The sequence below is a fragment of the Paenibacillus sp. YPG26 genome, assembly GCF_023704175.1.
Taxonomy (GTDB): domain Bacteria; phylum Bacillota; class Bacilli; order Paenibacillales; family Paenibacillaceae; genus Fontibacillus.
Map to the genome: position 1 here is coordinate 2707501 of NZ_CP084530.1, position 56961 is coordinate 2764461.

The 56961-nt window shown below is 49.0% G+C and carries 60 protein-coding genes, 1 tRNA gene and 1 other RNA gene (1 of these 62 only partly in view); 24 read left to right on the forward strand and 38 right to left on the reverse strand.

All coding sequences use genetic code 11. From position 1 onward, the window contains the following. Positions 1-61: 61 nt before the first annotated feature. From LDO05_RS12705 to LDO05_RS12720, 4 genes are all read right to left on the reverse strand, one after another. Positions 62-1009: a carbohydrate kinase family protein gene (locus LDO05_RS12705; RefSeq protein ID WP_251375750.1), complete on the reverse strand. Its 948-nt coding sequence runs from the start codon at positions 1007-1009 to the stop codon at positions 62-64. Positions 1010-1023: 14 nt separating this feature from the next. After that, the gene (locus LDO05_RS12710; protein ID WP_346657647.1) at positions 1024-2499 is read right to left on the reverse strand and encodes a glycoside hydrolase family 32 protein; all 1476 of its coding nucleotides are present in this window, start codon (positions 2497-2499) and stop codon (positions 1024-1026) included. Positions 2500-2678: 179 nt separating this feature from the next. Then, a complete protein-coding gene (locus LDO05_RS12715; RefSeq protein WP_251375752.1) occupies positions 2679-3656 on the reverse strand; it encodes a LacI family DNA-binding transcriptional regulator in 978 nt (325 codons plus the stop codon). A gap of 276 nt (positions 3657-3932) precedes the next feature. Next, positions 3933-6719 carry an adenosylcobalamin-dependent ribonucleoside-diphosphate reductase gene (locus LDO05_RS12720; protein WP_251375753.1) on the reverse strand — a complete coding sequence of 929 codons (2787 nt, stop codon included), beginning with the start codon at positions 6717-6719 and terminating at the stop codon, positions 3933-3935. 317 nt (positions 6720-7036) lie between these two features. Between LDO05_RS12720 and LDO05_RS12725 the strand changes: the two genes are divergently transcribed. The 3 genes from LDO05_RS12725 (at position 7037) to LDO05_RS12735 (ending at position 10947) form a co-directional block, all read left to right on the forward strand. Then, positions 7037-8785 (forward strand): DEAD/DEAH box helicase, encoded by a 1749-nt coding sequence (locus LDO05_RS12725; protein ID WP_251375754.1) that lies wholly within the window; start codon positions 7037-7039, stop codon positions 8783-8785. Positions 8786-8792: 7 nt separating this feature from the next. Then, positions 8793-9833 (forward strand): YqhG family protein, encoded by a 1041-nt coding sequence (locus LDO05_RS12730; RefSeq protein ID WP_251375755.1) that lies wholly within the window; start codon positions 8793-8795, stop codon positions 9831-9833. Positions 9834-9996: 163 nt separating this feature from the next. Then, entirely contained in the window at positions 9997-10947 is a 951-nt protein-coding gene (locus tag LDO05_RS12735) for a hypothetical protein (protein ID WP_251375756.1), read from the forward strand. Between the two features lie 98 nt (positions 10948-11045). Here the strand turns inward: LDO05_RS12735 and LDO05_RS12740 are convergent, their stop codons facing one another. Further along, on the reverse strand, positions 11046-11267 hold the full coding sequence (locus LDO05_RS12740) for a YqzE family protein (protein ID WP_251375757.1): 222 nt from the start codon (positions 11265-11267) through the stop codon (positions 11046-11048). A 177-nt stretch (positions 11268-11444) separates the two neighbouring features. Here LDO05_RS12740 and LDO05_RS12745 point away from each other — a divergent pair, with 177 nt between their 5' ends. Then, a complete protein-coding gene (locus tag LDO05_RS12745; RefSeq protein ID WP_251375758.1) occupies positions 11445-12140 on the forward strand; it encodes an N-acetylmuramoyl-L-alanine amidase family protein in 696 nt (231 codons plus the stop codon). On the opposite strand, the gene LDO05_RS12750 is transcribed toward LDO05_RS12745, so the two are convergent. Then, on the reverse strand, positions 12127-13020 hold the full coding sequence (locus LDO05_RS12750) for a divergent polysaccharide deacetylase family protein (protein ID WP_251375759.1): 894 nt from the start codon (positions 13018-13020) through the stop codon (positions 12127-12129). The genes LDO05_RS12745 and LDO05_RS12750 overlap by 14 nt on opposite strands. Before the next feature lie 242 nt (positions 13021-13262). Continuing rightward, positions 13263-13346 (reverse strand) — tRNA-Leu (locus LDO05_RS12755). A gap of 164 nt (positions 13347-13510) precedes the next feature. On the opposite strand from LDO05_RS12755, the gene LDO05_RS12760 reads away from it, so the two are divergent. Then, positions 13511-13906, forward strand: coding sequence for a YhjD family protein (locus LDO05_RS12760; protein WP_251375760.1), 396 nt, complete (start codon positions 13511-13513; stop codon positions 13904-13906). 93 nt (positions 13907-13999) lie between these two features. Here LDO05_RS12760 and LDO05_RS12765 read toward each other — a convergent pair whose 3' ends face one another. The 5 genes from LDO05_RS12765 to LDO05_RS12785 form a co-directional block, all read right to left on the reverse strand. Further along, positions 14000-14332: a carboxymuconolactone decarboxylase family protein gene (locus tag LDO05_RS12765; RefSeq protein WP_251375761.1), complete on the reverse strand. Its 333-nt coding sequence runs from the start codon at positions 14330-14332 to the stop codon at positions 14000-14002. An 81-nt stretch (positions 14333-14413) separates the two neighbouring features. Beyond that, entirely contained in the window at positions 14414-14629 is a 216-nt protein-coding gene (locus LDO05_RS12770) for a hypothetical protein (protein WP_251375762.1), read from the reverse strand. A gap of 177 nt (positions 14630-14806) precedes the next feature. Beyond that, positions 14807-15142 (reverse strand): hypothetical protein, encoded by a 336-nt coding sequence (locus LDO05_RS12775; protein ID WP_127200835.1) that lies wholly within the window; start codon positions 15140-15142, stop codon positions 14807-14809. Between the two features lie 88 nt (positions 15143-15230). Continuing rightward, complete coding sequence (locus LDO05_RS12780) at positions 15231-15803, reverse strand: xanthine phosphoribosyltransferase (RefSeq protein WP_251375763.1); 573 nt, start codon at positions 15801-15803, stop codon at positions 15231-15233. Positions 15804-15827: 24 nt separating this feature from the next. Continuing rightward, positions 15828-16487: a DedA family protein gene (locus LDO05_RS12785; RefSeq protein ID WP_251375764.1), complete on the reverse strand. Its 660-nt coding sequence runs from the start codon at positions 16485-16487 to the stop codon at positions 15828-15830. Between the two features lie 183 nt (positions 16488-16670). Here LDO05_RS12785 and LDO05_RS12790 point away from each other — a divergent pair, with 183 nt between their 5' ends. Further along, a complete protein-coding gene (locus LDO05_RS12790) occupies positions 16671-17711 on the forward strand; it encodes a YkvI family membrane protein (protein ID WP_251375765.1) in 1041 nt (346 codons plus the stop codon). A 4-nt stretch (positions 17712-17715) separates the two neighbouring features. Here the strand turns inward: LDO05_RS12790 and LDO05_RS12795 are convergent, their stop codons facing one another. Continuing rightward, positions 17716-18855: a glycosyltransferase family 4 protein gene (locus LDO05_RS12795; RefSeq protein ID WP_251375766.1), complete on the reverse strand. Its 1140-nt coding sequence runs from the start codon at positions 18853-18855 to the stop codon at positions 17716-17718. A gap of 187 nt (positions 18856-19042) precedes the next feature. Here LDO05_RS12795 and LDO05_RS12800 point away from each other — a divergent pair, with 187 nt between their 5' ends. Beyond that, positions 19043-20440: an RsmB/NOP family class I SAM-dependent RNA methyltransferase gene (locus tag LDO05_RS12800; protein ID WP_251378719.1), complete on the forward strand. Its 1398-nt coding sequence runs from the start codon at positions 19043-19045 to the stop codon at positions 20438-20440. A 132-nt stretch (positions 20441-20572) separates the two neighbouring features. Here the strand turns inward: LDO05_RS12800 and LDO05_RS12805 are convergent, their stop codons facing one another. From LDO05_RS12805 to LDO05_RS12845, 9 genes are all read right to left on the reverse strand, one after another. Continuing rightward, positions 20573-21370, reverse strand: coding sequence for a Cof-type HAD-IIB family hydrolase (locus tag LDO05_RS12805; RefSeq protein ID WP_251375767.1), 798 nt, complete (start codon positions 21368-21370; stop codon positions 20573-20575). 57 nt (positions 21371-21427) lie between these two features. Then, the gene (locus LDO05_RS12810; protein WP_251375768.1) at positions 21428-22168 is read right to left on the reverse strand and encodes a pseudouridine synthase; all 741 of its coding nucleotides are present in this window, start codon (positions 22166-22168) and stop codon (positions 21428-21430) included. A gap of 4 nt (positions 22169-22172) precedes the next feature. Continuing rightward, on the reverse strand, positions 22173-23705 hold the full coding sequence (locus tag LDO05_RS12815) for an RsmB/NOP family class I SAM-dependent RNA methyltransferase (RefSeq protein ID WP_251375769.1): 1533 nt from the start codon (positions 23703-23705) through the stop codon (positions 22173-22175). A gap of 65 nt (positions 23706-23770) precedes the next feature. After that, complete coding sequence (locus LDO05_RS12820) at positions 23771-24241, reverse strand: DUF309 domain-containing protein (protein WP_251375770.1); 471 nt, start codon at positions 24239-24241, stop codon at positions 23771-23773. Next, the gene (gene yjbM, locus LDO05_RS12825; RefSeq protein ID WP_251375771.1) at positions 24231-25043 is read right to left on the reverse strand and encodes a GTP diphosphokinase; all 813 of its coding nucleotides are present in this window, start codon (positions 25041-25043) and stop codon (positions 24231-24233) included. The genes LDO05_RS12820 and yjbM overlap by 11 nt, the downstream gene beginning before the upstream one ends. Before the next feature lie 32 nt (positions 25044-25075). Next, a complete protein-coding gene (locus LDO05_RS12830) occupies positions 25076-26170 on the reverse strand; it encodes a quinone-dependent dihydroorotate dehydrogenase (RefSeq protein WP_251375772.1) in 1095 nt (364 codons plus the stop codon). Between the two features lie 276 nt (positions 26171-26446). Continuing rightward, positions 26447-27877 (reverse strand): L,D-transpeptidase, encoded by a 1431-nt coding sequence (locus tag LDO05_RS12835; protein ID WP_251375773.1) that lies wholly within the window; start codon positions 27875-27877, stop codon positions 26447-26449. Between the two features lie 262 nt (positions 27878-28139). Continuing rightward, a complete protein-coding gene (locus tag LDO05_RS12840; RefSeq protein ID WP_251375774.1) occupies positions 28140-28382 on the reverse strand; it encodes a ferredoxin in 243 nt (80 codons plus the stop codon). A 121-nt stretch (positions 28383-28503) separates the two neighbouring features. After that, positions 28504-29787 (reverse strand): DNA polymerase IV, encoded by a 1284-nt coding sequence (locus LDO05_RS12845; RefSeq protein WP_251375775.1) that lies wholly within the window; start codon positions 29785-29787, stop codon positions 28504-28506. A 144-nt stretch (positions 29788-29931) separates the two neighbouring features. On the opposite strand from LDO05_RS12845, the gene cimA reads away from it, so the two are divergent. Continuing rightward, positions 29932-31548, forward strand: a complete 1617-nt coding sequence (gene cimA / locus LDO05_RS12850) for a citramalate synthase (protein WP_251375776.1) — start codon at positions 29932-29934, stop codon at positions 31546-31548. Between the two features lie 104 nt (positions 31549-31652). Here the strand turns inward: cimA and LDO05_RS12855 are convergent, their stop codons facing one another. Further along, positions 31653-32228 carry a TlpA family protein disulfide reductase gene (locus LDO05_RS12855; protein ID WP_251375777.1) on the reverse strand — a complete coding sequence of 192 codons (576 nt, stop codon included), beginning with the start codon at positions 32226-32228 and terminating at the stop codon, positions 31653-31655. A 133-nt stretch (positions 32229-32361) separates the two neighbouring features. Here LDO05_RS12855 and LDO05_RS12860 point away from each other — a divergent pair, with 133 nt between their 5' ends. Next, positions 32362-32808, forward strand: a complete 447-nt coding sequence (locus LDO05_RS12860; RefSeq protein ID WP_251375778.1) for a M67 family metallopeptidase — start codon at positions 32362-32364, stop codon at positions 32806-32808. On the opposite strand, the gene LDO05_RS12865 is transcribed toward LDO05_RS12860, so the two are convergent. From LDO05_RS12865 to LDO05_RS12875, 3 genes are read right to left on the reverse strand one after another with little or no spacing between them, the layout of a single operon-like run. Continuing rightward, on the reverse strand, positions 32794-33528 hold the full coding sequence (locus LDO05_RS12865) for an exonuclease domain-containing protein (RefSeq protein WP_251375779.1): 735 nt from the start codon (positions 33526-33528) through the stop codon (positions 32794-32796). The genes LDO05_RS12860 and LDO05_RS12865 overlap by 15 nt on opposite strands. Then, entirely contained in the window at positions 33525-34601 is a 1077-nt protein-coding gene (locus LDO05_RS12870; protein ID WP_251375780.1) for a DUF294 nucleotidyltransferase-like domain-containing protein, read from the reverse strand. Before LDO05_RS12870 ends, LDO05_RS12865 begins: the two co-directional genes overlap by 4 nt. Positions 34602-34635: 34 nt before the next feature. Next, entirely contained in the window at positions 34636-36081 is a 1446-nt protein-coding gene (locus LDO05_RS12875) for an ammonium transporter (protein WP_251375781.1), read from the reverse strand. Positions 36082-36400: 319 nt separating this feature from the next. Here LDO05_RS12875 and LDO05_RS12880 point away from each other — a divergent pair, with 319 nt between their 5' ends. Together LDO05_RS12880 and LDO05_RS12885 are read left to right on the forward strand one after the other, a co-directional pair. Then, positions 36401-36832 carry a MerR family transcriptional regulator gene (locus LDO05_RS12880; RefSeq protein ID WP_251375782.1) on the forward strand — a complete coding sequence of 144 codons (432 nt, stop codon included), beginning with the start codon at positions 36401-36403 and terminating at the stop codon, positions 36830-36832. Positions 36833-36855: 23 nt separating this feature from the next. Continuing rightward, positions 36856-37536 (forward strand): zinc metallopeptidase, encoded by a 681-nt coding sequence (locus tag LDO05_RS12885; RefSeq protein WP_251375783.1) that lies wholly within the window; start codon positions 36856-36858, stop codon positions 37534-37536. Between the two features lie 52 nt (positions 37537-37588). Here the strand turns inward: LDO05_RS12885 and gltC are convergent, their stop codons facing one another. Together gltC and LDO05_RS12895 are read right to left on the reverse strand one after the other, a co-directional pair. Next, a complete protein-coding gene (gene gltC, locus LDO05_RS12890) occupies positions 37589-38485 on the reverse strand; it encodes a glutamate biosynthesis transcriptional regulator GltC (RefSeq protein ID WP_251375784.1) in 897 nt (298 codons plus the stop codon). An 84-nt stretch (positions 38486-38569) separates the two neighbouring features. After that, entirely contained in the window at positions 38570-39175 is a 606-nt protein-coding gene (locus LDO05_RS12895; RefSeq protein WP_251378720.1) for a rhomboid family intramembrane serine protease, read from the reverse strand. A gap of 103 nt (positions 39176-39278) precedes the next feature. Here LDO05_RS12895 and tpx point away from each other — a divergent pair, with 103 nt between their 5' ends. Continuing rightward, positions 39279-39794 (forward strand): thiol peroxidase, encoded by a 516-nt coding sequence (tpx, locus tag LDO05_RS12900; protein WP_251375785.1) that lies wholly within the window; start codon positions 39279-39281, stop codon positions 39792-39794. Positions 39795-39909: 115 nt separating this feature from the next. Beyond that, positions 39910-41072, forward strand: a protein-coding gene (locus LDO05_RS12905; protein WP_481856993.1) for an IS3 family transposase whose coding sequence is annotated in 2 segments (ribosomal slippage) — positions 39910-40174 and positions 40174-41072 — 1164 coding nt in all. Because the reading frame shifts where the segments join, the coding sequence is not laid out codon by codon here. Positions 41073-41146: 74 nt separating this feature from the next. Here the strand turns inward: LDO05_RS12905 and LDO05_RS12910 are convergent. From LDO05_RS12910 to LDO05_RS12920, 3 genes are all read right to left on the reverse strand, one after another. Further along, positions 41147-41542, reverse strand: a complete 396-nt coding sequence (locus tag LDO05_RS12910) for a DUF1499 domain-containing protein (RefSeq protein WP_251375786.1) — start codon at positions 41540-41542, stop codon at positions 41147-41149. 173 nt (positions 41543-41715) lie between these two features. Further along, a non-coding RNA gene (ssrS, locus tag LDO05_RS12915) (6S RNA) lies at positions 41716-41906 on the reverse strand. A gap of 62 nt (positions 41907-41968) precedes the next feature. Beyond that, complete coding sequence (locus LDO05_RS12920) at positions 41969-42748, reverse strand: YesL family protein (protein ID WP_251375787.1); 780 nt, start codon at positions 42746-42748, stop codon at positions 41969-41971. 179 nt (positions 42749-42927) lie between these two features. Here LDO05_RS12920 and LDO05_RS12925 point away from each other — a divergent pair, with 179 nt between their 5' ends. Next, entirely contained in the window at positions 42928-43026 is a 99-nt protein-coding gene (locus LDO05_RS12925; RefSeq protein WP_251375788.1) for a YjcZ family sporulation protein, read from the forward strand. Between the two features lie 71 nt (positions 43027-43097). Here LDO05_RS12925 and cshA read toward each other — a convergent pair whose 3' ends face one another. Beyond that, positions 43098-44705, reverse strand: coding sequence for a degradosome RNA helicase CshA (cshA, locus tag LDO05_RS12930; RefSeq protein WP_251375789.1), 1608 nt, complete (start codon positions 44703-44705; stop codon positions 43098-43100). A 305-nt stretch (positions 44706-45010) separates the two neighbouring features. On the opposite strand from cshA, the gene LDO05_RS12935 reads away from it, so the two are divergent. The 4 genes from LDO05_RS12935 to LDO05_RS12950 all read left to right on the forward strand — a co-directional run bounded on the left by LDO05_RS12935 (position 45011) and on the right by LDO05_RS12950 (position 49086). Next, positions 45011-45838, forward strand: coding sequence for a YitT family protein (locus tag LDO05_RS12935; RefSeq protein ID WP_251375790.1), 828 nt, complete (start codon positions 45011-45013; stop codon positions 45836-45838). Positions 45839-46005: 167 nt separating this feature from the next. Next, a complete protein-coding gene (locus LDO05_RS12940) occupies positions 46006-46209 on the forward strand; it encodes a hypothetical protein (protein WP_251375791.1) in 204 nt (67 codons plus the stop codon). Between the two features lie 218 nt (positions 46210-46427). After that, complete coding sequence (locus LDO05_RS12945; protein WP_251375792.1) at positions 46428-47621, forward strand: putative glycoside hydrolase; 1194 nt, start codon at positions 46428-46430, stop codon at positions 47619-47621. Between the two features lie 100 nt (positions 47622-47721). Further along, on the forward strand, positions 47722-49086 hold the full coding sequence (locus LDO05_RS12950; protein WP_251375793.1) for an MATE family efflux transporter: 1365 nt from the start codon (positions 47722-47724) through the stop codon (positions 49084-49086). 90 nt (positions 49087-49176) lie between these two features. On the opposite strand, the gene LDO05_RS12955 is transcribed toward LDO05_RS12950, so the two are convergent. Continuing rightward, complete coding sequence (locus tag LDO05_RS12955) at positions 49177-49626, reverse strand: FtsW/RodA/SpoVE family cell cycle protein (RefSeq protein WP_251375794.1); 450 nt, start codon at positions 49624-49626, stop codon at positions 49177-49179. A gap of 84 nt (positions 49627-49710) precedes the next feature. Here LDO05_RS12955 and LDO05_RS12960 point away from each other — a divergent pair, with 84 nt between their 5' ends. Next, a complete protein-coding gene (locus LDO05_RS12960; protein WP_251375795.1) occupies positions 49711-50154 on the forward strand; it encodes a peroxiredoxin in 444 nt (147 codons plus the stop codon). A gap of 80 nt (positions 50155-50234) precedes the next feature. Here LDO05_RS12960 and pfkA read toward each other — a convergent pair whose 3' ends face one another. The 3 genes from pfkA to LDO05_RS12975 form a co-directional block, all read right to left on the reverse strand. Continuing rightward, a complete protein-coding gene (gene pfkA / locus LDO05_RS12965; RefSeq protein WP_251375796.1) occupies positions 50235-51206 on the reverse strand; it encodes a 6-phosphofructokinase in 972 nt (323 codons plus the stop codon). Between the two features lie 26 nt (positions 51207-51232). After that, on the reverse strand, positions 51233-52258 hold the full coding sequence (locus LDO05_RS12970) for a tetraprenyl-beta-curcumene synthase family protein (protein ID WP_481857061.1): 1026 nt from the start codon (positions 52256-52258) through the stop codon (positions 51233-51235). Between the two features lie 155 nt (positions 52259-52413). Then, on the reverse strand, positions 52414-52728 hold the full coding sequence (locus tag LDO05_RS12975; protein ID WP_251375798.1) for a hypothetical protein: 315 nt from the start codon (positions 52726-52728) through the stop codon (positions 52414-52416). A gap of 138 nt (positions 52729-52866) precedes the next feature. On the opposite strand from LDO05_RS12975, the gene LDO05_RS12980 reads away from it, so the two are divergent. Beyond that, a complete protein-coding gene (locus LDO05_RS12980) occupies positions 52867-54051 on the forward strand; it encodes an MFS transporter (protein WP_251375799.1) in 1185 nt (394 codons plus the stop codon). Positions 54052-54141: 90 nt separating this feature from the next. Beyond that, on the forward strand, positions 54142-54789 hold the full coding sequence (locus LDO05_RS12985) for a nitroreductase family protein (RefSeq protein ID WP_251375800.1): 648 nt from the start codon (positions 54142-54144) through the stop codon (positions 54787-54789). 150 nt (positions 54790-54939) lie between these two features. Here LDO05_RS12985 and LDO05_RS12990 read toward each other — a convergent pair whose 3' ends face one another. Together LDO05_RS12990 and LDO05_RS12995 are read right to left on the reverse strand one after the other, a co-directional pair. Next, positions 54940-55683, reverse strand: coding sequence for a YebC/PmpR family DNA-binding transcriptional regulator (locus tag LDO05_RS12990; protein WP_251375801.1), 744 nt, complete (start codon positions 55681-55683; stop codon positions 54940-54942). 129 nt (positions 55684-55812) lie between these two features. Further along, positions 55813-56010: a cold shock domain-containing protein gene (locus LDO05_RS12995; protein WP_251375802.1), complete on the reverse strand. Its 198-nt coding sequence runs from the start codon at positions 56008-56010 to the stop codon at positions 55813-55815. A gap of 254 nt (positions 56011-56264) precedes the next feature. On the opposite strand from LDO05_RS12995, the gene LDO05_RS13000 reads away from it, so the two are divergent. The 3 genes from LDO05_RS13000 to pepF all read left to right on the forward strand — a co-directional run. Continuing rightward, positions 56265-56498, forward strand: coding sequence for a hypothetical protein (locus LDO05_RS13000; protein ID WP_251375803.1), 234 nt, complete (start codon positions 56265-56267; stop codon positions 56496-56498). 31 nt (positions 56499-56529) lie between these two features. Further along, entirely contained in the window at positions 56530-56700 is a 171-nt protein-coding gene (locus tag LDO05_RS13005) for a hypothetical protein (protein WP_251375804.1), read from the forward strand. Between the two features lie 214 nt (positions 56701-56914). Continuing rightward, positions 56915-56961, forward strand: the 5' end (the start) of a protein-coding gene (pepF, locus tag LDO05_RS13010) for an oligoendopeptidase F (RefSeq protein ID WP_251375805.1). Its footprint extends 1744 nt past the window's final position; 47 of the gene's 1791 nt are visible here — the first part of the coding sequence; its start codon is at positions 56915-56917; its stop codon lies beyond the right edge, outside the window.

The following is a 56961-nucleotide window of genomic DNA, read 5'->3' on the forward strand; positions in this document are numbered from 1 at the left end:
CTGAAAATGTCGATTCCCAGGGTATCTGTATGATCCTGCTTTGGGGTCGCAATATACCCAGTTAGGCTGATTCCACTTCAGATCGTGTTGGCAGCGCAGGTATTGCTCCTGGGCGGGTTGTCGTAATGGCAGCAGCCTTGTTAGCAAATGCTAACATTTCTGATGCTACTGCAGAATTAATAATGATATTGCGTTCATGCATCTGACTAATTTGATACAAGAGCGCTCCGATAAATGCGTCCCCGGCACCCGTTGTATCAATAACATTCACCTGTAACCCGGGCTCAGACACTTCGAAATTCCGATTATACCAGATCGCCCCTTGTGCCCCCCGTGTATAAATAACATGTTGAACATCTCCTGCAAACAATGAATCAATTGCTTCCCTCTCATCTTGCAGGCCTGTGATGAAACCTAATTCTTCATCACTAACCTTGACAATATGAGCAAGCGGAAGGACTTCAAGAATAGTCTGCCTGCAATGTTCGGCATTATCCCATAACGGCAATCTAACATTAGGGTCAAAGCTAATAAGGGCACCCGCTTCCTTGGCTAGAAAAATAGCTTTCAGGTGGGCATATTTAACTGGGGCCTCGATCAGATCAACGGAGCAGAAATGCAGAATATCCTGCTCACGAAACCACGGCCTAATCTCATTCTCATTCAGCAGCATATCTGCGCTAGGATTCCGGTAAAATGAAAAGTCGCGATTGCCATCCGCCTTTAGACTAACGAATGCAAGTGCGGTGTTCGCTTCATTCGTCTGAAGCACGCGGCTGGTGTCAACTCCCGCAGTTTGCATGGTCTCGATAAGGAAATCCCCGAAAGCATCAGCGCCGAGCTTACCAATAAAGGCACTCTTCCCACCTAGGCGGGAGACAGCGCATGCGACATTAGCGGGCGCACCTCCCGCTGCTTTACGAAAGCCCTCCACTTCCCTTAGCCCAACACCCGCTTGATGGGGAATAAAATCAATCAGAGCTTCCCCCATAGTAAATACGGTCGGCATGGTCCTGTTCCTCCTTATTGAATATCCCATTTATATAGTGATACAAGCTTGGCTGTTCCTGCTGTTCCTTTAGCAAATGCTTGAATCCCCAACGATTGCGGCCCAGGATAGATGCGTGCTGTAACAACGTATTCACCTGCGCCGATGAACACTTCCACCGAAGACTTATCAACAAAAATCCGCAGCCTGAGACGTCCTTCATCAAGCTGCACTTGGACCCGGCGTTCACCACCAGGACCGAGACCAGACTTATCCCTGTTCACGCTGAATAACTGCTCGTCTGTTCTATAGGATAGTACCGTCTCCTCTTCTGTTCCTACCCTAAGCTTAAGTCCAAATTCCTCAGCGCTGCCAGCTTCAAACTCCACCTGAAGCTCATAGCTGTCGCCCGAAGTGTGAATACCGATGACCTGATCCAGAACAACGTCATGCAGCTCATAAGGATTTCTCCGATAATTCTCTATTTCTTCAACAGGACTGAACAGAATCCGGTTCCCATGTAACTCTGCTTTTCGCGGCAGAGTCATCGCGCCTGCCCAACCATGTCCGTGCTGCGTAGGCATATCCGTCTCCCACATGTCCATCCAGCCGATAATGATGCGTCGTCCTTTGTCATCCAGCATAGATTGGGGCGCATAGAAATCGAATCCATGATCGACCTGAGCAAAAGCTTCACTATGAAATTTCCCTGTACAGCAATCAAACTCTCCAACACAATACATAGTGGAATGAAGGTTCCTGTATTCTTCTCCTTGAGCCGGCATCCGCTGAGGGGAGAGCATGAGGATGTCTTTGTTCCCAAGGGAGAACAGATCCGGGCACTCCCAATTGTCTCCAAAACGCCCATCACTCCGTGCGAGCACATTCACAAAAGTCCATGTATGCAGGTCCTCGGAACGGTATAAAAGAACAAGTCCATTTCCCTTAGCATCATTTGAACCAAGAACAACATAATAATGACCGTTCTTCGCGAACACCTTAGGATCACGGAAATCCTTCTGGCTTACTTCTGCTGGAATCTCATTATAGCCAATAACCGGATTGCCTTGCCATTTCTCAAAAATCACTCCATCCTTGGAAACAGCAATCCCCTGAGACTGCTTATAGTCCTCATCCTTGTCAGGTCCTGTAACTACATGGCCCGTATATACAAGCACCAACTGGCCGTCTTTCTCAATAGCACTCCCGGAAAAGCAGCCATCCCGGTCAAAATCCGAATCCGGAGCCAGCGCCACCGGGAGGTATTCCCACTTGATCAAGTCCCTGCTTACAGCATGGCCCCAATGCATAGGTCCCCAGACAGGCTGGTAGGGATGATGCTGATAGAACAGATGGTACTGATCTTTATATTGAACAAATCCATTAGGGTCATTCATCCAACCGTATTCAGCCATTAAATGATAATTCAATCTATATTCTGTCCGAAGTAAGTGCTTAGATTCCTTGATGAACCGGTCAGCCCTCTCAATGGAATACCCTGAATGTGTAATAAGTCACGCCTCCTTACACTTGTGCTATTAACTTAGCGGATACTACATATTCTTCACAAAATGCCTGCATTCGAATTATATGTCAACCCTTTAACATATGTCAAACGATTGACATATGGCTATTTAATAACCCCTATCCGAACCAATACCCCATCCATAGGGATGGGGCTAGACTCGAGTCAAGTGGTAGACCGCTCTATCAATTCAACGGGAAGCAAGTTCTCTTTTTCAAAGGCCACTCCTTCTAACTGCTTCTGAATGAGCTCTACAGCCAGGCTCCCGAGAGCCTCAATAGGTTGCCTAATAGTAGTGATTCCTGGGATAAACCAGGCAGCCATATCAATGTCATCGTAGCCGACTATTCGAATATCTTGAGGCACCCTCTTTCCTCGGGCGAAGCATTCTCTCACCGCACAAGCGGCAATAATATCACTGCTGGCAAAAATGCCATCCACCTCAGGATATTCCTCAAGCATCTTCTGAACAATCTGATTGTACTGCTGTGAATCCAATACATTCATATCCGTCTGGATTGTGGTGTGCTGAATACCATGCTTCTCAGCTGTATCTTTGAAACCGTCATTGCGATAATTGGCAAGCATGGCCAGTTCAAGGTTACCGCATACGTGTACGATAGCACGGCAGCCCTTGCTAATCAACAGCTCAGCCGCAAGCACTCCGCCTTGGTAATTATCCGAAGAAATGAACGGAATCTCGTTGTCTATCTGCCGGTCAAAGGTAACGATGGGTGAATTAAGATTCCGGTATTCTTCGATCTCAAGTGTATGACTGCCCATAATAATTCCATCAACCCGATTGCGTTTAAGCATCCCAATATAGTCCTTTTCTTTTACAGGATCCATATGAGAGTTGCAGAGAAGCACCTTCCAGCCGTTCTGGTATGCATAATACTCGATATGATTGGTGAGCTCACTGAAAAAGGGATGGGATACGCTCGGAATGATGAGGCCGATTAGATTTGATTGTTTGCGTAGGAGAGAACGGGCAATTTCATTAGGCTGATAATTGAGCTCTTCCATCGTCTTAAAAACCTTTTTTCTCGTAGCCTCACTAATATATCCCCGATTGTTAAGAACCCGGGATACCGTGGTAACAGACACTCCTGCTTTTAGAGCAACATCATTAATTGTCGACATAGCTACCTCTTATTCTACCGGCTTGATTTCCACCTAATATACCTGATCGTTGGTAGTAAAACAAGTTGTGAAAAGCTGTAGACGAGAGTCCAGTTCACGCCACATATAGTGAGGGCAATCCGTGGCGGGTGGGTGAGCATACAAATGATCAGCCTTAGTTAAACAGGACTGACAGTGGAATAAAAAAGGAGCAGCTCCTGTCAGGGCAGGGCTGCTCCATAATCTAATTAACTATCTCTACTCCATCTCGTTACCCACAAGCCTAATTCCAATTCGTTAAGAACACCTGCTGTACCCGCAATGACTGCACGTACGGCAGCCCTCCATGTTAATCAAGGATGCAGATCCGCAGGAAGGACACAGATCACGGGAGCCTTCTGGGAAGCTTGACGTGTGAGCTGTCGCTCCCACTTCATTCTCATATTCATTGAACAATTCCCCTACCAGAGTACCCGGATCTGCTAAGAACTTGCTCTCAGTCTGCTGCGCTTCCTGCTGAACATGCGTCTCTAAAGCCTTGGCAACCGCATCCGCGATAGATTCCACCCGGTTCGCTCCAAAGCCGATGGCACCGGAACCGCCAATGCCTTTCAAATGCTTGATGAGCAGCTCAACTTTATGCCCATGATCCCCGTAGCGCAGGAATAAGGAGCATACACGGCCCAATGCTTCGGCCATGGCGAATACATCCGAACCCGCTTTGCCGACATTAAGGAAGATTTCCGCCGGTATACCATCCAGATCATTGATCGTAATATAAGCCATACCGAACGGCGTATTCATCTTATAGGTAGCGCCTCTCAATATTTGAGGACGGCTCTTATACTGCTTATCAACTACCTTATTGCTGGACAATGATACGCTGCTTGGGGTTGAGTGACCCTGCTTCAATAATCCCTCAATTTCTTGCCCTTTCAGCTTAAGCAGATTATCCGAAGCCTTGGAGGTCTGTTCAGCAGCCCGCTGAGCAATCTTCTGTTCCAGTTCCTCATCCACAGCCTGCTTCTCCCCGGCTCGTCCATGCCCTGGCTCGCTGCTCATCTGCTGATCCGCATTTAATCCCAAGCCTTCGGATGCGGGAAGGTCAAGCTTCAGCTTTTCTCTGCGTGCCTGTTCATCTGTGATGTCTTCCTTCTTCTCGGTCTGCAGCACCTGAACGTCCCGGCTTCCGTCCCTGTAGATCGTTACTCCCTTACAGCCGAGGTCAAAGGCTAGTTCATACAGCCGCTTCGTATCCTCTACCGTAAAATCAGCCGGGCAGTTCGCCGTCTTGGAGATGGAGCTGTCCACCCACCGCTGAATCGCAGCCTGGACACGAATATGATCCTCTGCAGATAAATCCATCGCGGTGACGAAATAATCCGGCAGTTCCTCTCCCGGATGCTCATCTATCCAGTCCTGTGCGATTGGCACGAACTGCTCGTCAAAGCCCAGCCTGCTCTGTCTGTAGTACTTAAATGCGAAGTAGGGCTCAATCCCTGTAGATGTACCCACCATAGTCCCTGTACTTCCCGTTGGGGCCTGGGTAATAATCGTTACATTCCGGATGCCTTTGCCTTGTGCAGCTGCGCCAACCTCCGGGAATTCCTTCACCATTTCCTTCATGAATCCGCTTTGTAAATACTTACCGGCGTCAAAGGCGGGGAATGAACCCTTCTCCTCGGCAATATCTGCTGAAGCGAGATAGGATTCTCTAGCAATGAAGCCATACAGCCGATCCAGGAACTCCAAGGATTCTGCACTGCCGTAACGAACCTTGAGCTTGATCATTAATTCGGCAAGCCCCATAGTACCCAGTCCAACCCGGCGCTCATTCTTCTGATTCTCCTCATTCTCCGTGAAATGATAAGGAGTCTTATCGATCACATTATCCAGGAAGCGCACGGAATAGCGTGTGGCCAGAGCAAGCTCGTCCCAGGCTACATCTCCGCTTGTCTCATCATAAAATTTAGATAGATTCAGCGAGGATAGATTACATACTCCCCAGCCGGGAAGCCCTTGTTCTCCACAAGGATTCGTACAAATAATCGGATTAAAATACCAGCTGTTGGACATTTGATTGTAATACTCCATAAATACGACACCTGGCTCCGCCGATTTCCATGCGGACTCCATAATAATTTGCCAGATCTCACGGGCTTTCAGCGTACGGTAAATAATTACCTTGCCGCCGCCCGCCTTCCAGGTATCCAGAGAACCGTCCCATTCAAGGTCGTAACGGGGATCCGCCGTATCCGGGAAGACTAGCTCCCAGTCCAGGTCCTGCTTTACCGCCTGCATGAAGGCATTACTGATGCATACGGACAAATTCGCATTTGTAACCTGGCCCATCGTCTGCTTCACAGTGATGAAATCCAGCACATCCGGATGCCAGTCATTAATCATTAGCATCAGCGCTCCACGCCGGCTGCCCCCCTGTTCAATCAATCCGGTGGTGTAGCTGAACAAGCCACCCCAGGACACCGCCCCGCTGGATGATCCGTTAACGCCTTTAACTACCGCTCTCCTCGGTCTAAGAGAACTAAGGTTAATCCCCACACCGCCGCCTCTGGCCATAATCTCTGTCATCTCGGACAGAGTCTCCATAATTCCGCCCCGGCTATCCTTGGGAGAAGGTATAACGTAGCAGTTGAACAGGGTGAGTTCCTCACTGGCCCCGGCTCCTGCTGCAATTCTTCCGCCCGGAACAAGCTTCCAATCATCGAGCAATGAACGGAACTTGCCCTCCCATTCCCGTTGAAGCTCGGATGTCGCTTCAACCGAAGCCATGGCTTTGGCCAGACGGTCCCACATCTCTTCTGGAGTCTTCTCTATATTAAGTGTAAGCAGCTCTACATCTGAATCCACTAATTCACCGCTGCGTGTCTTAACGGTTACAATATTGCCCTGTCTGGCAATGATCTCTCCAACTTCCTTGGCCGGGAATTTAGGGTCGTCCTTGGTCAGTACAAGAACTGTATCTCCAATCTCCGCTTGACCCGGATCCGCGTTCTTCCAGGCATAACGATCCAAAAATATTTTTTCACTCAAGCCCTCTAGCCTTTTGTGATTGTGTGTATCCATGAAATAAATGACCCCCTACAAAGCATAGTGAGAACCAGAACTATATAACTCCTCTACCCAAATATGCAACATACCACAACATATTGTGCATAATCATCATCATACTATACGACATATCGGACAATTGTGATCTCCGTCATATCTCTTATTCCACACAGCCGCTTGATCCGCCCCTGCTTTCCCAAGCCATTCTGTTCGCCCTATCTCTATTGCTGCCGGTTATGAACAAGACTACTTTCGTACATACTACCAGTAGAAATTATCTCTAACCTTATACTTGCCAGAATCAGCATCCGAGAAAGGAAGGCTACAGCCTTATGAGAACGCAACCTGATCCTGATCTTTTTCCAAAAATCGAGTTTGACCGAACCTGGTTTGAACAGCTGGACTCCAGACTGAATAAAGGCGGACCCTGGGATAACTGGAGCTTGTTCTCCCTCGCTATCCAGTCGGAGGAAGCAGGGCTTGTAACCGAATTTGAGGAGATGCAGTGCTTGAAGCATCTGCATGGGCTCGAGCCCCTGCCACACCAGACGGATACGGCCAAGAAAGTGTTATTTGAAATGCGAGGACGGGCCATTCTGGCCGATGAGGTCGGACTTGGCAAAACGATAGAAGCCGGACTTATTCTCAAAGAATATTTAATTCGTGGACTTGTCCGCAAGGTTCTTATTCTTGTTCCCGCATCGCTTGTTCTCCAGTGGGTCAGAGAGCTGAATTCCAAGTTCGGAATCTCGGCAACTGCCCAGAAAAAGGTCCACTCCTGGAACTCTGACATTGTGGTTGCTTCCATGGACACCGCCAAGCGGGATCCACACCGGGAGATACTGCTGGGACAGGAATATGACCTGGTTATTGTCGATGAAGCCCACAAGCTCAAGAACAAAAAGACGACCAACTATCAGTTCATGTTGAAGCTCCGCAAAAAATACTGTCTGCTCCTTACCGCGACCCCGGTACAAAATGATCTGGACGAGCTGTTCAATCTTATCAATCTGCTTAAGCCGGGTCAGCTTGGCAGGCAGGGTGACTTCTCGGCTAATTTTGTGGTGGATAAACGCGTGGCCAAGAATGAAGATCAGCTTAAGACTGAGCTGGCGAAGGTCATGATCCGTAACCGCCGGGGCGAGGGCCAATTGAATTTCACCAAACGGCTGGTACGCAACGTCCCCCTTGAACTGTCACCGGACGAGAAGGCGCTGTATGACGGAGTAACCTCTTTTGTCAAAAATCAATACCAGGCTTCCGGCGGAAATTTCAGCAGCATGCTCTCACTGGTTACCCTCCAAAGGGAAGTATGCAGCAGCCGGGATGCCGTGTTCGTCACCCTCGTCAATCTGTCCAAGAAGCTGGCGCCCGACTCACCAGTCAGAGATCAGATCTGGGAACTGGTTCATGCGATTAAGGCCATCAAAGAAAATACAAAGGCTGAGAAAACCATGGAGCTTATCCGGGAGATGAATGAAAAGGTGATCGTCTTCACGGAGTACCGCGCGACCCAGGAATATCTCCTTAACTACTTCCGCGACCGTGGACTGAATGCCGTTCCTTATCGAGGCGGGATGAACCGGGGCAAGAAGGACTGGATGATGGATCTGTTCCGCGGGCGTGCCCAGGTCATGATTGCTACCGAGGCTGGGGGGGAGGGGATCAATCTCCAGTTCTGCCATAACATGATTAACTTCGATCTTCCCTGGAATCCAATGCGGGTAGAGCAGCGGATTGGACGCGTTCACAGACTTGGCCAGCAGAACGATGTGAAGATCTATAATCTATCGACGAAGGGAACGATTGAAGAACATATCCTGAACCTGCTGCATGAGAAGATCAACATGTTCGAGACGGTAATTGGCAGTCTGGATGTCATATTGGAACGTTTCGAGAAGAATCATTCCCTCGAGAAGAGTCTGTACAAGATTATGCTTGAATCAGAAAGTGAAGACGATCTGAAGCAGCAGGTCGAGTCGCTTGGAAGCTCTCTGGGTGCCATCAAACAGGATGTGGCCATGGATGACACGCTCCTTGACAAGGATGAAGGTAACTTAGAGCAGCTCTTAGGAGGTTGATCCGCAAATGACGATGACTACAGAACAAATCCATAAATATGTCCTCACCTACCTGGAGAGCATGGAATGCCAGGTGCTTGAACAGTCTCCTTATCATGTAATGGTCAAGCTGTCGCCTGAGGCCGATAAGGAGCTTACAGGCCGCCCTTATTATTGGGGCTTTATCGAACGGACTAACACAGAGCCGGAGACCATGTCGTTCCTCTTCGTCTTTGACCCTGAGAAATATGAGCAGGCTGAAATCGCCAAGACAGCCCAGGCGAATGAATCGCGGAGAGCCGCTCTCCATACGCAGCTGAACAAGCCTCTAATTACATCCGGCGAAGCAGCAGCTAGTTCATCTCCTTCACAGACGGAGGACAGCATTCTTGGGAGATACTTCGGAGTGGTGCGTCCGCTTCCGAATGTAGGTCCAGGCCGAATACACCGGGAGCATCTGCACTTTGGAAGCCCTCGCCTGCAGCAGATATTTACGGCGGCCCGGCGCGGGGGAAGCTGTGTCTATTTGTTCGAGGACGCTGGCCCCAGACAACGGGCCACGCTGTTCCCAGCGGCATACGAGCCGTGGTTGGGCATAAGCTTCAAAGTAGAATTTGCCTGTGATATGAAGCGGGAGGAGCTGCATTTCATGGGAATATCCCTGGTTAGTCAGAAGATAGATTTTCATTTCCGTGATCGGCTGAGTACCAGATCTCTTGTGCCAAGATTACCTGAGAATGTCCACATTGAACCCTCCTCCATGACTCCCGCAGAAGCCAGAGATGCCCTGGAAGCCTCACTACAGAGCAAGCTAAGTGAACTCGATTCAAGCTGGGCAGTTGAAGCAGCTGAACGGCTTCAAGAGGAGCTTGAGCTAATCGATGCTTATTATGAAGATCTCCTGCTCGAGGAGGACGAGGAGAAAAGGAACTCAGCGAGAGAGCAGTATGAAGCAAGACGGGAGGAGATTCGCTGGCAGTATGAACCGCGTATCCTGGTAACTGCCATTAATTGCGGCATATTTCATCTGCGGCAGGAGCATGCCGGACGAAATGAGCATTATCGATAAAACATCGCAAAAATAGAAAGCCGGCGACAAGCTTGTCCCGACAGGTTGCAACAGTCTTCTGCCGGCTGTTTCACTACAATAGGTACACTGACTTCCAACCACAAGGAACGCTAGTACTCGCTAGTACTTAGTACTAAACCAAATTAGGCAGGTGTTCTAATCCATGAAGAGTTGTCTGAACAAGCTCTTTCGTACCAGTTTATGTATGACCCTGCTCTTCGGGGGGACCTTAAGCATAGCCAGCCCCTTTTCTAATGCAGCCCCTTCTCTTCAATCTGGTCAAGCAATAGAGAAGCTTGAAGCTCCTGCTGAATTGAATCAATTTATACAAGATATTCTGGGTGCATTGTCGGAACAGAGCCCTTTTCAGAGCTGGAAAAAAGCTGATTTCACCGCCGAGCCGCTCGGGCCGGGTACCCATGCCTGGCTCATTACACTCAGAAGCACCTCCTCTCCCTCAGGAGGTTACCTGATTATCGGAGCCAAGCCGGATGGTGGTTACGCATTAATCGAATATGGGCTGGGAGACGAGTCTCCATTCGCCGCCAAGTCGCTCGAGCATGCGCTCACTCTGTTCAGGGGCCTTGGGGAAGATTCTGACCTTCGGATCGAGAAGCTGTATGCGGGACCTGCCCTGGCCGAATGGAGAATTTGTGCCAAAAGCTCGCCTGAGCAGGGCAGATATTTCGACGCGGTTAGCGGAGAACTTCTGCCCGGGACAGATACTGCCTGGAAGAAGCAGCCGGCCCTTATGACGGCATCTGATTCTAGGCTGATCCACAGCGGCAGCATGGTCACCGTTCCAATGAAATCGGTAGTCACCGCACCCGCATACGATACTTATGAGAACATTGCGTGGATGAATCAGAAGGCGCTGCAGGTGAATACAAGCTCTTTTATCAAGCATCTCAAGCACAAGAAAAAGCTGATCTACGCCTCCAGAGGGTCAGACCGTTCTTATTCCACTTCTCTTTCTATCAACGGATTTCAGCACTGGGACGGGCCCACAACCGATAGCCTTTATGTAATCTCCACTCACAGTGATTCGGTCCGATGGATCTCCCTGATATCTTTAGAGAGCATGGGAGAGTTCTATAATGCAGAGGGTCCTTGATTATCCTGCCACAGCACAGAAGCTGCAAGCCACGGCCAGACGCCAAACAAAGCTGATCCCTCTGACGGTATCAGCTTCGTTTGGTTTTGATAAGAGAATTAAAATTCGTGTGAAGAGTTTTTCCGCCGGCGTTCCTTCCGGAGCGGATCCGGCCTGCTCCCCCACCACATCTCAATGGCAAGAGGAATCATGCCGAACCATTTACGAGTCCAGGGCTCACGTTGATTCCGCTGCTCTTGTCTGCGAACTTCCTTAGGTGTCTCAACAAAATGGACAACCTTCTCGGTAATTATCTTCACAAGTTCATCGCCACTAGCCATAATGACGATCCCTCCTTCTAGACACAGGACAGAATTCCCTGCTGCAATCTTTTAGTTATATTGTGCTCTTCACTCCACATTCTTATTCACCAGCTATCCGATTCGCAGGGTCATACATCATTTCCTGCTCTTTAGGCCAAGATAGAGGTAAAAGAAACCAAGATAAAGGTGAGCAACATGCGGCGATTAATTTCAATTCTGATAGGCTTGCAGCTAATTACGGTCTGGATATCTCCACAACGGATACACGCCAATCCCCAGGATATGGAGAGGCTCTCCCGGCATGCTTTCCCCGAACCTGTTATTCTGATTGATGCAGGCCATGGCGGAGTGGACGGGGGAACCTCATTCAGAGAAATCCTGGAGAAGGACATCAACCTGGACATCTCGCGCAAATTGTATCTCCTGCTGAAGAGCAAAGGCTATGCAGCTGCCTTGAACCGCTCCGCAGACTACGCGCTCAGTGATGACAACCAGTGGCTGAACAGCCGCTCCAGACACAGGCGCGATCTTGCCCAGAGAAAAGGGCTCAGTGACGAGCTGAGTACCTCTATCGTGGTAAGTATTCATTTGAATTGGGCCCATAGCCGGACCCAGCGAGGGCCCCTGGTTCTGCACCAAAATGAAGGCAGGAGCGCAGTCCTAGCCTGGAGTATCCAGAATGAGCTGAACACGGTGTTCGGTACCCGTTCATCCCCTGCGCTCGGCAGACCCTTTTACCTGCTGAATCATATTCAATCCCCAGCCGTGATCGTCGAGACCGGATTCCTAAGCAATGCTGAGGACCGGGCTATGCTGACCAGACCCACAGAGCAGATGGAAGTAGCTAAAGCGATCGTAGCCGGGATTATGGCGTATTTCACGGAACTATAAAATCCGGCTTAGACCGCTCCCGGGCCAAATCACTGACACCTACGAACTCCGCCTCCTGCTTCAGCATGTGAATCGAATGCCGAAGTACGGAGGCAGTTCTCTTCCCTCCCGAGCCCACATGGCCAATGGTGACACAGCTCTCATGATTCTTCAGCCACTTGGATACCTTCCCGATCTGCCTGGAAATATGATCATCAGTTGCGACATCATCCAGAAAGATATGGTTATACACCTGTGGAAGCCCCTTTTGCTCACACAGCTTGCCGACGACAGACTGATGATTGGTCTTGCTGTCCACGAAGAACAATCCCCGCTCTTTACAGATATCCAATACGATGGACATGATGCGTTCGTCCGCCGTCACTTTGGATCCCATATGGTTATTGATCCCTACAGCATAAGGCACATTATCAATCGCCGCCTCCACACGCTTCCGTACCTCTTCATTAGGCAGCTTAGCCAGAACAGCCCCGGGTCCGAGCCATTCCGGCTTCCCCTGCTTCGGTTCCATGGGTAAATGAACGAGCACATCGTAACCCCGCTCATGAGCCCGCTTCGCATCCTGCTGCGTGGTCTGAAGAAAAGGCATGACCGCTACCGTCAATTTAACGGGCATGGACAAGATTTCATCAGTCCCCTCCATCTTGTTGCCCAGATCATCGATAATGACAGCAAGCTTCTTCTTAGGCTGAACCTTCGGGTTCTGGGCCTCTCCTACTGGGTCAGACATAACAACGGATTCTTCTGGTATCGTATAACCTGTATCCGTCAGCGCATATGCCGATGCAGGATTACCCAGCAGGTACCCACCCAATGTTAGAACCATTGCCACTCTGCGGCTTATACCCTTTGAAACGCCCTTTGTCTTGAGTCTATTCATAACCTGCTCCTCCTGCCTGGCACATTTGGTCCCTTCATTGTGTGAGCTTAAGAGTTCAAATATGTATGGCAAAACAGGAGCTTTCAGGAATAGGTTGATAGCTGGACAAAATAAACCCGTAATGAGGTTCGTAGAACTGCGCGTTGCTGCTTAACGATCAATTCCCGGTTCATGATAATCTACATATTAAAAGAACAGGCCCTACAATTAGTAATTGTAGGGCCTGTTCTTATTAACATTAATGCGGTCGAGAGGACTCGAACCTCCACGGGGGTTAGCCCACACGGACCTGAACCGTGCGCGTCTGCCAATTCCGCCACGACCGCTCATTGTCTCTTGCAGAAGATGTTCTCTGCGGCGACAAGATATATCTTATCATGGAAGTCTAACCAAGTCAACAACCTTTTTATATTTTTTCTTCCCCATTGATATTCATCAAATAATCTGGTTAAAATAAGAACATAAGTTCGCATCAAGGGTGGTGATATCTATGGCTGTTCCAAATATAAATACAGATGAGCTCAGCTTGATCAAGAGCTGGTTGATGCTCACATTTATACGCAAAGTCTTCGAGCGCGATTCCCGGATACTTATAGACAGCGGCGTTCTTAAGAGCCCTCAGGTATATGTGGATATGATTCGCAGCGGTTCGGACAGGGTCGCGGTGGTGATGACCGGAATCCAGAATGAACTCACGAAACGCAAGATCAGAATCTACGAGGTTAAGCAGGCAAGTCAAGGAATTGAAGCCAGGTATGTATGCCGCAGCTACCACGGCGAGATGAACATCCCCTGGTCTGCGTTAAGAAGTGAGATGCCCAGCCGGATGAGAGCCTATTTAGGCGTTGAGCAAGGCATGCAGAACGGGCATCTGAGCCCTATCTAGCCGCTTCCTGCTCACACACATGACAAATACCCTCTGCACACGCAGTGTCAAAGGGTATCTCTGTCATCATGCAGCTGATGGCGCACTGCCTTGTCACTGGGTCAACGCCTGCTCTACTCTTGTAGCACCTTGGGACAGAATATGGCCTGAGCTGACGGCTGCCGCGGCGGCTGCCGTTTCACGAATTTCAGCATCCGTGGCCCCCTTGGATCTGGCCTCTTCCGTATGGTAGAACGTACACACCTCATTATTGGCGAACAGGCTGATTCCGAGGGCAATTAACTGCTTGGTCTTGGCATCCAATTCTCCTGCGGCCAGTGACTTGCCAGTGAAGTCATGATAGGCTTCAGCCACGCCAGGCATATACTCACCAAAAGCATGAATTCCATCTTTATATGCTCTTACTTTATCACTCTTCTGAGACATGGTCAGCACCTCTTCCTTGTATAGATCAGCCCAATGCAGCCGTTCTCTATTACAATGTCCGGGGGGTGGCCAATATATGCTCTATACTTCAAAAGAAATACGCGGTTCTTTGGCCGGTTGGAACGTATAATTCCTATCCAGCTTGACAATATTACGGTTCGGACGCCGGATCATGACCTGTGTATCACTCCAGGCCACGACAATCCCCCTGACATCATTCTCGGGAATCGCATCCCGAATGACCCGGACCTTCTCTCCGGATAGGCGGAATGCATCCAATGCTTCATCACTAATCATGTTCTTGTCATTCCCTCCTTATAGACAGACTTGATCATCGCATAAATATACCAGCATCGCGGCAAATCATCAAATCCAGACACAAAAACAGGCCATCTACCGGTTCACCGGCAAACGACCTGTCTGAACACGGGTATTATTCGCTCACCGTGTATATCAAAAGGTATTGCTCCCTATTTATCTTTGTGCGTGTTCTTTGCTATCGTTCTTCTCGAACCAGAAGTCAAGCACTTTAGCCGACATCACACGTTCTTCAATATATGCTACCTGCTGAGGACTGAATTCTTCTCTCCATGGAAATGAGAGATCCTCACACATTCCCGCAATGGTCAGCAGCTGTGACCAGGCTACATACCGTTTGTACCAAAAGAACTGCGGGTGTTCAAGCATATAGGGATAAAGGTCATCAAACTCTGTATGTTTGCAATCAAGAGCTCGCTCAAAGGTAACCTTGGCTTCACTTAGCTTCGTAACAAAATATTCTGCATTTACTACCGGTTGTTGTTCCCCCATGTAGTTGCCTCCTCTCCCTACTTATCTCTTATTATAACTGAAAAGAAAGGCTCTGCAAAGCATTGTTATGAAATTGATTCCATTTTGCCTAGTCTTCAAAAGTGACCTTTCCATCAGTCAAGGATACAATCCGCACCAGCGATTCAAGGCGAATTCCCTGCTCGCGGATGGCTTTGCCCCCAGCCTGAAAGCTCTTCTCGACCACGATGCCGACGCCAACCAGCTCCGCACCCGAGCGCTGAATAATCTTAACCAGACCACGGGCCGCATCGCCATTGGCGATAATATCATCGATGAACAGAATCCGGTCATTCTCCGAAATATACTGCTTGGACAGAAGAATATCCGTCACAATTCCTTTGGTGAATGACGGAACACGTTCACAGAGCGCGTCCGGGTCAGCCAGCAGCGTCTTCTTCCGGCGTGCGAATACCAGGGGGACTCCCAGCTCATAAGCGGTAGCAAAAGCCGCCGGAATCCCGGATGATTCAACAGTAACAACACGGGTAACCCCGTCTTCACGGAATCTCGCGGCAAATTCCTTGCCCATTTGCATCGTCAGCTCCGGATCCACTTGATGATTAAGAAGCGCGTCGAGCTTAAGCACCTGGTCCGAGATGACAACGCCTTCCTCCAGGATTCTTTGTTTTAGTGATTCCATGGCTTTCTCCTCCTAAAAAATAATCTAATCTGTATTCTCTGACTGACTGGATGGGGCAGCCTGTCCCCTCTCAGACTTGCTCAATCTCTTTGCCCTGAGACTTCGTATGAACAGATAGATAATAACTCCGATCAAACAAAGTACGATAACCAGCAGAGCCATGCGCCACATATGATGATGAACATAATAAGCCATTTTTCTCCAATGATGCCCTACTGTAGCTCCAAGCAGCATAAACGTTGTACACCATATGGCGGCACCGATACTTGCATAAATCAAGTACAAATAAAGCGGAAGACGGTATACCCCCGATAAATATGAGGTTAGCTGACGCAGACCCGGAACGAAATAACCGAACAGGACACTCCAGTTCCCGTAGCGGGCGAACCATTTCTCGGTTGTCGCCAGTCTGCTTGGAGTGATGAAGATCCATTTCCCGAATTTGTGAAGCAGAGGTGTGCCCACTACTCTTCCGAGCGTGTAGCTAAGAATCATCCCCGTCATACTGCCGAGAAAAGTCATAAGCAGTGCGATCCAGAACACAAAGTGCCCTTCTGCGGTCAGTCCTCCAAATGTCACAACCAACGTTTCATCGGGTATAGGAATGCCCATAAAGCCCAACGCGAGTAGTCCGAACATAGCCAAATAACCATATTGAGCGATATAAGACATAATTACACTCAAGATATATCTCACCTTTCTAAAGATACAGCGCAAGCTCTGCTTAAGAATGGACATGTTGCAGTCATGTCCCGCCTCCGTACCACATACCTTGTACTATATATAGCACAGATCCGGGAGGTTCGGAAGTCATGTACTTCCAAAGTTACCCGCTGGGAGCTCCGCGAAACGGTAAGGAGGAAAAAGATGAAAAATGCCGTCAAGGTCTTGCAGATCGGCTTCACCTATATCGGCACGATCGTTGGAGCCGGATTTGCAACAGGTCAGGAGATTATTAAATTCTTCACCCAATATGGCAAATGGGGCGCACTTACCATTCTGCTGGCCACCATCCTTTTCATTTGGCTGGGTACCAAAATGATGCTTCTCGCCCACGATATCGGCGCTTCCTCCTATGAGGATCTGAACCGCCGCCTGTTCGGTCATCGGGCCGGGGGCTTAATCAGTATATTCACGCTAGTGGTACTCATGGGTGTGAACAGTGTCATGCTTGCTGGCGCAGGCTCGGTCTTCATGGAACACCTGGGGCTTCATTATCAGACCGGGCTATGGATTACAATGATTGGTGCCTACCTGCTGCTGCACCGCGGTATCCAGGCCATTCTGCAGCTGAATTCGATCGTCGTCCCCCTCATGCTTATCCTGTCAGTAGTTATTATTAGCAACACCGCAGGCATGCCTGAAGCCTCCCGCTTCCTGACATATACAACCGACAAAAGCTTAAGTGCGGCCTGGGCTTCCCCGCTGATGTACACAGCCTTCAATCTTGGCATGGCTCAGGCGGTTCTCGTTCCGATCGGGAGTCATACCCGGAATAGGAAGGTGCTTATCTGGGGCGGCATTCTGGGCGGGATGGGAGTGGGCTTCCTGCTTCTGGCAGGACATTTCGCTCTATCCGCCCACATGCCTGGCATTACACAATACGAGATTCCAATGGGGCATATCGCCAATCATCTAGGCACGATTGTAAGAATTGTCTACGTGATCTTAATATTCCTGGAAATCTTCAGCACTTTCGTGGCCGACATCTACGGAGTGGCCTTACAGATCAAGCAGCGGTTCCGGATTGGGCCGAAGCTGCTGTCCCTTGTCCTGCTTACCGTATGTTATCTTACCAGTCAATTCGGATTCAGCTCACTGCTCTCTGTCCTCTACCCTTTGTTCGGCCTGTTCTGTCTGGTCTGGGTAATTATGCTGGTACTCCACCGAAATGAGAGAACCACCTGAAGCGCTAAGGCTCCTGGGCTTGAGGCTGATACTGCAGATATACTTTCTTAAGCTCATGCACAGCACGCGCGATGGAATATTCACGCTTCGCCTTCTCCCAGCCTGTGCGTGCCAGGGCATACCGGTAAGAAGGATCCAGAATAAGGGACTCCAGGGCTGAAGCGAGAGCATCAGGAGCTTCAGATGGAACAAGCAGCCCCCCTACCCCATGCTCAATCTGCTCTGCAATTCCTCCAACCTCCGTGCCTACCAGAGCAAGACAGCACAAGGCTGCTTCCGCAAATACGGAACCGAATGCCTCTGCGCGGGACGGAAGTACAAATATATCAAAGAAAGGCATGAATTCTTCCGGATGGAGGGTGTATCCGTAGAAGATCGTCTCCTCGTAGATTCCAAGCTCTTGAGCCATCTTTTCCAATTCAGGCCGCATGGGCCCATCTCCGATAATATGCAATACATAAGAGTGCCCCTTGTGCTTAAGCTGCGCGCAAGCCTCAAGCAGCACATCGAGGCCTTTGGCCGGGACAAGCCGGCAGACGGTAACGAGCTGGGCAACCTCGTTATCGTGCGGGATTGGCTTGAATCTTTTCTCATCGAAACCGTTCGAAATAACTCCAATCTCTTCAGGGTGCTCCACATGTGGTGATAAATAGTCAAGGAAAGACCTGGAGACCGTTAACATTCGGTCTGTCCGGTGCTCGAGCTCTCTATAAAGGGAGGTCAGGAACCTATGCTCCGGCCCTCCTTCTCTAATCGATCCATTAAGAAGAAGCTCCCGCTCGTAACTGGAGTGGATCGTCTGAATGACGGGTGTATTCGGAAATGCATCCTTCATGGCAAGACCAGTAATCGGATGATGGGCATGTATAAGATCATAAGGGCGCTGTATACGCAGCTTCGTCCACCACAAGTAATCCCGGTAGGTCTGTATATATTTCTGGACAACGGGACTGTCTTCAAATTCAGTCCAGTCGAACGTATGAAACTTCACTTGGTCCGTACCCTTACTGCGAATCCGCTTAGGTATGGAGAAGATATCCATCTCCCAGTGAGGCGGATTGAATCTGTCCTGCAAGTAAGGAATCATGGAGGATACACCGCCAGGCTGTTCAGGCGGGAAGAATAGTGCCTGCAATAATCTCATAGGGTTGCCCCCTTCTCTGTACTATAACGTCTGTTCACATCGTCTGTTTCTCCATTATGACATAGGTATGCAGGAACAATCCATTTCCCTTTTGTGAATCAAATTTCTTTGTGATAAACTGCTAATACTTTGTAGTCGTATAGTGGGACCGGACGATCGGGAAGGAGTATAACCTATGGAGCAACAAATGGGGCAGCAGACACTGCCTGCTGATTATATTAGACAGATGAAGAGCCTGCTTGGGGCTGAAGAAGCTGAACAGCTCCTGAACAGCTATGATAAGCCAAGAGCATACGGGCTCAGATTGAATACGCTGAAGATGGGTCTGTCATCTCCTGTGATGGGGATTATGAGGAATCAGTTCAAGCTTAGGGAAGTCCCTTGGTGCGGAGAAGGATTCTATTATGAGGAATATTCACGTCCTGGCAAGCACCCTTACCACGCGGCAGGGCTGTATTATATTCAGGAGCCATCAGCCATGTCAGCGGTTGAACTTCTCGCTCCCGAGCCCGGAGAGACCGTTCTGGATCTCGCCGGGGCGCCTGGGGGCAAGACAACCCAAATTGCCGCTAAAATGAAGGGCGAAGGCCTGCTCATCGCCAACGAGATCCACCCGCAGCGCGCCAAAATTCTGGCGGAGAACGTGGAGCGCTGGGGAATCCGCAATACGGTGGTTACCCAATCTACCCCAAGCGGGCTTTCCTCGAGATTCCCGCTGACATTTGACCGCATTATGCTTGATGCTCCCTGTTCCGGGGAAGGCATGTTCCGCAAAGACCCTGAAGCGGTGAAGGAATGGTCTGAAGCTTCGGTAGACGCTTGTGCGGCAAGGCAGTGGGACATCCTTCAAGATGCCATCAAGATGCTGAAACCCGGCGGCCGGCTGGCCTACTCCACATGTACCTTCAACCGTACAGAGAATGAAGAGACCATTGCCCGGTTGGTAGATGCCTATCCGTTCATGAGACTGGTGGCCGAGAAGCGTGTCTGGCCTCATTTGCATGAAGGCGAAGGCCATTATGTGGCACTCCTTCAGAGAAAGGATGCTGAAGAGGAGCAGATCCGTGAGCTGGAGCCTGTCAGAGTATCCAAAAGCGGGAGAAAAGCAAAAGCTGGCAAAACGGCCGTTCCCGCGAAAGAGACGCTGACAGCCTGGGAGGCCTTCCGTTCGTGGGCGGCTGAAGACTTTCCCGGATACATCCACTCGGAAGGAAGCCCGGAGCTGTTCGGCGAAGCGCTATACTGGCTGCCGCGGAGCAGAGGTCTGCCTCTGCAGATGAGCCAGCTTAGCGGACTCAAGCTGCCCCGGGCCGGGCTTCATCTCGGCGAGCTGAGGAAGGGAAGATTTCAGCCCAGCCACGCCTTGGCCATGGCTTCCACTGCCGCGCAGGCTGCCCGCACCTGGGACCTGGAACCCACCTCACTCGAAGCAGCGGCCTTCCTGCGGGGTGAGACCCTTCAAGTTCCAGACACGATGAAGGGATGGACCCTCGTTACTGTATCAGGTTACCCGATCGGATTCGGCAAAGCCAGTGCAGGCCAGCTGAAGAACCATCTGCCCAAGGGACTGAGAATTCATATTTGAACCTTGTGGTGAGCTTGCCGCGCATTGCTCTCTGACCGCATCCGTGTCCCGCCGGGGCAGACTTGGATGGCTGGTCGTATGTATCAAAAAAAGTCTGCCGAGGCTAGAAAACCTCGGCAGACTTTTACTATTCTAGAGGCAGTACTTCTCCAGGGCCAAGCGTACGCCCTCCTCGTTGTTCGATGCGGTCACGTCCTGCGCAGCCGCCTTCACTTCCACAGGTGAATTATCCATTGCTATTCCAAGTCCAGCGAACGTAAGCATCGTAATATCATTATAGAAATTACCAATCGCCATGACCTGTTCAGCTGGGATACCGCGCTGCCCGGCTAGCTTTTTCAGCGCATTGCCTTTTGAAGCCTCGGGATGCATCAGGTCTATGAAATAATCGCCGCTGCGCAGCATATTAAGCTCATGGGTCCAAAGATTCCAATCGGCTTCCACCTTGTCCATTACATCTGTCAGCCCTGATGCAGTCAGCTTGACAATTGGCTCCGTGAAGTCTACCCAAGCCGGCAGATTAAGCGGTTCAATCAAGAACTTGTGGTACATATCCAGAACCTCAGGTTCCAGCTCATCCAGTTTGTCGACATAAATGCCATAAGTGGTGTTCACATCAAAGTGAATCCCATTCTTGCGGCAGTAATCAATATAAGGTTCGAGCGCAGCAGATGTTACGGCGAACTCATTCACAATCTCCCGGGTATTCACATCCACCGTCGCCGCTCCATTGTGCGTAATCACATACCCTCCAAGCCCCATAGATTCCATAAAGGGAATGCAGCTAAGCGGAGCCCTTCCTGTGCATAGTACGATTTCAGTCCCCTGAGCAGCGACTTTCTTGATGGTCTCTGCCGTGGCTGGCGTAAGCACGTGATTATCATCCAGCAGTGTTCCATCCACATCTAATGCAATCAGCTTGTAGTTCATAATCTCCACCCTCTCTATATAATTAATTATATAATAAAAGTCCACTGACTGCACAAATCAGCGAAGCGAGTTCAATTCATCTTCCGTCAGTTCGCGGAAAGCTCCTTTGGGTAAGGTCTCATCCAGGGTGAGACTGCCCATGGACATTCTTTTCAAATAGAGGACCTTCGAGCCTACAGCTTCGAACATTCTCTTCACCTGATGGAATTTGCCTTCAGAGATGGTCAGCAATATGCGGCTTACGGGACCCTCCTCATCCTGAGCTTGTCCGGTAACAACCAGCTTCGCCGGAAGTGTGACATAACCGTCGTCCAGCTCAACCCCCTGCTCAAAGCGTGCCGCCTCCTCTTCCCCCACCAGACCGCGTACGTCAGCATAATAGGTCTTGGGAACATGCTTGCGCGGGGACAGAAGATCATGAGCGAGCTGTCCATCATTGGTGATCAGCAGTAGCCCTTCCGTGTCCTTATCGAGCCGGCCTACCGGGAACGGATGGAAGACCTTATAGTGTTCCGGAAGAAGATCGATCACGGTTCTGTCCCTGGTATCTTCGGTAGCCGAGATAACCCCCGCAGGCTTATGCAGCATGATATAGATGAATTCTCTGTACAGTACAAGCTCCCCATCTACCTCGATCTGGTCCGTATAAGGGTCTGCCTGGGCTCCACTGTCTTTCAAGACTTGACCGTTAAGTGAGACACGCCCCTGCTTGACCATTTTCTTGAGGTCTGCTCTGGAGCCAATCCCCAGATGACCCAGGATTTTATCTACCCGCTGCGTCTTTTTACCTTTATTCATCGGTCTAGGTCCACCTCCACCCCGCAGGGTATTCATTCTTGAGCATTCCATCCAGCCACTTGCCCCATCCCGCGGAATAACCATCAATGCATACGAGCACATAACCCTTTGGCTCTACACCTTCACTGCACTGAATTCGATCAGGGGAAATCGCCAGTGTCTCTCCCTTCAGATACCGGACCGCTTCACCTTCTTCTGAGGACAAAGATAACGAGCGCATCGCTTCTTCCGGGCGAAGGGCGGCGGCCAGCGGATGACCTGGAGTGAATCTTCCATTCTTCACTGTACCCACATACCAGCCTGGGCGGACTGTCTTGAGTCCATTCAGCTGTTCCTTGGCAACAGGGGACAAGTACACATGGCCACCGAACATTATCGGCTCGCCTTCGCTCTCAAGCTTCAAATTGGAAGCTGCGAAGCTGCTCCAGGTCCCAAGCATTTCCTGCTCAGCAGGCTCTGTCCTCTCCGGCAGTCCCTTCTTCTTGCGGAGCGACTGCTTGTCTTTCGCCGGTCGGCGAGTCCCGCTCAGAAGCAACTCCTCAGGCAAGTGCGCCTGAGTATCAGAGTCTTCCACGGGGACCGCTTCAGCTCCATTGTGCCTGAGCACAGCCACAAAGTGACCTTCCCCCTCAATGAGGTGGGGCCATAACCGGCCGCATTTTGAAGTCTCGCTTGCCGCCTCCGCGGTATACTCTTCTTCAGTCAGGCCCTCAGGCTTCAGCCATTCAGGGCGTCCCCCGGAGATCCCCCATTCCTGCGGAATCGGGATGATGCTAAATTCCGGATGCCTGCTTATAAAGGCGGCTATCATGCCTTCATTCTCTTCAGGCGCAAAGGTACAGGTGGAATACACAATAGTTCCGCCTGGAGCCAGCAGCTCAGCAGCGCTTCTCAATATATCCTTCTGCATCGCTTCGCATTTCACAACTGAATGCTTCTCCCACTGACGGACCATATCTGCGTCCTTACGGAACATCCCTTCCCCGGAGCATGGAGCGTCGATCAAGATCCGGTTAAAGTAATGCGGAAAAGCCTTGGCGATCCGATCCGGCGCTTCGTTAAGCACTACTGCATTTCTTACTCCGTAGAGCTCTATATTCTTGGCCAGTGCTTTTGTACGTTCAGCGCTGATATCATTGGTCACCAGAACCCCGGTACCTTGAAGCTTCCCTGCAATCTGCGTAGACTTCCCACCAGGCGCTGCACACAGATCCAGCACCCGGTCACCCGGCTGAACTCCCAGAGCCTCAACAGGAGCCATTGCGCTTGGTTCCTGAATGTAGTATAAGCCCGCATGATAGTAAGGATGCTTCCCCGGCTTCAAGCCATCCTCAGTATAATATCCGGTACCGCACCAGCGTATGGGACGAACCGGGAAAGGAACGATTTGTTCGAACTCCGCCTGATTAATCTTGAGCAGGTTCGCCCGGATCCCCGCATAATGCGGGGCTTGATAAGAATCCAGAAAAGCAGGATACTCATCCCCAAGTAATTTCTCCATCCGCTCCAGAAACGCAGGAGGTAATTGTATGGCCATACAGACACCCTCTCTAATTCGCAAGCGGCCCGCTGCCTGATAACAAGCAGCGGGCCGTGAGATTATTATCTTTTCTTCTTCTGATCCCGCAGCGCATGCTTTTCTCCCCGCTGAGGATGAATCTGAATCGGTATATTCGGCATAAGTTCCAATGAGGCGGACTCCACAGCACGCCCCAATTCAGGATCTATTATTTGAATGGTCAGGTCATGATATTGCACAGGCTTATCTGAATAACGCTCCAGCTTATCGGCAAGCTGCCGTGTATCTTCTTTCAATTTGGCCAAGTTGATCCCCAGGCTGTTATCCGCATAATTCTGAAGCTTATCCAGTGCTGACTGAAGCATCTTGCAGCTCCCCTTAATATTGCCTCTGCGAAAGTGAAATAATCCTACCGCCACCTGCAGCAGCCCTTTATATAGAGGGTCCCGCTTCTGGACAAGCCATAGCTCTTCAAGTACTTCATGACATTCGAAATAATCGCGATCCCGGTTAAAATAGATCAAATACGCTATATAAAGCGGATCATACTTCATCCGCGCTCTCCGCCTTGCGTGCGGCCTTCAGATGAGCCTTCACTTCATCAACCAGTTCTTTCATCTTGGCCAGGTCCTTGGCCTCCCAGAGCTCATTGAACCGCCGCTGCGCATCTATCGCTTCATTAATGAGGTGGTAGAAATACAGCTGATGGATGGCGTTCAAAGCCTGGGTCACCAGACTGGAATCATCCTCGAAGGATTTCTGCGCATCAAGAATCTCCTGGCGAATGCTGGACATCTCGTTATCGAGTACAAAGGCGGCCTCGGCAGCCTTCTTGAGTCGCTGCCGCATTTCCTCCGGCAGACTCTCCCGGTATTTATAGTTCAGAGAGTGCTCGATCGTAGCCCAGAAGTTCATAGCCAGTGTGCGAATCTGAATCTCGGCCAGCACAATCTTCTGTTCCAGAGCTGTCTGGACCGGGTATTCCACAATCATATGAAAGCTGCGGTAGCCGCTGTCTTTGTAGTTAGTAATGTAGTCCTTCTCGTACAAGACCTTAAGGTCCTTCCGGTTGCGGATATACTCAGCCACTCTGCGGATATCCTCAGCGAACTGGCACATAATGCGAATCCCCGCAATATCTTCAATTCCGGTCTCCAGCTGATCCATAGGTACACTTAGACGCTTCGCCTTATCAAGAATGCTGGATAGCTTCTTGACCCGTCCGGTTACAAATTCAATCGGTGCATACTCTTCCCGTTTCTTAAGCTCGGATCGCATGGTCTTGAATTTGACTTTCAACTCTTCTACAGCCTGTTCATACGGAAGCAAAAAAGTTCCCCAATCTCTGCCATCCATTCTGTGTGCTCCTCTCTAGCCCCCGGCGCGGCTTAACGGTGGTCGGCTCCAACCGCTTCGGATATATGTGAGAATCCGTCACGCGCGAGCAGCTCACGTAATCCCCGGTGTATCCGGCGGTTAATCTCCGGTCCCTCATATATCAGCGCGGTGTAGATCTCCACAAGACTTGCGCCGGCACGAATTTTCTCATAGGCGTCCTCACTGCTGAAGATCCCCCCTGATCCGATGATCGGAAGCCGGCCTTCGGTCTGACGGTATATTCTAGATATAATCTCGGTGGAACGCTGCTTCAGCGGACGTCCGCTAAGCCCTCCAGTCTCCTTGGCGTTCGTGTGTGTAAGACCTTGACGGGAAATGGTTGTATTGGTTGCGATAATTCCCGATACGCCGCTTGCTGCAATGGTATTCACCATGAATTCAAGCTCTTCATCACTTACGTCCGGAGCAATCTTAACGAGAACTGCCTTGGCCTTCCCCGATCTCTCGTTATGAATCCTCATCTCATCCATCACCGCAGACAACAGGGAAGCCAGCTCGCTCCCATGCTGAAGGGCGCGAAGGTCAGGTGTATTGGGCGAACTGATATTAACCACGAAGAAATCAGCATGCGGATATAGAGCTGAGATACACTTCTCATAATCCCGATGCGCTTCTTCATTCGGAGTCACTTTGTTCTTGCCGATATTCACAGCTACAGGAACCTGCCGGGCGGGCAGGGCAGCCAGTGTGCCCGCCATCGCCTCCGCTCCTTTGTTATTGAAGCCCATTCTGTTGACAAGGGCTTCGTCTGGCGGAAGACGGAACAACCGCGGCTGGTCATTGCCCGGCTGGCTGACAGGCGTCACTGTCCCTACCTCCATGAATCCGAAGCCAATCGAGGAGAATCCCTCTACCGCTTCAGCATTCTTATCCAGGCCTGCGGCCAGTCCGACCGGTGTCGGGAAATGGATGCCGAACAAATCAACTGCCAAATCCGGCGTTTCATTTACCCCGTATAATTTATTAAGAAGCTTAATGCCTCCTGGCATTTTGGCCGTTTTATGTAACCCGCCGATCACTAAATGGTGCGCCTTCTCAGGATCTATTCGGAAGAATACGGGCTTACCCACGTTGCGATATAACACTGTTCACTCACTCCGTTCCTCTTCGGGTGGACATTTTGCCCCATATCCCAGTTTAGCGTGTTCTATGTGAAAAGAAAAGTCTTGAACTCCGTCCCTGATCTCAAGGACAAAGCATATCAACATTCAATTTGAAAGCCATTACAATAAGAACGTATTACTTTCGGCTTCTTAAATATTGTATGTAGAAAAGTCATGAAAGGGTATCAGCTCTAAGTCAGCCAAACGCAAGCCGCCAACTCTGATTGTATTCACCGTGCTCCTGATATGGAGGAAGATCTAATTCAACCAGCGGTATACCTTGCGTGGATTGTTCTGGTTCTGTCTGTCCCTGAGAACGAATCGTTCCTTTGATCGTCCGGCGAGCTCAGGCACAGTCCCCTTTCCAATCGTAACCTTGGTTCCGGCAGGAGCAAGATCGAACAGTTCCTCCACATCCTCCTTGCTCATTCTGATGCAGCCCAGAGATTCATCCTTTCCTATACTATCCGGCTCATTCGTCCCGTGGATGGCATAATCCGTATCCGAAAGCTGCATACCACGGCTGCCAAATTCCCCATTGTCTCTTCCATTCGGATTGATGACCTTGTCCGTAACCACGTAGCTGCCTTCCGGGGTCCGATCCCCTCCGAGCCCAACCTTATAGCTTCGCACTACTACATTCCCGCTCGTTAAGGCAAGCTGATGGCTCGTCTTATCCACCAGAATTTCTAATGGCTCTATCAGATAGGGCTCATGACCGGCTGTGGATCCCTTACGTTGACCCTGACCTGCATCCACGTTAGAAGCTGTACCTGGAACCTCTGTATTCCTCTGACTAACGGACTGCTCCTCAGCCAGCTGAACCGCCTGCCTGTAGGCACGCTCAAGCTCCGGGCTGGTTCCCGCAATCCAATTGTCCGGGAAGGGCTTGACCAGCTCGCCTAACCCTGTAGGGAGACGTCCATTCTTCTGTGTAAAATGATGGATGGCCGAGGACGCAACAGCATAGGCTTCCTGCTCCTTCGTCCACTGCAGCGCTTTTTTCTGCAGCGGCCCTGCATCCGGCGGCTTACATTCACAGCTTCTTGCGTCATACGCCTGCAAGGCTGCCCGGCCGCTGGCCGCATCCCGTTCGACCGTGAACAATACCGGCATATCCCGCTTCCATAACCTCCAGCGTCCCTTTTGCTCCATGCCAAGAACAGCAGTCAGACTGGCATTGGGCCTCGAACTAGTCAGAAGTTCATCTAACGCAGCCCCCTTCGTGGAAGTATCTCCAACAGGGCTTGCCGTGAAGGTCAGGGTCCTCACTGTGGTAAGCTCCTCCCGGACTACTTCCTCATTCACAGGCAGCTCAGGCAGGGTATACAGTTCTTTTACAGAGGGGTCATACTCCGAACTTGCCGTAACCATACTGGAACCCGGGTCATCCATAGCCGGGATGAACATTAGCAGTAGAAGCATAAGAGCGAGGAGCAATCTGCGTCTTCGCTTAATCCGGCGATCCTTGTGGGCAGATGCCTCCATAAGCCTTGCTTCATACTCCTTCCATAACTCCGAGGGAACCTTGCTGCTCTCAAAAGCCTCATAGATCTGACCCGCCTTATTGAAGCAGTAATTCGCTTTCCCTGCCTGTCCAGTCCTTTCATATTCCTTCCCGAGTAAGTACCACGCCATTTTGTTGCCCGGATGCATCTGCACATATTTCTTGAGGTATGACGGATTCATCGCAACCTCCCTTTTTATCAGAGCCCAACTAAATAAGCGCGGCTCATTAATCTCCGTATATATGTATAACTCTATCTGTATATCGGCACATTGCCCCGGGGCTATCAGAGTCTAAAGGAACAGATTGGCAAGACAAGACTTATTACCCACATACAGGACTATGATGCTCAACAACAACAAGGAGAAGATAGAGAAAGAGACACCCTCCACATGGTCAGCGGAAAATGTCTCCTGTTCTGCAAAAAAACTGCTATAGACGGGATTAGCCCTCTTTGTTAAATGGAGTATCCGCAATCTTGATGGAATCTGTAGGGCAGCCATCGCAAGCGTCCTGCAGATCATCATACAGATCTTCTCCAATTTCGGTGTTACCGTGATTGGCATCATTCTTGTAGATCACTTCTGCCAATCCCTCATCATCGTAATCGTAGATATCGGGAGCTGTTGCACCGCACGCGCCGCACGCGATACAAGTGTCCTTTTCCACCCAAGTATATTTAGCCATATTTATCTGCCTCCTAATATAAGACGGTACAAGTCCGGTGCGTTCCACCATGTTCAATATAATATAATATAAGCACAATTTCAAATGATTTCACCTTACTGACCAGTGATTATCATTCTCATTATTCCCTTTTCTCACGCAGAAAATCTGTCTGCAGCGAGGTGCCCCGAAGCTTGTGATTCCGGATCAGCGTAGACGGGTCATCGCCAAGCATGCCCGCGGTTAGAACGGCGTTCTCTCCGAACTTGTCCCTCAGCATATCCATAGCCTTGGTAAGCTGTTCTTTCTTCGGTTGTTTCTCATAGTCGAACAGATCGAGCTGAAGCGCCGAATCCTCTTTGGCGACAAGATTCTGAAGTGTAATTCCCAGCAGCCGGACCGGACGGTCTTCCTTCCAGTGCCTGCGGTACAATGTACAGGCTTCCCGGTAGATGTCATCCATATTCTCAGTTAGCTTCTCTAAAGTGTGTGAGCGGGTAATTGTCTTCATATCTGGCGTGCGGATCGTAATCTGCACGGTCTGTGCCATCATATGCTGTCTGCGCAGCCGGCGTGCTACCTGATCGGCCAGATTCAGCATCACCCGGGATACGTCATCCATGCTGCTAATGTCTCTCGGAAGCGTAGTCGTATGACCAACTGACTTATTCTTGCCCTGATCTTCTTGGACAGGTGAATCATCAAGCCCGTATGCGGCCTTCTTCATCCACATGCCCGTTACTCCGAATCTTTCAACCAGCACGCGTTCATCTGTTCCGGCTAATTGGCCGAGGGTGTATATCCCCATCTTCTGAAGCTTCTCCGCTGTCTTCTTGCCTATTCCGTACATTTGACTGCAGGGCCGATCCCACAGCAGTCCAGGTACATCCCGGATCCGAAGCACAGTTATGCCGTTTGGCTTCTTCATATCCGAGCCCATCTTGGCCAGCAGCTTGTTGGGGGCGATACCGATCGAGCATGGCAGTCCAAGCTCATTCATAATCCGCTCCTGAATCTCCTCCGCAATCTCCAGCGGTGTGCCGAACTGCTTCGACCCTGTTATATCCAGATAACACTCATCAATGGAGACAGCCTGAAGAAGAGGGGTATATCCGTAGGCAATATTCATGAAAGCTTTGGAATACTTACGGTATAAATGAAAATTCGGAGCAATGACGATCAAATCCGGACATATTTTGAGCGCCTGGCTCACCAGCATGCCTGTAGAGATTCCAAGCTGCCGGGCAGCATATGAACAGGTGACGATAACGCCCTTGCGCAGCTCTACACTGCCAGCTACAGCTGTCGGCTTGCTCTTGTACTTATCAGGCTCTTCAGCCTCATGCACCGAGCAATAGAAAGCGTTCATATCAATATGTAATATGACCCGGCCTTTAGCGGGATAGTAATCCTCCACGTTCCTCACCGGAATCCCTCATTTCAGAAAAAATAACGGGTTCATGCAAAAAATCCGAATCCGTGTTACATTTAAAAAAACAAATGATATAATATTTCATTATACCAAAATTTAAGATATTTTTTCATGACTTTTAAAGGGGGACTCTCCACTATGTCAAAGGCCTTATCCATCTTCGACACCACCTTGCGCGACGGCACACAGGGCGAAGGAATCAGTTTGTCTGCGGACGACAAATTAAAGATCGCCACGAAGCTAGATCAGCTTGGTGTGCACTATATTGAAGGCGGCATTCCGGGGAGCAATAATAAAGATATCGAATTCTTCACACGGGTCAAGAGCCTGGGACTGAACGCCAGAATCGCCGCATTTGGCAGCACCCGCCGCAAAGACAGCATCGCAAGTCAGGATGCGAACCTGAACCGTATCGTGGAATCCGGTGTCCAGGCAGCGACACTTGTAGGCAAATCGTGGGATTTCCATGTCCATACGGCTCTTCAGACCTCTCTGGAGGAGAACCTGGCTATGATCTATGATTCCATTGCTTACCTGAAGCAAAAGGGGCTTGAAGTTATCTTCGATGCGGAGCATTTCTTCGATGGATATAAGAACAATCCCGAATATGCGCTTGCCGTCATGAAGAGAGCTGAAGAAGCCGGGGCGGACTGGCTCGTGATGTGCGACACGAACGGGGGAACCCTCCCGCATGAGGTCCATCATATTGTATCCACTTTGGCTGGAAGAGTTACAGCTTCCTCACTCGGGATTCATACTCATAATGACTGCGAACTGGCAGTAGCGAATTCGCTTAGCGCAGTTCAAGCGGGGGCCAGCCAGATTCAAGGAACGATGAACGGATATGGTGAACGCTGCGGCAATGCCAACCTTTGCAGTATTATTCCTAATCTTCAGCTTAAGATGGGGTACGAAGTGCTTGAGCCCGCCAAGCTGGCCCAGCTTACGAATACGGCCCGCTATGTCAGTGAGATTGCCAACGTGCACATGCCCAATAACCAGCCATATGTCGGAACCTCGGCCTTTGCCCACAAGGGCGGCATTCATGTGTCGGCCATTCTGAGGGATTCTCGCACTTACGAGCATGTAGAGCCGGAGACCGTTGGCAACAAGCAGCGGGTTCTCGTGTCTGAACTTGCCGGACAGAGCAACATTCTCTCCAAAGCTCAGGATATGGGAATTAACTTCGACCCTAACAATGAAGATACCAAAGAAGTGATTAACCGGATCAAGAACCTTGAGCATCAAGGCTACCAGTTCGAGGCAGCCGATGCTTCTCTTGAGCTGCTGCTGAGGCAGGCTAACGGGGAATTAACGGAATTGTTCGTATTTGAGTCTTTCAAGATGCTTGTTGAGAAGACGGCAGGCAGACCGGTCGTATCGGAAGCCTTTGTCAAAATCAACATCGGCGGCTCCAGCGTGTACACCGCTGCCGAGGGTAATGGACCTGTCAACGCACTGGACAATGCTCTGCGCAAGGCACTCAGTACCTATTTCCCACGTCTTAATGAAATGCATTTATCCGATTATAAAGTCCGTGTACTGGATGAGATGGATGCTACGGCTTCCAAGGTGAGAGTTCTAATTGAATCGCGCGACCTCTCGACTTCGTGGAACACGGTTGGCGTATCCGGCAACGTGATCGAAGCCAGCTGGGAAGCGCTTGTGGATAGTATTCGTTATGCTCTTCTTGGCGAGACCAGGCTTGAGAATCAAGAGGTCTCAGCGCATCGGGGCGGACTGGTGAACCATTGATTTTGGGTGGGGACTTCCTATAGAATGTATAAATGACATCAAAGGCCCGGCTGATCCTCTTTCAGGAAAAGTCGGGCCTTCTTCACAGACATCATTACAATTTATTACATTTCAACCAAATCTGCTAATTTTTGTTCCAGTTGTTCAGCTGAGACCGTTCCAATGATAATATCCTGAATCACGCCGTCACGGTCAATTAACACATTCGTCGGAAAAGCAACGCCATTATACATCCGATAGGCAGCTTCCTTCTCATCCAGAAGGACCGGGAAGTTTATCTTATACTGCTGGACGAACTCCTTCACTTTAGAAAGCTGGTCATACATGGTAACATTTACACTATAGATATCCAGACTCTGACTATACTTGTCGGCCATCCTAACCAAATCAGGCGCTTCCTCCTTGCAGGGATCACACCAGGAAGCCCAGAAGTTGACAAGCATCGGCTTATCACGCTTCCCGCCGACCTGGTAGGTCTTCCCGTCAAGGCCAGTCAAGGTGAATGAAGGAGCGGCTGCACCTGGCTTCAGGCCACTCTTAGCGAGTGCGGTTGCACTAAGTGAAGGCTGCTGCTTGTCTGCAGAACCGAACAGGGACAGGCCTCCCTTATCCAAATTCTGATATAAGGCCACACCAAGAAGCAGAGCAATTCCCAGCAGAATGAAGCCATTTCGTCTCATTGATTCTCTTTCCTTTGCACTAGGGTATTATTCTTATACTTCCATTATTGTACCCTTAAATCGCGATTTGTTACAGGGATCCTACAAATAGAGGGATTGCACTTTCCAGATAGATTCAAAAGGAGCGAATACCATGCATCTTCAATCCAGACAGCTATGTGTGATAACCCCCGAGACACGCCGCTTGTTGGTTACTCATTTATACCGCGTGTTCCCTGAGGAGGGCTGCGGAGCCCTCCTTGGCAGCAAGACGGAAGAAGGATGGATCATTGATCATTTCCAGCCGATCCGCAATACGTCGAGCAATCCGCAGCATACATTCAAGCTTGACCCTACGGGTTGGATTACTTCGAGCTTTAACCCAAGGCTGCTTGGAATATTTCATACTCATCCTACCTCATCTCCTGAACCTTCACCGGAGGATTTATTACAGCTGCAGCTCTTTGGAGAGATGGTGCCTCTATACCTGATTGCTTCACGAACAACAAATGACGGCGAACCGGACGCCGACATTGGCGCTTACACGGTTCACCGTCAACCTAACGGGTTATTCACTTTAGAACCATTAAGCCTGGCTTAAAAATACGTATAAGTCCCCTAGTGTTGATACTTTGTTCTGTCTCAGTCTCGGGATGAGCGCCGCCCATAAAGCTGCGGTCATCCTTGAGTCGTGCAGCGCGTGATGTCTCATTGTAATCTCAATTCCATGGACATCCAGCCAATCATCCAGACTAGTAATGCCCCTATGGGGCTCCAGCTTGCCCGCGATCATCATCGTATCCAGAACCCGGTGTCCCAAATGCGTCTTTGTCGTTCTCCAAAGAGCATGATCGAGAAACGACTTATCGTGTGCGCTCCCGTGGGCAATAAGGACTCTATCATCGATGAAGGTCATGAAACCATGCAGGGATTCCACAAGTGGCGGAGCCTGGTCGGACATTTCCTGGGTAATACCAGTTAACTCTATAACCGATTCAGGGATTTGTCCTGAACACTTGCTGAGTGCATAATACGTCTCATTTGTAATTTGGCCGCCCTCCATTTTCACAGCACCAAAGGAAATTATTTCATCTCCATAACGGGTATGGAAGCCTGACGTCTCCAGATCAAACACAGCCGTCTTGAGTTCAGCTAGAGGTATGTGCAGAGTCTCGGGCCTGCGTTGTCCTTTGGTTAGAGATCTGATGAAGGCGATTTGTTGAGCACTTGGATCTCCCGTCATAGAGGCCAAGGATGCAGGAACTGTGCGGGTCTTCAGCGCATCCCAGAAACCTCCACCCTTCTTCACCGGCTCTCTCATAGGCCCTTCCTCTCCGAGAACCGCAGCTGTCTCTGAAGGGTTCTATACAGCAGCTTCACTGCACCAAGGCTCTCTCTAAGTTCCCGTACAACATCCTTTTGCTTCATAATCGAGGGACTCAAATATGGACTGCCCTGAGGATTACCTTCATGGTCTGAATATGAGGCCAGCGATCTTAACTTGAGCGAGGAATGAAAGGAATGACGGCAAGCTTCCAGCCAGTGACCGGGGATTGCTTCCATCTGAATTAATATACGCAGCCGCTCTATCGTAGACGTCTCTTGAATGCCATACTGAAGCGCAATACAGCGCAGACCGTTCACAAGCGGCATGTAAAGTCCATATTTGATATCAAAGCTTCCGGCATGATCTCCAAAGGGCTCTGTGATCACTTGTCCGAGGACATTCAATCCTGCCTTATGCCTGACGGTTCCACGGAGCAGCGCAGAAGTCAATCTATCGCTAGGCTCCATCACCTTCTGGAAAATCCCCTTCCACTCAGCCGCCAGCTCCCTGTTTCCTGTAATAAACCTCATATCCGATGCCATATTCAGATACCTGACGTGCTCCCATTGAAGCTCATCACGCCAGCCCTTCAGCTGTCTCTGCCAGCCATCCAGAGTACGACGCCACAGGGGATTAGTCAGCATGACATTTCCAGGGCATGGCGGATAACCCGCTTTCTCCAGTATTTTAGTTAGAGTACCCGCAAAATACTTGTAATAGATCCCGCTCCGCTCTCCCCCGCCTTCACCTATAATCAAGCCATTATCCTGGTCGCTCCAGAGTGTCTGTTCAGCGCGCCCGCCGCTGCCAAATGTAACAAAAGCATAAGGGACAGGCGGTGCGCCAATCCCTTCAGCTTCCATTACCCTCTCCGCCAGATAAGCTGCACGAATCATCACTTCATCATGCATGAGGTTAACCGCACGGCTCCATTCGGGTATAGGCATCGTGCCGAAATTCCCCCATAAGCAGCTTTGTTCCTTGACTCTCTCGGCCCGTAATGTACGGGGGGAGGAAGCTGCACGTATGCCCGCATAGTTATTCTCATAGACCAGTGCTTCTGACATGAGTCCACACTTCCTCTCCCTGATTAGTAGTCACTTATTTAATCATACTTATTGATTCAATATCTTTACCTGCTGGACGGCGGTTTGTTGCAGACTCTTGGTTCACCGTGCTGCCTGCAAGTGCTTGCATTTGCTCAGGGTAACCATAAGCTCCATGCTCACTAATATCCAGACCCATCATTTCCTCTTCCTCGGTAACCCGGATGCCAATCAGCCATTTCATCCCAGCCAGCACCAGGTAGGAGACAACCAGCACAAAGACGAAGGTTCCGGCAACTCCCAGGAGCTGCACGCCAAGTTGTTCAAATCCACCGCCATAGAATAAGCCCGGCTTACCTACTCCCGTTGTCGCTACCAGCTCAGGTGTAGCGAACAAGCCTGTGCTGATCGCTCCCCAAATACCCGCGATACCATGCACGGATACCGCTGAGATTGGATCATCCAACCCTGCGCGCTCCAGCCATTTACCAGATAGGAAACCAATGATCCCTGCTACCGCTCCAATCACTACCGCTGCCCAAGCATCCACGAATGCACATGAACCGGTGATGGCTACAAATGCCGCGAGCACACCATTAAGCATACTCGGAATGTCGGACTTACCTGCGAATACCCAAGAGATAAATAGAGCCGCCAATGCTCCTGCTGCTGCCGCAATATTGGTTGTCAGAGCTACGTAACCGAAGAATCCATCAGCCAGTGGTGTTAGTGCGCTTCCCGGGTTAAAGCCGAACCATCCAACCCAGATGATGATCACACCCAATACAGTCAGCACTTGGTTATGCCCTTGAATTACATTAGGTTTGCCTTCCTTGTTATATTTCCCAAGACGAGGTTTGAGCAGCAATGTGGCCGCAAGCGCTGCAGTTGCACCCGTTAAGTGCACTACCGTAGATCCCGCATAGTCCTGCATGCCCAGACTTCCAAGCCAGCCACCGCCCCATACCCAATGAGCTACAACGGGATAGATCACAACCATGAACAAGGTGCCAAAAATAATATATACACTCAGCTTCGCACGTTCTGCCATTCCGCCGCACGCAATAGCAAGGGAGACAGCGGCAAATGACAGCTGGAACAAAAACTTTACATTCAAAGAGACATCCGAAGCTGCCAGTGAGGCAAATGAGCCTGCAGCACGATCTCCGCTGAACAAGAATCCGGTGGTTCCCCAAAAGCTGTTCCCGTTACCAAATCCGAGCGCGAAGCCCGCTGCCCAGAAGGCGATTACGGAGATCCCGAGAGTTAACACCGTTTTGCCGGCGACATGACCTGCATTCTTCATTCGCACTGATCCAGCTTCCAGTAAGGCAAAACCGGCCTGCATGAGAAATACAAGCAGGGCGGCCAAGAATACAAACATCGTATTGAGACCGATCTCAAGCACCGGTGCTGTAACTTCATCTGCTGCAAAAACAGATGCCGGAAATGCCATAATCATCATTGCCGCTGTTAAACCCACGATCCACTTCCTCTTCATCACAATCACTCCTAATGTCATGTTATATAACACAAGTTATATTTATTAATGTGATTATAAAGTGGTGTATCCAAAAAATACAATAAAAATTATTAAACAGGCTTAAAATAACAATTATATATTACATATTAGGTTATATAGGTGTTAGTTATAGCATTTCAACACTGATAAAATGAAAGCGTGACGTTTGACTGTATACTTTTAAATCGTGTATTATACACTATATACGCCGGCTGGTTATTCCATCATTTATCATAGGTAGAACAATCTATATAGAAGGATCGGATATGAGAATTCAGGGAGTGATTATATTGGAGATATGAAGCTTTACCGCATAGGAGAATTGGCCAAACAAGCCAACATTAGCGAGAGAACGATTGACTACTATACGAAGATTGGACTAATTACACCCGAAGCCCGTACACTTAAGAACTACCGTCTTTATAATCATGAAACTTTGGTACGACTAGAGCGTATTAACCAATTGAAACAGGAGAAATATACGTTGGAGGAAATACGGGCCAAGCTGGAACTGTGGAATAACATTAGCAGTGAAGAAGAGGTTAAGGAGAAGCTTACTGCGCTGGAATTGCATATGCAGCAGCTTGAACGTGAGGTCAAGGAATTGGAGCCCATTATCTCTCAGCTTCAGCCTAATCAAATTAATCGTGCCTTTACTCATCTGATGCCTCAGAGTATGGCCTGTATAGAAGCCATCCGTATTCTACTCAATCACGGGCCATTTACCTAATTACATGGTTGGAGGAATGCATAATGTATTTTGATGGAATGTATATTCTGGTTATTATTGCTTTTATATTCTCATTATGGGCTCAGTTCCGGGTATCAGGAACCTTCAAGAAATGGGCCGAGGTGCCTAACTTACGCGGTATGACCGGCCAGGAGGCCGCAAGACATATGCTCGATTCTAACGGCCTATATGACGTACCGGTCGAGCCTGTAAGAGGAACACTTACTGACCATTACGACCCGATTGCACGTGTCGTTCGCCTATCGGAGCCTGTCTACTATGAGAGATCTATCTCAGCCGTGTCTGTTGCCTGTCACGAGGTAGGTCACGCGATACAGCACAAGGTTCATTATCCAATGCTTGTTCTTCGCCACAGAATGTTCCCGGTTGTTAATTTCGCTTCCGGATTCGCTCCGATTCTTCTCTTGGCAGGAATCATCTTCGGGTTCATGAATCTGGTTGGTCTTGGCATCATTTTCTTCTCTGCAGCTGTAGCTTTCCAGCTGGTTACCCTGCCTGTTGAGTTCAATGCCAGCAACCGGGCACGCGAAGTAATGGTATCTGAAGGATACATTACAAATGAAGAAGAACGTGGTGTCGCCAAGGTACTGAATGCGGCCGCGCTGACTTATGTAGCCGCTGCTCTGGTGGCTCTGCTTGAGTTAATTCGTTACATTCTTATCTTCACCAGCAATCGCGAATAACTTCAGACAAAAGAACCTCCCAATTGGGAGGTTCTTTTGTCTGCTCAAAAATCTATTTGGGGGCGGATGCAAAATACTCAAGCAAAAATTTGCGGAATGACTGGGCAACCAAAGGCAGCTTATCGTCAGATCGATGGATCAATCCAATGGTACGAGTCACCTTAGGGTCCGTGATCCTTACTCTGGCTGGTTGCAGCTGATTAGTCTGGAACAAGGCCATTTCAGGCAGCAGACTAACCCCCATCCCCGCAGCAACCAATCCACGGATGGTATCTGTCTCTTCTCCTTCGAACGCGATCTTGGGCGTGAATCCAGCCTCCTGACAAGCCTGCCATACTATAGGTCTAAGTGAATAGCCCTTGCTGAATAATATGAACTTATCATCCTTGAGTTGACTAAGGTGGACGGCCTCCTCCCCGGCGAGAGGATGACTGGGCGGCAGTATAGCTACCAGCTCCTCGGTTATCATCAGATCCCCCTGTACTTGATCATGACTCTCCGGGAAAGGCGAGATGAAAGCAAGATCAACCTCCCCCATGGTTACATCCCGTATTAGAGATGGAAAAGCCCCCTGTTTGAATCTAAACTTCACATTGGGATGGATCTGGCGGAATTTTGCTACGATGCTAGGAATCAAGTAGATACCCAGACTATGAGGGAACCCAAGTCTGATCTCTCCCTGCTCTGGATCAAGAAACTCATGCACCTCATTCACAGCAAGCTCCAAATCCCTGAGAATCGTCTCAACCCTGCTGCAAAAAAGCTGGCCTACCGCGGTCAGGTGAACATTTCTCCCTTTTTGAATGAACAGATCAACACCCAGCTCCTGCTCAAGCTGATGGATTTGTCTGCTAACCGCAGATTGAGCCACGTGCAGTTCTTCCGCTGCCTTCGTAACATGTTCCATCTGGGCTACTTTCACAAAGTACAGCAGCTGTCTTAACTCCACTTCCACAACCTCTCCATTCTGCTCTTACGCATCCATAAATAATAAACAATCAACGAATTTCGGCTGCCTAATCATCCTGTAGGGTCAGGTGCGGCGAACCCTAGATATCCGAATCAAAATACCGTAAATGAAGAAACCTGTGATTAATCCGCCTAAATGAGCCATCCAGTTGATGTTGTCGACCATAATCGAAAAGACAAGGCCAACCATCAGAATAGCATAAAGCGTCTTACGGGAGGCCTCATCTATCATCTGCCGCTGAAGCAAGGCTACGTATAGAAAGCCCCCGTAGACCCCATAGATCGCCCCTGAAGCACCGACCGTCAAGGTAAGCTCCATTTGATAATTGTAGTAGGCCATGCTCAGCGCATTGGCAAGCAGTCCCGCACCTAAATAAAGCACGGCATACTTCCAGGAGCCGAGCAATCTCTCCATCGGAGGAGCAAATACCATAAGCGCAAAGCTGTTAAAGAGAAGGTGATCAAATCCATCGTGCAGAAAGATAGCGCTCAAATAACGCCATCTCTCATGCTCATACGAGCTATCGTTAGTAAGCGCCCCGAATCTAAGCAAGTCATCCCCGCTAAAGGCAACCAGGATGAACATAATAATATTTATTAACAGAATTAGAGATGTCACCGGATAATAGCGTAAATAACTCTTCAAATTCTCATAGCGGATGAAAATCAACAAGATCACCTTCACCTAATTAGTATTCGAACATTGGACAAGCGCTTTTTAAAAAGATTATAATGTATTTTGGCATGTAAAACCAATTAAGGAGGAGATTTATTTGGCACAAGAACGTCAAACAGCCACTTTCAAAGGCAATCCGATCACTTTGGTAGGTCCTGAACTCAAAGTCGGTGATACAGCACCGGATTTCACACTGAACAAGAACCTGCTTGAAACGGCTTCCCTGCAGGACTATGCCGGAAAAATCAAGCTGATCAGTGTTGTCCCTTCACTTGATACAGGCGTATGCGACGCACAGACTCGCCGCTTCAACCAGGAAGCTGGCAGCCTGGGAGATAACGTCGTTATTCTCACCGTAAGTGCAGATCTCCCTTTCGCCCAAGCACGCTGGTGCGGCGCCGCAGGTATTGAAGGCGTAATCACCTTGTCTGATTACAAGAACAACTCCTTTGGCGAAGCCTACGGAGTCTTGATCAAAGAATTCGCAATCGATTACCGTGCCATCTTCGTGGTGGATGCTGACAACAAGATTCGTTATGTCGAGTATCTTAACGAGATGACCGAGCATCCGGACTATGAGAAAGCTCTGGCAGCTGTCAAGGAACTGATCTAATAAATAAACGGGCACAAGGAAGAATGATCCTTGGTATTATCCCCTTCTAGTAGACAAGAGAAAAAAGACATCTGGTAAGATGGATTTAATTCTTGTTGAGCGGAGGGGATTTTTCATGGCCAAAAAGGGGCAAACCTTTCGGAAGTACTCCTTGGAATTAAAGATGGAGGCAGTCCGGTTGGTGAACGAGGAGCAGAGGAGTATTCGTGAAGTGGCGAAACAGTTGGGCGTTCGTAATAAGTCTCAGGTACAAACCTGGGCAACAAAATATCGAACAGGTGAGATTTTAGAGCCAACTAGCCCAAGACGAGGACGACCGAAAACGAAGTTTTCCAGCATGGAAGAAGAAATGGCGTATCTACGAGCGGAGATTGAATATTTAAAAAAGCAGTATCCAAATCTGCACAAGGAGTGACGAAGAAAGCAACCAGGTTCGGAATCATCGAGGAAATGCGAGAGAGGTATTCACTGAAATGGCTATTAGAGGTAGCCCATGTTTCACGAGCAGGCTATTACAAATGGAGAAGGGCTCAGCAGACAGCCTGGCAGCGTAAAGAAAGGGACAAGCTACTGGAAGCTCATATGTTGTCGCTCCACCGCCTTCATCCCTACTTTGGTTATCTGCGTATGACGGTTGCTTTACGGAAAGAAGGCCTCGTAGTTAACCACAAAAGGGTCTACCGGATTATGAAGAAATTGGGGATTCAGTCGGCCATTCGAAAGAAGCGTCGTTTTTTCGGTAAACAGGCTTCTGTCGTGAATCCCAATCGGCTGGATCGTCAATTTCAGGCGGATACTCCTTTATCTAAACTGGCTACCGACATTACCTACATACGGGTTGGGGAACGGTTTGTCTACCTTTCGGCGATCCAGGATCTGTATAACAACGAGATCGTAGCATGGCACCTTTCGGAACGAAACGATCTGGCTCTGGTCAACGAAACGCTAGACGCGTTAAGTAAAGATGTAAATTTGGAGGGAGCTATTCTCCATTCAGACCAGGGATTTCAATACACCTCCAAACCATTTAACCGTAAACTTACTGGACTTGGGATCCTCGGAAGCCATTCCAGACGCGGAAACTGTCTGGACAATGCATGCATAGAATCCTTCTTTTCTCATCTGAAGACGGAAAAGATATATTTAAGCAAGCCCCAAACCTTAGCTGAGGTAGAAAAACAGGTGCGCGAGTATATTTCATTTTATAACCAAAGTAGATTCCAGAAAAAACTAAACAACCGTTCCCCGGTTGAATACCGAGAAACGGTTGCTGCTTAAACATGTCTTTTTAGACCTGTCTACTTGACAGGGGTATGACCACCTTGGCCCGTTTTTTTCTAAGTATTATAAGGCTATCCACTCGTTGTCTTGTATTTGCTCAGCTTCTTATCAAGCACTCCGAATATTTGAACAATATTTCGGTAATTGGATCCGAGATCCCCCATGGAACCACGGGAAGCGGAATAGATATCCACAGCAGCCCTGTTCGGCCCTGTCTGAATAACGGACACCGTAATATCCATCATACGCCCGAATGGACTCCGTTTCTCAAGCAAGATCTCCCCTACAGTTGGAACCTCGTGGAGCAGCTTGTATCCAGGAATTTTCTTGATTGTAGAAGAGACTTCTTCCCATGCTTTTTCCTTGGATAATTGATAATAGCGTGTTTTTAGTTCAGGTAGTTTCGCGCGGTCGCCGCTTGCTTCCTGGCTTCGCAGCAGCCCTACCAGCGTTCTCTTGAGTGACAATGAATTTCCTCCTTCAGTCGTCCGTGCGGATCAAATCTGGGTTTGTATACGCTCTCTATAGTTTAGCACTGTTAGACCCCAAACAAAAGTCAATTGCAGGCAGACATACAGGACAATGCACAAAAGCACCTCCATATTCATCATGAATACAGAGGTGCTCACTTAAGACCATAAGGAATCCCGCTTATGCCGTCCGATCACATTGTCTTAGAACCTGCATTGGCAGGTGGGTGACCTCAGAAGCGTTTTTGAAGTCCCCTAATCATATAGATAGGGCTTATCAGCTGCGCTGCAATATTGATCTCCCAAGACATCTTCATTGGTTCAAAACAAAGTATAATCGAAACGCACATCGCAGGATGTATTGCTATTATAGACGCTTACATTCGAAAAGTAAACTCATTCAGCAAGGATAATTTCTGGTAATTATTTATCTGTCTTCACTTCATCTGCAGGAAGTGCTTCCGCCTCTCCCTCGCTCGTGTCTTCCTCAGCCTGCTTCTGCTTCTCAGCCATTTGCTGCATCTTGGTGTACGTACCGTAGAAGTTGAAGAAGGCAACATAAGCCGTCAAGCTGCCAAATCCAAACAGGATCAGGAATGGAAATTTAACAGTAATTATCACCAATACTCCCGCACAGATCAAGGTAGACAGCATGCGCAGTGGACGTACCATGACCAGAAGAACTGAGTTCTTAATGAGCTGCTTAATTCCCATGTGGTAATGAGCAATCATTGAGAAGAAGTTAAATAAGGATATGAACAGAATGAACAGGAAGATCAGCATGACAATCCCGATTACCTTCGCGCCCGGAATCTGATCCATATACACTTTATAATCGACAATCATAATTACGCACAGCAGAGTATAAAAGATACCTCCGAGCAGGCTTTGCTTATAGTTCTCTTTATAACCTTTGAAGAACGTCCGCCACACAGATACATCCTCTTCACCCATGACCCATTTGCGTGTAACCGCAAATAACGCTGAAGTCGCCGGGAACAATGTAATCGGTGCCAAAATAGCCATTAACCAGTAGGATAACGTCTCAGGCTGGTCCGGCATCGCCTGAAGCAGTAGAATCTTACTAACTACAACGAAAAAGAACGGGATGGAACACAGCAGCCATAACAAATTGCTTGCCGCAATCCGTGAAATCCATTCCGTAATTTTATATAGTCCACCCATTAAACCTCTTGTATCCAATCCTTCTCCCCCTCTATAAGTACAAGTATCTGTAATTATTACTATACTCCATCAAGAATCAGCATTCCAGCGCCTAATTTTACTTCAATATAGGTTAACGTCTTTATCATGACCGAGGTTAATGCCATATGATACCTTGTAAACCTAAACTTTCACACACCAAAGGAGGGTGACCAACCATGTCCAATGTAGGTGGATACGGTAACTTGTTTACTTCTACTGGCACAATTCTTGTATTGTTTATTCTGCTTGTTATTGTCAGCCGCACTTTTATCTAGGCCTGACAGACAACAAGAACACAAGAAGACGAAGCGGCGAGCCGCTTCGTCTTCTCAAGATGTGCGAAATATTATTCGTTATCGCTGCGTGTCGAAGGACGGCGTTCGCCACCCGTTGAGCGCGGCTTGCGATCATAAGAAGAACGGGAAGAATTATCACGTCCGCCCTCTCTGCTGCCACTGTTATATCCGCCTTTGCCACTTCCGTAGCTGCTGCCTCCATAACTGCGGTTACCGCCGCCTTCGCGATTGTTCCCACGGTAAGAACTTCCACCTTCTCTGCCGCCGCTGCGGTTGCCGTAGCCACCGGATGGCTTGCGGCCGTTGGAGCGGATGTCTGGCTTGCGGCGTTTCACGCGGATTGGCTCCTCAGGAGTCAACTCAATATTTCCTGATTCTTTCTTGTCTCCGGTAACCAGCTTAATCGCTGCGGAGAGAAGATTCACGGAATCATACTGCTCAAGAAGTTGAATTGCGATACCTTTGTATTCGTTCAATTCCCCGTTCTCAACAAGCTCAATCAGACGCTCAGCAGTAATGCGCTGCTTGCCTTCGATGGCCTCCGCAATACTTGGAAGAGGCTTCTTAGCAATACGATGGCGGGTTACACGCTCGATGAAATGCAAATGATCAAGCTCACGCGGCGTTACGAAGGAGTAAGCTGCCCCTTCTTTACCTGCACGTCCAGTACGGCCGATACGGTGAACATAGCTCTCCGGATCCTGCGGAAGGTCAAAGTTAACTACGTGCGTTACACCGGATACATCCAGACCGCGCGCTGCAACGTCAGTGGCTACAAGCACATCGATGCTGCCGTCACGGAATTTGCGCATAACGGTATCACGTTGATTCTGGGACAAGTCCCCATGAAGACCGTCTGCCGAATATCCTCGTTTGGACAACGCTTCAGCAAGCTCATCAACCCGGCGCTTCGTACGGCCGAAGACAATCGCCAGCTCAGGAGATTCCATATCAAGCAGGCGTGTAAGGGCATCGAACTTCTGACGCTCATGCACTTCAATGTAAGCCTGGTCAATCAGCGGTGCGCTAACTTGCTTCGGGATTACGGATACATGTTCCGGATTCTTCAAGAATTGTTGAGCCAGCTTTTGGATATTTGTTGGCATAGTTGCAGAGAATAGCATTGTTTGGCGCTCTTCGGGGACAAGCTTCAGGATGGATTGGATATCATCCATAAAGCCCATATCGAGCATTTCATCCGCTTCATCAAGAATGACAGTCTGTACGTCGTCCAGCTTGATTGTCTTGCGGTTAATGTGGTCAAGGAGACGACCCGGGGTTCCGATAATAATCTGTGGTTTCTTCTTCAAAGCGCGGATCTGGCGAACGATATCCTGACCGCCGTAGATTGGAAGAGAACGGATACCCTTGAAGCGGGACAGCTTGCTGATCTCTTCTGCTACCTGAATGGCAAGCTCACGAGTTGGCGCCATAATCAAAGCCACGATGCGATCTTCTTCTCTGGAAATCTTGTTTATTAGCGGCAGACCGAAAGCGGCAGTCTTACCTGTACCAGTCTGTGCCTGGCCAATCAAGTCTCTTCCTTCCATTGCAAATGGAATGGATTTAGCCTGGATCGGTGTTGCTTCCTCGAAACCAAGTTCCGTAATCGCTTGTAAAACCTTTGGCTCTAGGCCGAATTCTGTAAATGTACTCAAATTTATTCATGCTCCTTCTATATGGTGGACAAATCCACAATCTTGACGTTATTCTTAAGTAGCGGTAAACGTTTATAGGCTGTCCCATCCTGCAAAAAAATTTCATTTCAGGGGGAGGGTAAAGCTGGAAAATAAACCTTTGGTGATCTAAACTTTACCGTTTCTTTTGAACCATGTAACAGTAACACATATATTCATTAAAATGGAAATCCATCCCTACTCAAGAATATCTCAAACATTATAGCACAAAACATTCTTGAAACACCAGTTACATACCAAGAACCATTTTGCGCGAGGTGAAACCCATGTACAAACTTATCAGTCACAGCCTGGCGGTTATCCTTGGAGCCGCGCTCATCGCCGCCGGTTTCAATCTCTTCCTGATCCCCCACAAGCTCCTAAGCGGTGGGGTATCCGGCCTGTCGATGTTAACTGGATATTTCACAAGCTTCAGCATCAGCACTATGTATCTGGTATACAACATTCCTCTCTTGATTGCGGGTCTGTTCCTTCTGGGCAAAAGATACATTGGTCTAAGCATCCTCTCGGTTGTCACGACCACCTGGTTCATCGCCCTGATACCGGTGCCCGCTAAAATGCTGGCTCAGGATGCCCTTCTGGCCTCTGTATTCGGAGGCGTGCTGGTGGGACTTGGCGCAGGTATCTCCTTTCGTGCCGGCGGGTCATCGGGCGGGTTCGATATCCTGGGCTCTCTCGTCACCAAGTATCGCGACTTTCCTGTCGGGAGCGTCATCGTTGTACTGAACACCCTGGTCGTTCTGGCCATGGGTTACCTGAATGGAGAGTGGAATCTGGCGCTGGCTTCGATGGTGTCCATTTACCTAAGCGGCAAGGTTGTTGATTATATTCATATCAGCCATGTCAAGGTTACGTTGTTCATTATTACGAATCAGACGGATGCCATGCTGGAGAAGCTTCTGGGCCTGCCTCGCGGAGTCACCCTGATCAAGACCGAGGGAGCATTCTCCCACAAGGAAAAAGATATGCTCATGACCGTAACCACCAAATACGAGCTGGCTGAACTTCGCGAGATTATCAAAGCCACAGATCCCACAGCCTTTGTCAATATCGTTGAAACCGTTGGTGTTATGGGATCTTTCCGGCGTAGTTAAATACCTCTGGTGCACCACCAGGGGTATTATGTTATGATATTGAAGCACAGATCACCGCCATTTTCATGATGTGTATGCAGAATGGAGATTTACCCTTTATCTCTACAGGTTAATAGCTTTTCCGGTACGATGAATGATTCTTTAAATGAATGATTCCGGAGGAAAGGATGATTATTGTGGACATGGAAACGGTAAAGCTTTCTCAAATTGTCATGAAATGGTTCCCCGATATGATGCCAGTCTTCAATAGCGAGGAATTGAATTCCACGATTCTTCTTCGGGATGGCTTCACGGTTCTGAACCCCGAAGACGCCTTAGAGATTATTCATTACAGCATTTGCGAGCATCAAAGCTCCGCGCTTCTACATTAATCAAGATCACCTTGAGCCGCTTCTTGTATAAGAAGCGGCTTATCATTTCTACAGATTACAAATTATTGGGCGTTTAACCACATATTTTTAAGTTTAATGAGGATACATCAACCTTTATAATCGAAGTAACCTGAGAATTAACAATCCTGTTCTTACTGCATTCATCTTATCCGGTATAATTACAGAATAGAGAGTACATACAAGGGAGAGAACTTCAAATGAATATCTTTTGGACGCTGATTATGCTGGCTGTGAGTACGTCTTCCGGCCATCAGACGGATCAACCGCAGAAAGGAAGCCTAGGCAGCATACTGCAATCATCCTATCAATCTATGGCTTCTTATTCCGAGAAGGCTGCGAGCGGATCAACGCCCTCTACAACAACTTCTACAACAACGGTTAAGTCAGATCCTCAGGAAGACGCGCCTAAAGTCAAAGGTATTTATGTCACAGCCTATAGCGCTGGCGGAGCCCGAATGGAGCAGCTTCTTAAGCTGACAGACACAACCGAGCTGAATGCTATGGTCATCGATCTGAAAGATGATTCCGGTTACATAACCTATCCTACGACCAACAAGGAACTGCTCAAATATGGCAAGCCGCAATCTTTTATTCGGGATATTAAAGGACTTATGGACCGGTTGAAGAAGCATAAGGTATATCCTATCGCTCGTGTTGTCGTATTTAAGGATACCGTGCTTGCCAAGAAGCACCCCGAGCTATCGTTCCGTCATAGCAACGGCTCTGTCTGGAGCAATGGCAAGGGAGACAGCTTCGTCAATCCCTACAGCAAAGAGGTCTGGGAGTATAATGTAGCCATCGCCAAAGAGGCCGCGGCTCTCGGATTCAAAGAGATTCAATTCGATTATGTACGGTTCCCGGAGGGCTTCGAGAAACGGGCCGATACGTTGAAATACGTGAAGGATGAGAAAAGCCGTGTGGATGCGGTATCCTCCTTTGTGGACTATGCCCGCAAAGAGCTGGACCCGCTTGGCGTACGTGTATCTGTGGATATTTTCGGTTATGCGGCCTCAGTTCCCGCAGCAGAAGGAATTGGACAGGACTTTGTGAAGATCTCCAAAAATGTTAATGTCATCTCGCCGATGATTTATCCAAGCCACTATACGGCCGGCTGGTTCGGAGCCAAGGACCCGGACAAAGCGCCTTATCAGACTATTAAGGGGTCTATTGTGGATACGCATAAGAAGCTTGACCCCCTGGGTGATAAGAAGCCGATTATCCGCCCTTGGATTCAGGATTTCACAGCGAGCTGGCTGGGAAGCGGGCATTATTCTAAATATGGCAAGCACGAGATTGAAGAACAGATTCGGGCTCTAAAAGATATGAAGGTTGACGAATATCTGCTCTGGAACGCGAATAACCGGTACACAGCTGGTGTAGATTACAAATAGGTATGCAGCATGGATATGAGAAAAGCCCTTTACTGGGCTTTTTCTTTGTGTAATACATGTTCACATTTATAAGCAATGCTAACTGAAATGGAGATTTGAAATGAAACAGACTTACAGCTTGAAGCAGAAATATATCCAATTTATCCACATCCTGATTCCTATCCTGGTCACCCAGATCACCCTATCGCTGATGACCTTTTTTGACACGATGATGTCAGGCCATTCAAGCCCCGCTGATCTTGCAGGCGCTGCAATCGGATCCAGTCTCTGGCTGCCTGTCCAGACTGGCTTAAGCGGTATTCTGATGGGGATCATTCCTATAGTCTCTCATCTAATTGGCAAGAAGGAGCGGAATCAGGTTGACTTTAATGTGATGCAAGCACTGTGGCTGTCTCTTGCCGTCTCTGCGGTGGTCCTTATTGGAGGCGGTATAGCGCTGGATCCTATTCTAAGCAGCATGAGTCTTGAGCCAAAGGTCCAGCATGTGGCCCATTATTTCCTGGTTGCTATTGGAACCGGCATAATTCCTTTGTTCGGCTACACGGTTCTACGTTCTTTCATTGATTCCATCGGACAAACCCGGATCTCGATGACAATTACGCTGCTCTCCCTGCCCATTAATGTTCTAGTGAATTATTTGCTGATTTTTGGGAAAATGGGCTTCCCGCGGCTGGGAGGAATCGGTTCCGGCATCGCCTCCGCCTTCACTTATTGGTGCATATTCATACTGGCGATATTTGTTGTCCGCAAGAGCGAGGCATTCTCGGAGTACCGGATGCTGCGCAAATGGCACAAGATCTCCTTCTCCAAATGGAAGGAGCTGCTCAAGATTGGGGTTCCTATCGGATTTGCCATATTCTTTGAAACGGCGGTCTTCGCAGGTGTAACCCTGTTCATGAGTCAATATGATACGAAGACGATCGCAGCGCATCAATCTGCCCTTAACTTCGCCTCTACACTGTATATGATTCCGCTCAGTATCTGTCTATCCTTAACAATCCTGGTGGGGTTTGAAGCCGGGGCGGCGAGACTCCGGGATGCGAAGCAGTATGCGAATCTTGGAATAGGAACGGCAGCAGGCCTGTCCATCCTGACTGCCATCATTCTGCTAGTCTTTCAGGATGGCGTTGCTTCGCTGTACTCCGATGTGCCTGCAGTGATCGAGCTTACCAAGCATTTCCTAATCTACGCTATCTTCTTTCAGCTCTCGGATGCGATTGCCGCTCCGATCCAGGGAGCTCTTCGCGGATACAAGGATGTGAACTCACCCTTCTTGCTTGCCTTTGTAGCTTATTGGGTGATTGGACTACCGCTCGGATATGTCTTGGCGAACTACACCAGTCAGGGACCCTTCGGCTATTGGCTGGGGTTAATCAGCGGCCTCGCCGTTGCCGCCATATCGTTGTTTCTTCGGCTCGCTTATATTCAGAAAAAGTATGCCCGGAAGATCGGACAGGCTTCCTAACAATTGAAGGGTCACCAATACAGAAAAATGCCGCCCGTATTCACTTGAATACAGGCGGCATTTTTCCGTATGGAACCAGCCAGCCGCGCTTTACGAGACTCGGGTTGAGGCTGCCCGAATGAGATCCTTTCTCCGATAAACAGACAGCAGCAACCCTATAGCAGCGAACTCAATCAGCAGGTGAGAGCCGCCGTAGCCAACAAAAGGAAAGCTAACGCCCAAAATAGGAACATATCCCGTGGCCATAACCAGCCCGTACAGAAGCCGGGCTCCAAGCATAATCATGATGATTAGAACCAGCGATTTGCCGTATTGATCATCGACTCTTTTGTAAGCAGCTAGCATACGATGAATAAGCATTATGGTGGCTACCGCTATGACAATCCCTGCGAACCAGCCAAAGCTGTATAGCAGATACGTCACAATGGAATCCGACTGAAGGAAACGAAGCTCCTTAAGCGGTGCACCCAGTCCTCTGCCCCACCAGCCTGCGGAATGAACAGCCTCTCTGGTGTGGAATTGTCCACACCCACTTTGCATCTGCTAAACTAACGTTCTACAATAGACAAGGATACAAGCTATTGCCATCATTCTAACTTGATCAATTAGGAGCGTGACTGTTAAATGCTCAGCAAGGGAACAACAGCGCCGCTATTTCGCGCCGCAAGCACACAAGGGTGGGTTGATTTGGCTGAGCATGTGGGTACCCGGCCCATCGTGCTTATCTTTTACCCCATGGATGATACGCCAGGCTGTACCAAACAGCTGTGTGCTGTAAGAGATGCAGAACCTTCGTATGCCGGGTTAAATGCTCTGGTGCTCGGAGTGAATCCCGGATCGCTGGAAAGCCATGAGAAATTCGCGGCCAAGCACGGCTATGATTTCCCGCTTGTTGTTGATACAAACGGAGAAATCCGCAGTCAATATGAGATCGGGAAGACGTTCGGTTTCTTGACCCAGCAGCGTGTAGTCATTGTGATCGATCTGGAGGGCAAGATCGCATTTGCAGAGAAGGGACTCAGGCCTACGGAGGAAATTCTGGAGGTGCTTAAGCAAATCACTGGATAACGCCAAAATAGAGCGCGCAAAGAAAAAAGGAATCCACAGCCAGAGCGGCGGGATTCCTTATGTCTATTCCTGTTACTATATTATTGGGACAAGCGTGAAGCGAGCTCGTACAGTTCCATATTGAACGGCTTCTTGGTGTTGACTACTTGCTCGATGTCTGTAAGCACAAGCTCACCCTTGAGAACGCCGCAGCCTTTGTTTGATTCGCCTTCAATCAGCTTCCGCACGGCAAAGTCACCCAAACGGCTGGCAAGGTTCCGGTCAAATGGAGTCGGTGATCCACCACGCTGAATATGTCCTAGTACCGTAACACGCGGATCGATGGAAGGGTAACGCTCCTTCAGGGCAGTGGCAACATCTTCGCCTTTGCCTACTCCCTCAGCAACGATAACGATACTGTGTCTCTTGCCATGGTCGAAATTCGCCTTCATCCGGTCAGCAACCTCATTCAGGTCATAAGGAACCTCTGGCACAAGAATCGTCTCGGCTCCAGATGCCAGTCCTGCATGCAGAGCGATATCTCCGCAGTGGCGTCCCATTACTTCCACTACGGAAGAACGCTCGTGGGATGACATTGTATCGCGAAGCTTGTTCACAGCTTCAACAACCACATTAACGGCTGTGTCAAAGCCAATTGTATAGTCTGTGAAAGAGATATCGTTATCGATTGTACCCGGAAGCCCCATCGTCTTGATTCCCAGACGACTCAGCTTCTCAGCGCCCTGGTAGGATCCGTCCCCGCCGATTACAACCAGGCCGTCAATTCCACGATCCCGGAGAATTTGAGCACCCTTCTGCTGACCCTCCAAGGTCTTGAAATCCAGACAGCGCGCAGACTGGAGAATGGTTCCCCCACGCTGAATAATATCCCCGACACTGCGGATATCCATCGCAAAAATATCGTTATTCAGCAAGCCTTGGTAACCCCGCTGAATACCATAAACCTCAAGGCCATAATACAGACCACTTCGTACAACGGCACGTACTGCCGCGTTCATTCCTTGAGAATCTCCACCGCTGGTTAATACGGCAATTTTTTTCACTTGTGTCATAATAGTTGCCTCCTCAGTATAGTTGCTTAAACATGCTTCCGAATCCAGAGACTGTTCACGAAGAAGAACAGCCTTGTCAGCGGACTCTTCTTCATCAGCTTTCTGGAAACGCTGCGAATCTCCTGCTGCTGGCTTACTTTGGGATCTGATAAGTATAAAGCAAGAAGCCCCTCAATAATCATCCTGTGAAAGGATGACGCCGGCAGCACAGTAACATCCTGCCGCGCAGACTGAACAATCAGGGATATCCGGCTCAGCATCTCATCTGCATTATCGTAATAGTTACAGAAATTCAGATCGCCGCCAATCCGGTCCTCATCCTGATCAATTAAATAATCAAGCATGATATGTAATCCGCATACATGCGGGAAGTACGCTTGTCTGATTATCTCTGCGCTTGTCTGATCCAGATCCTTATGGCTTGCTGCCAGAAATAACATAAAGACTCCAAGAGTGGACCCGGTTGCGGCTGCGAACTCGTTCCATTTAAGTCCCGGAGCCAGGCTTCCGTGCTCGGAATGCCACTTCAACAGCGCCGGCTCGCGCAGTTCGGGCTTAATGTGCTTGTACACCTGCAAGTCTGTATACAGCTTGACCAGTCTGAGGATCTGCGGCTTGGCCGCTTCATATCCGGGAAGCTCAGCGATACAGTTACGGCACGTGGCGACAAGGCGGTGCAGATACCCCCCATCCTCCTTCTCGTCACGTAGTTCGTAATAATTATGCAGTTGTGCAGCCGGATCAACTGCATCCAGCATAGATTGATGCAGCAGACGGAAGTCATCCGCATCCATTGAAGTGCTTCGGTCACACAGATTATCCAGGTAATCACTTATAGTCTGAAAGGCTACGATTAATGGGATCAGCACATGCCTCTGCTCAAGGTGGGCGGCTGCATAGACAGATCCTCCCTGGCAATGAAATTCCTTGGTAGCAATACTCGCTAGAGCTTGTTGCCTGAGCTCTGGATCTGGTATCGTCTCGGCCCTTTGTCTCCACTCATTCAGCTCAGAACGCACGTCTGGCAATAAATACTTATATACCCGGCTCATCAGCCTGATCGGATCACGGGGTATCTGATATGGGCGTTCTTCAAGATCAATCAAAGGCTTGCCTCCACATGGTAGTCATCAATCACTGGTTTGAACCATTCTTTATTATAATATGAACCTTCTCTTTCTACAAATAAACAAAATCATTGACAAACTCAGGAGTGTCTCTTCCCCACAGATTCATCAGCCGATATTCTATACCATATATGAAGATCATTAATGATACTCGCTAGTTCTGCAATATCACTGTTAATCTTGCAGGAAACGTCGAAGTTGTTCTCCTCTCCCAGCTCCACCAGCTTAATCACAATAGTCTGTTCAAGCTGCATAACCCGGGTTGGAATTTGCCCGCGTATACCTTCCCATGTCTCAATAATTCCCCGTCTCTCCAACAGAGGCAGCTCCTCGAATGGAGTATCGAATTCCGGCACCTTGATTCCCAACCGGCTGTCGTATACAAAAACGTCCAATCTTATTCCCTCCCGAAGGTAAAAGTTACCCAATATTATAACGGATATTCCGGCAAAATTGATGCTTCGCTATGCTATACTTAACGATGGCTGTAATATGAATATTACTTACAATTACCGATTGGAGTCTTTTAAATCATGAGTTCTCATCATTATATCCGGCGGGATGTCAACTGGCTCCGGGCTTTTACTTTTACAGTGTACGGAATCAGCGTCCTTGTCTTCTCTTTCTTTCCTCTCTTCTATAGAAGCCTGGGATTCAGCAACACACAGATCGGCTATCTCTACGCTATAGGGCCGATGATCTCTCTATTCTCCAACCTGCTGTGGAGCATGATCAGTGACCGATACCGCACAATCAAGAAAGTACTTATCCTGCTGTTGATCGGACAGCTCGCGTTCTCTATTCTGTTGTCCGTCTCGGGCTCCTTTCTCGGGATACTAATCGTCATTATGATGTTTTATTTCTTCTATTACCCGATCTATCCGCTTGCTGATACGATGGCGATCACCACAGCCAAAGAGTATGGCAAGAGCTTCACGGTTATTCGCATATTTGGCTCTCTTGGATTTGCTACCTTTGCGATTGTCATCGGTTATGTCTTAACCGCACTTGGCACGTCCTGGACGATCCGGATAAGCATTCTGCTGACACTCATCGCTTTATTTCTGACCTTCTTCATCCGTGACCAGTCTAGCCCTGTGAACAAGATGGAGGCCTCAGGACTATGGACCATACTTCGTCAAAAGGAGCTGCTCTGGTTCTTCGGATGTGTCTTCTGCCTTGCGATCGGTCATCGCATGAATGATGCCTTCCTCACCATTGCCATGAAGGAAATGGGGGCTAGTGACAACCTGGTAGGCTGGGGAGTGCTTGCCTCCTCCCTCTCGGAGATCCCCATTTTCTTTCTGCTTAGTATCTATGGGGACAGGCTCAAGGAGCTGCCGCTCATTTTATTCGCGTGTCTGATGTTCGCTCTGCGATTCCTGCTCATGGGATTGACCGATTCCGCTTATAGTGTAATTGCGATCCAGACCCTGCACAGCGTGACCTTTGGGATCTTTTTTGTCACTGCAGTCCGGTATTTAACACGTCTTATTCCCGACCATTACCGGGCTACCGGACTAGCCCTGTTCACCGTGATGTGGTCGAGTGCGTCCGGGCTTATCAGCGGCACATTCGGTGGCGTCATTTACGAGCATTTTGGGCGTACAGAGTTCTACCTCGTTGCTATGACCTTCAGTCTTGTCGCTTTTCTGGGATTCGCAAGCAAGTACCTGGACCGGCTTCCTCGCCACAGAAATTCAGGTGGTAGCATCTAGTGGGTTCCTCCTATCCAAAGCTGGTGCTCATCCGCTATAATGAATGGTACAAGAAGAATAGTACCTAGTCCTAAAGAAGGTGGGAAATTAATGGAATTCACGGACTTCAAGGAGATTATCCAGACGCGCCGCAGTATACGCGATTTCACGGAGGAGAGCGTCCGGACCGAGGATATTGAAGAGATTATTGACTGTGCAAGGTATGCACCCAGCGACACGAACTCTCAGACCTGGGAATTCATTGCGGTTGTGAACCGCGACAAGATCAGACAGATAGAGGAATTCACCTGGGAGCAGCTGCACTTAAGAGCAGCCGAGGCAGAGAAGCGGGGGCTGGGGCGCGAGGCCAAGCTTCTGGTTAAATCATTCGGCCCTTATGCCACGGCCTTCTCGGGTGCGCCTGTACTGATTGTATGCTTATCCACTCCGTACGCTTCCAAGTTCCGTGACAGAATATTCGATCCGCTGGAGTTCGGCAGTCCTGAGATCTGGGCAGAAGAAGGACTGAAGAGCAGTTGCCTGGCCTCTCAGAACCTGATGCTTGCCGCACATGCCAAAGGGCTTGCCACCTGTCCGATGACCGGGCCGGTTCTGCTGGCTGAAGAGCAGCTTAGAGAGTTCCTGGGTATCCCGGGCGACCGCGGAGTAAATATGGTGATTGCTCTAGGCCACCCTGCCGTCTCACCGAAAGCAACGCCGCGCAAGGACATAGCTGAGATTCTGCGTATTGTAGACTAACATGGGAAGCTAAGCTAACCGATTATTCATGTAAGTTGAACAGTTGACTGGTCAACGTAAGATAATTAGCACACCAAAGTTCAGCTCATAACACAAAAGGGCTCTTACTCCCCGGCAACCAGGGGTAAGAGCCCTATTTAGGCTTATGCATTAACCAATACGGTCCATCTCGGATGCACTGATCTCGAAGTTGGAATAGACATCCTGCACATCATCATTATCCTCGAAAGCATCCATCATCTTCAGCAGCTTCTCGGCATTCTCGCCTTCGACATCCACCGTGTTCTGCGGGATCCAGCGAACCTCAGCCGTGCTGAACTCATAGTTCTCCGCTTCGAGCGCACTCTTCACTGTCTCCAGTTCATGCGGATGGGTTACAAGCTCAAATGTCTCATCGGTTGTAATCATATCTTCAGCTCCAGCTTCAACGGCTTGAAGAAGCAAGGTATCCTCATCGATATCTTCAAATTGTTCACGATCGATGACAAGAGAACCCTTCTCATCAAACATATAAGCTACGCAGCCCGATTCACCCATGTTACCGCCTCTCTTGTTGAAGATCGCACGGACATCCGCCGCTGTCCGGTTCCGATTGTCCGTCAAGCATTTCACCATAATGGCAACACCGCCCGGACCATAACCCTCATAATAAATTTCCTCATAATCCACATTATCCGTGTTGCCTGATGCTTTCTTGATTGCACGTTCTATATTATCCGCTGGCATCTTAATTGCACGGGCACTCGCGATGGCTGTCTTAAGTCCGAAGTTGGCTTCCGGATTGGGGCCGCCTTTGCGTGCCTGCATATAAATCTCACGGCTTAATTTGACCCATTGATTGTTCTTGGCTTGGTCAGCTTTACCTTTACGTTCTTTGAATAATTTGAATTTCATACCGTAACGCTCCCCATTATAATCAGTCTTTACTTTTCAGTGTATCACTACCCTGCTTACCCGGTCAAAACTGGGCAAAAAAACACAGCCCACGCGGAGCTGTGTTTTTCTTTATAAGTTGAAGCGCAATTATATTTTGTATACGTTAGCTGCTTGCGCGCCACGGTTGCCTTCAGTGATTTCGAATTCAACTTCTTGACCTTCATCCAAGGATTTGAAGCCTTCGCCTTGAATCGCTGAGAAGTGAACGAATACATCTTCGCCGCCATCAACTGAGATGAAGCCATAACCTTTTTCTGCGTTAAACCATTTAACTGTACCTTTCAAATGAACAACCTCCTAAAATAACGCCATTGAATGGCGAATACCTAAATTATAACCGATGTGTAAATCCAATGCAACGCGTCTAAAGCCCTGCGACTCCAGTCTGATTTTTACCTGAAATCCCCTTGGTTGCATTTGCTTTCCGTAGGGCCGTGCGTTATGATTTTATAAAGCTTTTGCAAATGCTTTCCTATAATACGGATCACAATATGAACGCATACATGAACTTAAATGCCGCAGACTGGAGACCAAGCACGATGATCAAAAAACATGAAATTTACAAGACAGACAAGTGGAATATGATGACGGTGGAAGTACAAGGAAAGTATATTGTCCTGCGTGAAATCTCTGATCAATGGGGAGAAGAAACGCACACATTCCTCAGCCGACCGGCCTTGATGCAGTGGGCGCAGAACCGGTTCCCCAAAGAGGATTTCGAAGGAAGAGAAGAAGAATGGCGCACGCTGATGAATTCCTTCAAACAAGTCTAGATTGACCTAAAGGAGTTTTGGTGAAATACCTATGGATTACTCAAGAGTTGCCCTGTTTATTGTTCTGGCTATTGCACTGGGATTCATTCTAATTATGAACAAGAATAATATCCCCCCGAAGCTGAAGCGCCCTATGGCCTTAACGGCCCTGGTTATGATTGTCCTGGCTTTTGTACTCGTAATCTACAGTTACTTGGCCTAATTGAATCCTCTCAAGTCCCCTTAGTCTCATATTGTGCCTAATCTTCGGTCATACTATTGGCAAAAAAGATTGGGAGGAAACGCCATTGAGATCCGCCACGCTCCTCTCGATAATGATGACTTGCTGCCTGGTGACCGCTTCAGCACCGGATATGAATAAGCGGACCGTTCAAGAGGAACGGCCAGTATCTTTAACTTTTCCAAGGAGGATACCGATGAGCACATTACCTAAACGTTCCGAAGTCGCTGAAGCTAACAGCTG

Bases quoted from the DNA above. Each gene is read 5' to 3' on its own strand.
- LDO05_RS12980 (WP_251375799.1), top strand. From the start codon at position 52,867: ATGAGTTCTCATCATTATATCCGGCGGGATGTCAACTGGCTCCGGGCT.
- LDO05_RS12940 (WP_251375791.1), top strand. From the start codon at position 46,006: ATGATTATTGTGGACATGGAAACGGTAAAGCTTTCTCAAATTGTCATG.
- LDO05_RS12720 (WP_251375753.1), bottom strand. From the start codon at position 6,719: ATGGATACACACAATCACAAAAGGCTAGAGGGCTTGAGTGAAAAAATA.
- LDO05_RS12800 (WP_251378719.1), top strand. From the start codon at position 19,043: ATGGGGCAGCAGACACTGCCTGCTGATTATATTAGACAGATGAAGAGC.
- LDO05_RS13005 (WP_251375804.1), top strand. From the start codon at position 56,530: ATGGATTACTCAAGAGTTGCCCTGTTTATTGTTCTGGCTATTGCACTG.
- LDO05_RS12705 (WP_251375750.1), bottom strand. From the start codon at position 1,009: ATGCCGACCGTATTTACTATGGGGGAAGCTCTGATTGATTTTATTCCC.
- LDO05_RS12810 (WP_251375768.1), bottom strand. From the start codon at position 22,168: ATGAATAAAGGTAAAAAGACGCAGCGGGTAGATAAAATCCTGGGTCAT.
- LDO05_RS12855 (WP_251375777.1), bottom strand. From the start codon at position 32,228: ATGAGACGAAATGGCTTCATTCTGCTGGGAATTGCTCTGCTTCTTGGT.
- LDO05_RS12985 (WP_251375800.1), top strand. From the start codon at position 54,142: ATGGAATTCACGGACTTCAAGGAGATTATCCAGACGCGCCGCAGTATA.
- LDO05_RS12960 (WP_251375795.1), top strand. From the start codon at position 49,711: ATGCTCAGCAAGGGAACAACAGCGCCGCTATTTCGCGCCGCAAGCACA.
- LDO05_RS12730 (WP_251375755.1), top strand. From the start codon at position 8,793: ATGACGATGACTACAGAACAAATCCATAAATATGTCCTCACCTACCTG.
- LDO05_RS12860 (WP_251375778.1), top strand. From the start codon at position 32,362: ATGCATCTTCAATCCAGACAGCTATGTGTGATAACCCCCGAGACACGC.
- LDO05_RS12945 (WP_251375792.1), top strand. From the start codon at position 46,428: ATGAATATCTTTTGGACGCTGATTATGCTGGCTGTGAGTACGTCTTCC.
- LDO05_RS12880 (WP_251375782.1), top strand. From the start codon at position 36,401: ATGAAGCTTTACCGCATAGGAGAATTGGCCAAACAAGCCAACATTAGC.
- LDO05_RS12815 (WP_251375769.1), bottom strand. From the start codon at position 23,705: ATGGCCATACAATTACCTCCTGCGTTTCTGGAGCGGATGGAGAAATTA.
- pfkA (WP_251375796.1), bottom strand. From the start codon at position 51,206: ATGACACAAGTGAAAAAAATTGCCGTATTAACCAGCGGTGGAGATTCT.
- LDO05_RS12795 (WP_251375766.1), bottom strand. From the start codon at position 18,855: ATGAGATTATTGCAGGCACTATTCTTCCCGCCTGAACAGCCTGGCGGT.
- LDO05_RS12820 (WP_251375770.1), bottom strand. From the start codon at position 24,241: ATGAAGTATGATCCGCTTTATATAGCGTATTTGATCTATTTTAACCGG.
- LDO05_RS12840 (WP_251375774.1), bottom strand. From the start codon at position 28,382: ATGGCTAAATATACTTGGGTGGAAAAGGACACTTGTATCGCGTGCGGC.
- LDO05_RS12750 (WP_251375759.1), bottom strand. From the start codon at position 13,020: ATGAATAGACTCAAGACAAAGGGCGTTTCAAAGGGTATAAGCCGCAGA.
- LDO05_RS12790 (WP_251375765.1), top strand. From the start codon at position 16,671: ATGAAAAATGCCGTCAAGGTCTTGCAGATCGGCTTCACCTATATCGGC.
- LDO05_RS12805 (WP_251375767.1), bottom strand. From the start codon at position 21,370: ATGAACTACAAGCTGATTGCATTAGATGTGGATGGAACACTGCTGGAT.
- LDO05_RS12740 (WP_251375757.1), bottom strand. From the start codon at position 11,267: ATGGCTAGTGGCGATGAACTTGTGAAGATAATTACCGAGAAGGTTGTC.
- LDO05_RS12935 (WP_251375790.1), top strand. From the start codon at position 45,011: ATGTACAAACTTATCAGTCACAGCCTGGCGGTTATCCTTGGAGCCGCG.
- LDO05_RS12775 (WP_127200835.1), bottom strand. From the start codon at position 15,142: ATGGGGGAACAACAACCGGTAGTAAATGCAGAATATTTTGTTACGAAG.
- LDO05_RS12950 (WP_251375793.1), top strand. From the start codon at position 47,722: ATGAAACAGACTTACAGCTTGAAGCAGAAATATATCCAATTTATCCAC.
- LDO05_RS12725 (WP_251375754.1), top strand. From the start codon at position 7,037: ATGAGAACGCAACCTGATCCTGATCTTTTTCCAAAAATCGAGTTTGAC.
- LDO05_RS12770 (WP_251375762.1), bottom strand. From the start codon at position 14,629: ATGATTAGTGATGAAGCATTGGATGCATTCCGCCTATCCGGAGAGAAG.
- LDO05_RS12765 (WP_251375761.1), bottom strand. From the start codon at position 14,332: ATGTCTCAGAAGAGTGATAAAGTAAGAGCATATAAAGATGGAATTCAT.
- cimA (WP_251375776.1), top strand. From the start codon at position 29,932: ATGTCAAAGGCCTTATCCATCTTCGACACCACCTTGCGCGACGGCACA.
- LDO05_RS12955 (WP_251375794.1), bottom strand. From the start codon at position 49,626: ATGCAAAGTGGGTGTGGACAATTCCACACCAGAGAGGCTGTTCATTCC.
- LDO05_RS12885 (WP_251375783.1), top strand. From the start codon at position 36,856: ATGTATTTTGATGGAATGTATATTCTGGTTATTATTGCTTTTATATTC.
- LDO05_RS12870 (WP_251375780.1), bottom strand. From the start codon at position 34,601: ATGTCAGAAGCACTGGTCTATGAGAATAACTATGCGGGCATACGTGCA.
- LDO05_RS12865 (WP_251375779.1), bottom strand. From the start codon at position 33,528: ATGAGAGAGCCGGTGAAGAAGGGTGGAGGTTTCTGGGATGCGCTGAAG.
- LDO05_RS12735 (WP_251375756.1), top strand. From the start codon at position 9,997: ATGAAGAGTTGTCTGAACAAGCTCTTTCGTACCAGTTTATGTATGACC.
- LDO05_RS12715 (WP_251375752.1), bottom strand. From the start codon at position 3,656: ATGTCGACAATTAATGATGTTGCTCTAAAAGCAGGAGTGTCTGTTACC.
- LDO05_RS12780 (WP_251375763.1), bottom strand. From the start codon at position 15,803: ATGGAATCACTAAAACAAAGAATCCTGGAGGAAGGCGTTGTCATCTCG.
- LDO05_RS12970 (WP_481857061.1), bottom strand. From the start codon at position 52,258: ATGAGCCGGGTATATAAGTATTTATTGCCAGACGTGCGTTCTGAGCTG.
- yjbM (WP_251375771.1), bottom strand. From the start codon at position 25,043: ATGGATGGCAGAGATTGGGGAACTTTTTTGCTTCCGTATGAACAGGCT.
- LDO05_RS12745 (WP_251375758.1), top strand. From the start codon at position 11,445: ATGCGGCGATTAATTTCAATTCTGATAGGCTTGCAGCTAATTACGGTC.
- LDO05_RS13000 (WP_251375803.1), top strand. From the start codon at position 56,265: ATGATCAAAAAACATGAAATTTACAAGACAGACAAGTGGAATATGATG.
- LDO05_RS12925 (WP_251375788.1), top strand. From the start codon at position 42,928: ATGTCCAATGTAGGTGGATACGGTAACTTGTTTACTTCTACTGGCACA.
- LDO05_RS12990 (WP_251375801.1), bottom strand. From the start codon at position 55,683: ATGAAATTCAAATTATTCAAAGAACGTAAAGGTAAAGCTGACCAAGCC.
- LDO05_RS12835 (WP_251375773.1), bottom strand. From the start codon at position 27,877: ATGAATCCGTCATACCTCAAGAAATATGTGCAGATGCATCCGGGCAAC.
- LDO05_RS12760 (WP_251375760.1), top strand. From the start codon at position 13,511: ATGGCTGTTCCAAATATAAATACAGATGAGCTCAGCTTGATCAAGAGC.
- LDO05_RS12875 (WP_251375781.1), bottom strand. From the start codon at position 36,081: ATGAAGAGGAAGTGGATCGTGGGTTTAACAGCGGCAATGATGATTATG.